The 54,625-nt window shown below is 55.9% G+C and carries 51 protein-coding genes, 4 tRNA genes and 3 pseudogenes (1 of these 58 running past the window's edge); 22 read left to right on the top strand and 36 right to left on the bottom strand.

Annotated elements, in window-relative coordinates:
- Nucleotides 1-79 precede the first annotated feature (79 nt).
- Both B9Q17_RS11920 and B9Q17_RS11915 read left to right on the top strand, forming a co-directional pair.
- Nucleotides 80-1,162: an IS630 family transposase gene (locus B9Q17_RS11920; RefSeq protein WP_094625391.1), complete on the top strand. Its 1,083-nt coding sequence runs from the start codon at nt 80-82 to the stop codon at nt 1,160-1,162.
- A 164-nt stretch (nt 1,163-1,326) separates the two neighbouring features.
- Nucleotides 1,327-1,464: pseudogene (locus tag B9Q17_RS11915) on the top strand (transposase); the annotation flags it as partial.
- Between the two features lie 51 nt (nt 1,465-1,515).
- Here the strand turns inward: B9Q17_RS11915 and B9Q17_RS18585 are convergent.
- The 4 genes and pseudogenes from B9Q17_RS18585 to B9Q17_RS11895 all read right to left on the bottom strand — a co-directional run.
- Nucleotides 1,516-1,872, bottom strand: a pseudogene (locus tag B9Q17_RS18585) (GNAT family N-acetyltransferase); the annotation flags it as partial.
- 99 nt (nt 1,873-1,971) lie between these two features.
- Entirely contained in the window at nt 1,972-2,436 is a 465-nt protein-coding gene (locus B9Q17_RS11905; protein ID WP_244177379.1) for a toll/interleukin-1 receptor domain-containing protein, read from the bottom strand.
- A gap of 451 nt (nt 2,437-2,887) precedes the next feature.
- Nucleotides 2,888-4,459, bottom strand: coding sequence for an IS1182 family transposase (locus B9Q17_RS11900; RefSeq protein ID WP_094625389.1), 1,572 nt, complete (start codon nt 4,457-4,459; stop codon nt 2,888-2,890).
- Between the two features lie 153 nt (nt 4,460-4,612).
- Complete coding sequence (locus tag B9Q17_RS11895) at nt 4,613-4,993, bottom strand: hypothetical protein (protein WP_154707637.1); 381 nt, start codon at nt 4,991-4,993, stop codon at nt 4,613-4,615.
- Between the two features lie 503 nt (nt 4,994-5,496).
- Here B9Q17_RS11895 and B9Q17_RS11890 point away from each other — a divergent pair.
- Together B9Q17_RS11890 and B9Q17_RS11885 are read left to right on the top strand one after the other, a co-directional pair.
- Nucleotides 5,497-5,943, top strand: coding sequence for a MarR family transcriptional regulator (locus B9Q17_RS11890; protein ID WP_094625387.1), 447 nt, complete (start codon nt 5,497-5,499; stop codon nt 5,941-5,943).
- Nucleotides 5,944-6,105: 162 nt separating this feature from the next.
- The gene (locus tag B9Q17_RS11885; RefSeq protein WP_320407656.1) at nt 6,106-6,648 is read left to right on the top strand and encodes a MipA/OmpV family protein; all 543 of its coding nucleotides are present in this window, start codon (nt 6,106-6,108) and stop codon (nt 6,646-6,648) included.
- 115 nt (nt 6,649-6,763) lie between these two features.
- Here the strand turns inward: B9Q17_RS11885 and B9Q17_RS11880 are convergent, their stop codons facing one another.
- From B9Q17_RS11880 to B9Q17_RS11860, 5 genes are read right to left on the bottom strand one after another with little or no spacing between them, the layout of a single operon-like run.
- Nucleotides 6,764-9,799: an efflux RND transporter permease subunit gene (locus B9Q17_RS11880; RefSeq protein ID WP_091817884.1), complete on the bottom strand. Its 3,036-nt coding sequence runs from the start codon at nt 9,797-9,799 to the stop codon at nt 6,764-6,766.
- The gene (locus B9Q17_RS11875) at nt 9,796-10,848 is read right to left on the bottom strand and encodes an efflux RND transporter periplasmic adaptor subunit (RefSeq protein ID WP_091817893.1); all 1,053 of its coding nucleotides are present in this window, start codon (nt 10,846-10,848) and stop codon (nt 9,796-9,798) included. Before B9Q17_RS11875 ends, B9Q17_RS11880 begins: the two co-directional genes overlap by 4 nt.
- A 37-nt stretch (nt 10,849-10,885) precedes the next feature.
- Nucleotides 10,886-11,788 (bottom strand): alpha/beta fold hydrolase, encoded by a 903-nt coding sequence (locus B9Q17_RS11870; protein WP_094625386.1) that lies wholly within the window; start codon nt 11,786-11,788, stop codon nt 10,886-10,888.
- On the bottom strand, nt 11,778-12,269 hold the full coding sequence (locus B9Q17_RS11865) for a PaaI family thioesterase (protein ID WP_022988828.1): 492 nt from the start codon (nt 12,267-12,269) through the stop codon (nt 11,778-11,780). The genes B9Q17_RS11870 and B9Q17_RS11865 overlap by 11 nt, the downstream gene beginning before the upstream one ends.
- Nucleotides 12,266-12,751 (bottom strand): PaaI family thioesterase, encoded by a 486-nt coding sequence (locus tag B9Q17_RS11860; protein WP_022988827.1) that lies wholly within the window; start codon nt 12,749-12,751, stop codon nt 12,266-12,268. Before B9Q17_RS11860 ends, B9Q17_RS11865 begins: the two co-directional genes overlap by 4 nt.
- Before the next feature lie 258 nt (nt 12,752-13,009).
- On the opposite strand from B9Q17_RS11860, the gene B9Q17_RS11855 reads away from it, so the two are divergent.
- Nucleotides 13,010-13,624, top strand: coding sequence for a TetR/AcrR family transcriptional regulator (locus B9Q17_RS11855; RefSeq protein WP_011784139.1), 615 nt, complete (start codon nt 13,010-13,012; stop codon nt 13,622-13,624).
- A 41-nt stretch (nt 13,625-13,665) separates the two neighbouring features.
- On the opposite strand, the gene cypR is transcribed toward B9Q17_RS11855, so the two are convergent.
- Entirely contained in the window at nt 13,666-14,736 is a 1,071-nt protein-coding gene (gene cypR, locus B9Q17_RS11850) for a transcriptional regulator CypR (RefSeq protein WP_228285755.1), read from the bottom strand.
- Between the two features lie 51 nt (nt 14,737-14,787).
- Here cypR and B9Q17_RS11845 point away from each other — a divergent pair, with 51 nt between their 5' ends.
- The 3 genes from B9Q17_RS11845 to B9Q17_RS11835 all read left to right on the top strand — a co-directional run bounded on the left by B9Q17_RS11845 (nt 14,788) and on the right by B9Q17_RS11835 (nt 17,937).
- Complete coding sequence (locus B9Q17_RS11845; RefSeq protein WP_319802629.1) at nt 14,788-15,186, top strand: 2Fe-2S iron-sulfur cluster-binding protein; 399 nt, start codon at nt 14,788-14,790, stop codon at nt 15,184-15,186.
- Nucleotides 15,187-15,200: 14 nt separating this feature from the next.
- Entirely contained in the window at nt 15,201-16,613 is a 1,413-nt protein-coding gene (locus tag B9Q17_RS11840) for a cytochrome P450 (protein WP_022988824.1), read from the top strand.
- Nucleotides 16,614-16,686: 73 nt separating this feature from the next.
- The gene (locus B9Q17_RS11835; RefSeq protein WP_091817890.1) at nt 16,687-17,937 is read left to right on the top strand and encodes an NAD(P)/FAD-dependent oxidoreductase; all 1,251 of its coding nucleotides are present in this window, start codon (nt 16,687-16,689) and stop codon (nt 17,935-17,937) included.
- A gap of 478 nt (nt 17,938-18,415) precedes the next feature.
- Here the strand turns inward: B9Q17_RS11835 and B9Q17_RS11830 are convergent.
- The 3 genes and pseudogenes from B9Q17_RS11830 to B9Q17_RS11820 form a co-directional block, all read right to left on the bottom strand.
- Nucleotides 18,416-18,872 (bottom strand): annotated as a pseudogene (locus B9Q17_RS11830) (IS3 family transposase); the annotation flags it as partial.
- Between the two features lie 85 nt (nt 18,873-18,957).
- Entirely contained in the window at nt 18,958-19,164 is a 207-nt protein-coding gene (locus B9Q17_RS11825) for a thioredoxin domain-containing protein (RefSeq protein ID WP_279627995.1), read from the bottom strand.
- An 86-nt stretch (nt 19,165-19,250) separates the two neighbouring features.
- Entirely contained in the window at nt 19,251-19,811 is a 561-nt protein-coding gene (locus B9Q17_RS11820) for a recombinase family protein (protein ID WP_094625385.1), read from the bottom strand.
- Nucleotides 19,812-20,426: 615 nt separating this feature from the next.
- Here B9Q17_RS11820 and B9Q17_RS18580 point away from each other — a divergent pair.
- Nucleotides 20,427-20,678, top strand: coding sequence for a PcfJ domain-containing protein (locus tag B9Q17_RS18580; protein WP_094625384.1), 252 nt, complete (start codon nt 20,427-20,429; stop codon nt 20,676-20,678).
- A 73-nt stretch (nt 20,679-20,751) separates the two neighbouring features.
- A complete protein-coding gene (locus tag B9Q17_RS11810) occupies nt 20,752-21,399 on the top strand; it encodes an HNH endonuclease (RefSeq protein WP_167373027.1) in 648 nt (215 codons plus the stop codon).
- A gap of 4 nt (nt 21,400-21,403) precedes the next feature.
- On the opposite strand, the gene umuC is transcribed toward B9Q17_RS11810, so the two are convergent.
- From umuC to B9Q17_RS11765, 9 genes are all read right to left on the bottom strand, one after another.
- Entirely contained in the window at nt 21,404-22,690 is a 1,287-nt protein-coding gene (gene umuC / locus B9Q17_RS11805; protein WP_094625382.1) for a translesion error-prone DNA polymerase V subunit UmuC, read from the bottom strand.
- Nucleotides 22,687-23,436, bottom strand: coding sequence for a CLCA_X family protein (locus tag B9Q17_RS11800; protein ID WP_094625381.1), 750 nt, complete (start codon nt 23,434-23,436; stop codon nt 22,687-22,689). The genes umuC and B9Q17_RS11800 overlap by 4 nt, the downstream gene beginning before the upstream one ends.
- Nucleotides 23,433-23,876 carry a translesion error-prone DNA polymerase V autoproteolytic subunit gene (gene umuD, locus B9Q17_RS11795; protein ID WP_094625380.1) on the bottom strand — a complete coding sequence of 148 codons (444 nt, stop codon included), beginning with the start codon at nt 23,874-23,876 and terminating at the stop codon, nt 23,433-23,435. Before umuD ends, B9Q17_RS11800 begins: the two co-directional genes overlap by 4 nt.
- Before the next feature lie 134 nt (nt 23,877-24,010).
- On the bottom strand, nt 24,011-24,595 hold the full coding sequence (locus B9Q17_RS11790) for a hypothetical protein (RefSeq protein WP_094625379.1): 585 nt from the start codon (nt 24,593-24,595) through the stop codon (nt 24,011-24,013).
- 77 nt (nt 24,596-24,672) lie between these two features.
- A complete protein-coding gene (locus B9Q17_RS11785) occupies nt 24,673-25,323 on the bottom strand; it encodes a HEPN domain-containing protein (protein ID WP_094625378.1) in 651 nt (216 codons plus the stop codon).
- A gap of 39 nt (nt 25,324-25,362) precedes the next feature.
- Nucleotides 25,363-25,905 carry a YqiA/YcfP family alpha/beta fold hydrolase gene (locus B9Q17_RS11780; RefSeq protein WP_094625377.1) on the bottom strand — a complete coding sequence of 181 codons (543 nt, stop codon included), beginning with the start codon at nt 25,903-25,905 and terminating at the stop codon, nt 25,363-25,365.
- Nucleotides 25,906-26,060: 155 nt separating this feature from the next.
- A complete protein-coding gene (locus tag B9Q17_RS11775; protein WP_094625376.1) occupies nt 26,061-27,014 on the bottom strand; it encodes a TraI domain-containing protein in 954 nt (317 codons plus the stop codon).
- Nucleotides 27,001-28,224 carry a tyrosine-type recombinase/integrase gene (locus tag B9Q17_RS11770; RefSeq protein ID WP_094625375.1) on the bottom strand — a complete coding sequence of 408 codons (1,224 nt, stop codon included), beginning with the start codon at nt 28,222-28,224 and terminating at the stop codon, nt 27,001-27,003. Before B9Q17_RS11770 ends, B9Q17_RS11775 begins: the two co-directional genes overlap by 14 nt.
- The gene (locus B9Q17_RS11765) at nt 28,217-28,450 is read right to left on the bottom strand and encodes a hypothetical protein (RefSeq protein ID WP_008170356.1); all 234 of its coding nucleotides are present in this window, start codon (nt 28,448-28,450) and stop codon (nt 28,217-28,219) included. The genes B9Q17_RS11770 and B9Q17_RS11765 overlap by 8 nt, the downstream gene beginning before the upstream one ends.
- A 128-nt stretch (nt 28,451-28,578) precedes the next feature.
- Between B9Q17_RS11765 and B9Q17_RS11760 the strand changes: the two genes are divergently transcribed.
- A complete protein-coding gene (locus B9Q17_RS11760) occupies nt 28,579-28,836 on the top strand; it encodes a helix-turn-helix domain-containing protein (RefSeq protein WP_094625374.1) in 258 nt (85 codons plus the stop codon).
- A 194-nt stretch (nt 28,837-29,030) separates the two neighbouring features.
- Here B9Q17_RS11760 and B9Q17_RS11755 read toward each other — a convergent pair.
- Nucleotides 29,031-29,107, bottom strand: a tRNA-Met gene (locus B9Q17_RS11755).
- 102 nt (nt 29,108-29,209) lie between these two features.
- Nucleotides 29,210-30,547: an acetyl-CoA C-acetyltransferase gene (locus tag B9Q17_RS11750; RefSeq protein ID WP_094625373.1), complete on the bottom strand. Its 1,338-nt coding sequence runs from the start codon at nt 30,545-30,547 to the stop codon at nt 29,210-29,212.
- A 187-nt stretch (nt 30,548-30,734) separates the two neighbouring features.
- Between B9Q17_RS11750 and B9Q17_RS11745 the strand changes: the two genes are divergently transcribed.
- On the top strand, nt 30,735-32,141 hold the full coding sequence (locus B9Q17_RS11745; RefSeq protein WP_094625372.1) for a 3-oxoacyl-ACP reductase: 1,407 nt from the start codon (nt 30,735-30,737) through the stop codon (nt 32,139-32,141).
- A 48-nt stretch (nt 32,142-32,189) separates the two neighbouring features.
- Here B9Q17_RS11745 and B9Q17_RS11740 read toward each other — a convergent pair.
- The 5 genes from B9Q17_RS11740 to B9Q17_RS11720 all read right to left on the bottom strand — a co-directional run bounded on the left by B9Q17_RS11740 (nt 32,190) and on the right by B9Q17_RS11720 (nt 34,648).
- A tRNA-Val gene (locus tag B9Q17_RS11740) sits at nt 32,190-32,265 on the bottom strand.
- A gap of 11 nt (nt 32,266-32,276) precedes the next feature.
- Nucleotides 32,277-32,353: transfer RNA gene (locus tag B9Q17_RS11735), tRNA-Asp, on the bottom strand.
- A 51-nt stretch (nt 32,354-32,404) separates the two neighbouring features.
- A tRNA-Val gene (locus B9Q17_RS11730) sits at nt 32,405-32,480 on the bottom strand.
- 206 nt (nt 32,481-32,686) lie between these two features.
- Nucleotides 32,687-33,568 carry a DUF2846 domain-containing protein gene (locus tag B9Q17_RS11725; RefSeq protein WP_094625371.1) on the bottom strand — a complete coding sequence of 294 codons (882 nt, stop codon included), beginning with the start codon at nt 33,566-33,568 and terminating at the stop codon, nt 32,687-32,689.
- A 126-nt stretch (nt 33,569-33,694) separates the two neighbouring features.
- A complete protein-coding gene (locus B9Q17_RS11720; RefSeq protein ID WP_094625370.1) occupies nt 33,695-34,648 on the bottom strand; it encodes a hypothetical protein in 954 nt (317 codons plus the stop codon).
- 69 nt (nt 34,649-34,717) lie between these two features.
- Here B9Q17_RS11720 and B9Q17_RS18285 point away from each other — a divergent pair, with 69 nt between their 5' ends.
- The 7 genes from B9Q17_RS18285 (at nt 34,718) to B9Q17_RS11685 (ending at nt 42,312) form a co-directional block, all read left to right on the top strand.
- The gene (locus B9Q17_RS18285; RefSeq protein WP_154707636.1) at nt 34,718-34,906 is read left to right on the top strand and encodes a hypothetical protein; all 189 of its coding nucleotides are present in this window, start codon (nt 34,718-34,720) and stop codon (nt 34,904-34,906) included.
- A 52-nt stretch (nt 34,907-34,958) separates the two neighbouring features.
- On the top strand, nt 34,959-35,450 hold the full coding sequence (gene purE / locus B9Q17_RS11710; protein WP_022989333.1) for a 5-(carboxyamino)imidazole ribonucleotide mutase: 492 nt from the start codon (nt 34,959-34,961) through the stop codon (nt 35,448-35,450).
- Nucleotides 35,451-35,617: 167 nt separating this feature from the next.
- Nucleotides 35,618-36,736, top strand: coding sequence for a 5-(carboxyamino)imidazole ribonucleotide synthase (locus B9Q17_RS11705; RefSeq protein ID WP_094625368.1), 1,119 nt, complete (start codon nt 35,618-35,620; stop codon nt 36,734-36,736).
- Nucleotides 36,737-36,807: 71 nt separating this feature from the next.
- Entirely contained in the window at nt 36,808-37,386 is a 579-nt protein-coding gene (gene sodB, locus B9Q17_RS11700; protein WP_094625367.1) for a superoxide dismutase [Fe], read from the top strand.
- Between the two features lie 252 nt (nt 37,387-37,638).
- Nucleotides 37,639-39,699, top strand: a complete 2,061-nt coding sequence (locus B9Q17_RS11695) for a putative bifunctional diguanylate cyclase/phosphodiesterase (RefSeq protein ID WP_094625366.1) — start codon at nt 37,639-37,641, stop codon at nt 39,697-39,699.
- 29 nt (nt 39,700-39,728) lie between these two features.
- Nucleotides 39,729-40,316: a LemA family protein gene (locus tag B9Q17_RS11690; protein WP_094625365.1), complete on the top strand. Its 588-nt coding sequence runs from the start codon at nt 39,729-39,731 to the stop codon at nt 40,314-40,316.
- 10 nt (nt 40,317-40,326) lie between these two features.
- On the top strand, nt 40,327-42,312 hold the full coding sequence (locus tag B9Q17_RS11685) for a M48 family metallopeptidase (protein WP_094625364.1): 1,986 nt from the start codon (nt 40,327-40,329) through the stop codon (nt 42,310-42,312).
- Between the two features lie 69 nt (nt 42,313-42,381).
- Here B9Q17_RS11685 and gspD read toward each other — a convergent pair whose 3' ends face one another.
- The 6 genes from gspD to B9Q17_RS11655 all read right to left on the bottom strand — a co-directional run bounded on the left by gspD (nt 42,382) and on the right by B9Q17_RS11655 (nt 48,869).
- Nucleotides 42,382-44,337 (bottom strand): type II secretion system secretin GspD, encoded by a 1,956-nt coding sequence (gene gspD, locus B9Q17_RS11680; protein WP_094625363.1) that lies wholly within the window; start codon nt 44,335-44,337, stop codon nt 42,382-42,384.
- A 32-nt stretch (nt 44,338-44,369) separates the two neighbouring features.
- On the bottom strand, nt 44,370-45,224 hold the full coding sequence (locus tag B9Q17_RS11675) for a type II secretion system protein N (RefSeq protein ID WP_094625362.1): 855 nt from the start codon (nt 45,222-45,224) through the stop codon (nt 44,370-44,372).
- 1 nt (nt 45,225) lies between these two features.
- Entirely contained in the window at nt 45,226-46,017 is a 792-nt protein-coding gene (gene gspN / locus B9Q17_RS11670) for a type II secretion system protein N (protein WP_094625361.1), read from the bottom strand.
- A gap of 167 nt (nt 46,018-46,184) precedes the next feature.
- A complete protein-coding gene (gene groL / locus B9Q17_RS11665) occupies nt 46,185-47,837 on the bottom strand; it encodes a chaperonin GroEL (RefSeq protein ID WP_058341198.1) in 1,653 nt (550 codons plus the stop codon).
- A gap of 76 nt (nt 47,838-47,913) precedes the next feature.
- On the bottom strand, nt 47,914-48,201 hold the full coding sequence (groES, locus tag B9Q17_RS11660; protein WP_094625360.1) for a co-chaperone GroES: 288 nt from the start codon (nt 48,199-48,201) through the stop codon (nt 47,914-47,916).
- A 197-nt stretch (nt 48,202-48,398) separates the two neighbouring features.
- Nucleotides 48,399-48,869, bottom strand: a complete 471-nt coding sequence (locus B9Q17_RS11655; RefSeq protein WP_094625359.1) for an FxsA family protein — start codon at nt 48,867-48,869, stop codon at nt 48,399-48,401.
- Between the two features lie 70 nt (nt 48,870-48,939).
- Between B9Q17_RS11655 and B9Q17_RS11650 the strand changes: the two genes are divergently transcribed.
- Both B9Q17_RS11650 and B9Q17_RS11645 read left to right on the top strand, forming a co-directional pair.
- Nucleotides 48,940-49,701, top strand: a complete 762-nt coding sequence (locus tag B9Q17_RS11650) for an SDR family oxidoreductase (protein ID WP_094625358.1) — start codon at nt 48,940-48,942, stop codon at nt 49,699-49,701.
- Between the two features lie 23 nt (nt 49,702-49,724).
- Entirely contained in the window at nt 49,725-50,048 is a 324-nt protein-coding gene (locus B9Q17_RS11645; protein ID WP_094625357.1) for an MGMT family protein, read from the top strand.
- 42 nt (nt 50,049-50,090) lie between these two features.
- Here B9Q17_RS11645 and B9Q17_RS11640 read toward each other — a convergent pair whose 3' ends face one another.
- On the bottom strand, nt 50,091-51,605 hold the full coding sequence (locus B9Q17_RS11640; protein ID WP_094625356.1) for a fumarate hydratase: 1,515 nt from the start codon (nt 51,603-51,605) through the stop codon (nt 50,091-50,093).
- 486 nt (nt 51,606-52,091) lie between these two features.
- Between B9Q17_RS11640 and B9Q17_RS11635 the strand changes: the two genes are divergently transcribed.
- Nucleotides 52,092-54,625, top strand: partial view of a hypothetical protein gene (locus tag B9Q17_RS11635; RefSeq protein ID WP_094625355.1) — the 5' portion only. The gene runs 385 nt beyond the window's last position; 2,534 of the gene's 2,919 nt are visible here — the first part of the coding sequence; the start codon lies at nt 52,092-52,094; its stop codon lies off the right edge, out of view.

The raw sequence follows: 54,625 nt of genomic DNA, 5'->3' as shown, positions 1-54,625 counted from the left end.
CTAGTGTTCCGTCTGGTTAATTCCTAAGCGGAAGTGCGCTATAATTCGAGCTATTATTTACGAGCTCGGAGACTCTGTTTTGGCCCGGAAACCAGCACCCTTTAATCTTACGGTAAACGATCAACTGGAGCTGGAAAGCTGGCTGCGAACAAGCACGCTGAGTCAGAATCTTGTTCTGCGAGCACGAATCGTTTTGGCCCTGAATGCCGGTGAATCACCCAAAGTCGTTGCGGAGCAACTGGGAACCACGACGGCCACGGTATTTAAGTGGCGTAATCGTTACACCGAACAGGGCCTGAGCGGTCTTCGGGATGCACCAAGACCTGGACAACCCAGAAAGCTGGATCAGAAAAAGGTTAAAGCAATTCTTGATGACACGGTCAAAAAGGTGCCCAAGGAATCTACCCACTGGAGCATCCGGTTGATGGCCGAATATGCCGGTGTCAGTCGCTGGCAAGTGCATCAGATCTGGAAAGCCGCTGACCTGAAACCGCACCGGCTGAAAACCTTCAAAATAAGCAATGATCCGGACTTTGCTGAGAAGGTTTTCGATGTCGTTGGCCTGTACCTGAATCCGCCGGATAACGCGCTGGTGCTGTCGGTTGACGAAAAAACGCAGATCCAGGCACTGGATCGCACTCAACCAAAGCTGCAACTGAAACCCGGCCAGATCGAGCGCCGTACCCACGATTACAAGAGGCACGGGACGACCAGCTTATACGCGGCTCTGAATATCCTGAACGGCGAAGTGATTGGGCGCATTACACAACGCCACCGCGCCAAAGAGTTTCTCGACTTTCTGCGACAAATTGATCGAGAAACACCGAAAGAGCAGGACCTTCACCTGATTCTGGACAACAGCTCGACTCACAAAACACCAGAAGTGAAAGCCTGGCTGGAAAAACATCCCCGATTCAAGCTTCACTTTACGCCAACCAGCGCCTCTTGGCTGAATGCCGTGGAGGGCTGGTTTGGTCAACTGGAACGCCGTGCTTTGTACCGTGGCATTTTTACCAGTGTCGGCGAACTGAAGAAGGCGATTCGTCGCTTTATCCAAACTCACAATGAGAAACTGGCAAAGCCGTTCCGCTGGCACAAGAGTGCAGAATCGATTATGACTTCAGTGGCGCGAGCAAAGCTGAGTGTTATTGACAATAAATAAACGGATTACCCGGACGGGACACTAGCTCTAATTGTTTTTTCAACACGGTTCACGGATTAGTGCCAATTAGTAATTCGTTCTGCTAATTAGTAACTAGCTCTACTAATTGATACTAAGCCCTATGTGTCAGCGTAGTTGTCGCCTGAACATTTCAGAGGACAACCATGCCCCATTATTCACCGGAACGTAAAGAAGCCATTCTCCAGAAGATGGCCCCACCTCACAGTCTGACTGTTGCCGAGTTGGCCAGCCAGGAAGGCATCAGTACCGCAACCTTGTACAATTGGCGTAAAGCCGCCAGAGGGGGTCACCCCCGGATCTAGAACCCAACAACGCTCATTGTGTGTGTAACCAATCTGACCATAGTATGAGTTCGCTGCCGGCGCTGCGATGAGTATCAATTTACAAAGCGGGCCCAGGTGTTCTTGGGTCAGTGACTGCAATCGCTTACCTATGCCTGACCTCTGATAGTTTCTATGAACGGCCAGATCTGACAGGTAGCAAGCATAGTGAAAGTCAGTGACACTGCGGGCAAGACCGACAAGTAGAGAGTCATCCCAAGCGCTTACGATGAGATTGGAGTTGGAAACCATTCCCTCCATACAATCTCGATCGTGAATTGGCCGACGCTCCCCAAGGGTAGAGCTATCCAGCAAACCGATGAACTGATCCGTGGTAATGGGATGGTTTACCTTGAAGCTGATCTCCATACCTCTCCCTGGCAATTAACGCCTGGCTTTGCGGCGTGCCGAAGCGCCAGCGTAGGCGCGTCCGGCAACAGCCTCTTGTTAGAACATATGGCCACCGAATTATACCTCTACCAACTCGGCGATTTTTTTCGCGACAACTTCCATTGAGTCATCAGCAGTATCCAATCCAGTTCGAGAGGCAAGCATGGGGCTAACATTTCGAAGAGCTTCATAGGATGTGTTGTGCACGATGGGAATGAGTTGGTTACGTGCCAGCAGTGCTGAAAGCTCTTTGTCTGCGACGCTCTCTTTTGGTAAGCGTTCGAGCATCGCTGGGGTGACCAGTACAAGTCCTATTCGCGAATTCGCCAAACCCCTGTCGATGGCCCGCATCATTGGTACGCCAAGCCCAAGATCGTTCTCGCTGAACCAAACTTTTACGCCAGAAGCCACAAGCAAATCATGCAGGTCTTTAGCCGCTTCTTTACGATCGCCCCAGGCATGACACAAGAAAACATCACGAAGATCAGGTTGTTGTGCTGCTCGAATCTCTACGGTTTCTCGGATGGGTTCGAGAGACTGCACTTGAGCATATGTGTACGGTACAGAAGAACCTGATTTCGACCAGCGTGGCTTTGCACTGCGGCTTGATCCGCCGCTGCTGCTACTGCTCCGAGACGAGGGATAAGATGGAATCGAGTATGGACTGTAGCCTCCGCTTCCGTAACGACTATAGCGCCCGCCACATGCAGGGCAGTTGGCCGCCGCGCTCGCTGAACGATGTCCTCTTGCTGGTGCTGTGCATCTACCCATGTTTCCTCAACCCTCCATGTGAATCATCAGTTCTAACGAGGCCGTAGAAAAACCCGATTCCGAGTCATTCCCAGCGCCTGATTCCTGTAATTTTTATCGCGGCCTTCAACTGGCCGATTCTCGTGATTTCTATATTCAGCCATCCGCTTTGGCCTTTTGGGGCTTTTGGCGCCGGCATTGCTGGTTTCCAGCAGGTGCTCTTCCGGCACTTCCGCTCTCAGCATTACGCCGCCATTCGCCCGTAATTCGCTAGCTTCTCAATATTGTGCACCAGGCAGTATAGCTGCCACTGGCCCTGCACTTTTTTCTTGCCCCGCAAACTGAAGCGATTAAGGCCCTTGTTCGTGCCGATGTTGCCGAACACCGGTTCCACCACCGACATACGGTGGCTGTAGATCTCTTTGCCCTGCGGGCTATCCACCCGGTGTTTCATCCAGTCGGTGTAGTTCGGCAGGCGCTTGTGCTCGATGGTGAACGACACTTGTCGGCCTTTGCCTTTCCGATGATTGGCGGCGTCCGGGTTCTGCATGCACTGATGCTTCCTCGGGCAATGACGGCATTGCAGTAAACGCCCCTGGAAATAGGCTCGGCTCTGGCCGTTCTGGTCTGCCCGGGTACCGTGGTACTTGAGGATTTCTCCCGCCGGGCAGATGCAGGTCAGGTTCACAGGATCGAACCGGAATTCACTGGCCGGGATGATCTCTTTCCAACCCGTGCTTGGCTGGTTCTGATGGCGCTTGCCGTATTTGTCTTTCTGGTTCTGGAACTTCGGGTCGCGGCTGCGGAACTTGTTGTCTGGCACGTAGCCGTTGATCTGCCGTTCGTGCAAGTACTTCATGTTGGCTTCGTTGGCGAAGCCGGTGTCGGCGGTGATCACAGTGCCCTGCTGATAAATGCTGTCAGCGATACCGAGCTTTTTGAAGCGGGCCTCCACGCTCTCCAGCACTGGTTGCAGGGTGTGATGTTCCTGGCCTTCGCCAAAGGCCTGGGCATCAATAATGACTTGGTGCTTCTTGTCCACCGTGGCCACGCCGTTATAGCCCTGGATCGTGCCCTTGCTGGTGGTCATCTTGGCGCTTTCGTTATCGGTGATGTTGCTCTTCACTTCCTTGTTTCGCTTCCCCCGGCCCATCCTTGGGCGGTTCGTCTTTAGGAAGCGGTCGACTTTCTTGGCAGCCTCATCCAATGACAGGATGGTTTTGGCTCGTCGGATATCCCGGTCCAGTTCGGCTTCGGTCTCTGCCTCGTCCCGCTCGTAATGGGCCTTGAGATGATGGCGAACCAGCCGGCGCAGTTTGGTGCGTTTCTCTTCCAGTTCCTTAAAGGTGCCGGACCATTCTTTGGCAGCATTCGACGACATCTTGCACCCGTCGATGGCGAAGAGTTCGTTGCCCAGCAGGCCCTGTTCGTGGCAGACCAACAATACCTGCTCGAATAGTTCTTCGATCTCATCCGAGTGGCTGCTGACGAATTTAGCCAGGGTGGTGAAGTGTGGAACCGTGTCGCAGGACAGAGCTTTGAAGATGATGTTAGTCTCGCAGCACCACTGCATCTCGCGGCTGGAGGTGATGCCTTTGGAGTAGGCGAACAGGATGATCTTCAGGAGGATCGCCGGATCGTAGGCCAGCCGGCCGGTGTCTTCATTGCGATACCTTGGATGGAATACCGACAGGTCCAGTTTGTGCTCGATCAGATAATGCACCGCGTGTTCAAAGGTGCCGGGCTGCAGCTGTTCTTGGTAGTTGATGACGACCATGGCGTCTTGGTCGTAGTTGTAGTGCTTGAAGCGGGGCATCTGACCACTCCTTGTCCGTTTGCCTGATGCTACCAAAACCGAGGGGGATTTCGGGTTTTTTCTACAGCCTCAACGCCGCATTCAGCGGCTTGTCCGCTGCAATGCTTTGTTATGTATTGCCATGAATTAAATAATTTATCCTTCCGTTTTCTATCACATATACCCCACGGTATTAAATGAAATAACCCCCCTTCTGACAACCGTAAAACTAAGGCTATTCTTTTGAAAAAATGGCAAATTGAAACGGGCTATATTGAACTGTTCAGGCTTGAAAAGCTGGCGTGCAAAGAGATCAAAACCCGCTTCCTTGAGCACCTCTTCTGGAACCACATAGGACTGATCGACCAGCCCCCAGAAAGTCCAGCCAGACTCAATACAGATTCCTAATACCTTGTTATTTGCATAGCTGACACCAACCGCACCGAGGGTCGAGCCAACCAGGTTTCCGAGCAAAGCCCCCAGCACTGGCACAGGAATAATCATCTGGCCGAGCACCGCTCCTCCGCCGCCCATCGACGAGCTGTTGCCCCACAACTGGACGCCGGCTAAACCTGACAAGGTGTGATGGGCGGACGCTTACATTGAACTACCAGTTTTTGGTCACCCAACCCCAGAGTTCATGCCATTCTGCCCGATAAGCGGAACTTGGCCTTGTTGTCGTCCTTGCAGGCTCTACTCGACCGGGGACTGACCATAGCGGATGCGGATTGCCTGGAAGACGCCGTGCCGAAGCCCCGGCGGGTGTCGAGTGAAGATGCTACGGCGTTGCGGATCGCTCGGCGCCAGTTTTTTTAGCCGGTTGTCGGTCCCGGCAGCAAGGGTGTCTATCAGGGCGACAGTACGTTGAAGGCCTCCTGTCTCTGAAGAAGCGGCGAGTTACCTGTCTCAGTGGAAGGAAAAGTTCCTTAGCTGGCCTCGGAATCTGCGTGATGCTGCCTATTGATCTGGCGCAAACCTGGTTAGTGCGTAACGCAGACTTGCCTCCATGATTAGCTTGCGATTTACTGATACTGAGCCAGCAATAGCAGGACAGTGATATGGACCCGCAAACCCCTAGAGATCAGTTTCCTTTCGCCAATGCCCGGGTAGCAAGGCGCTGGCGCAAGTTATTGGATGAGCGCCTGAAAGACCTGGGGGTTACCCAGGCTCGTTGGTTCACCATGGTTTGCCTACAGCGTGGTGGTGGAGGATTGACCCAGCGGGAGTTAGCCCATTTGATGACCATCGAAAATCCGACATTGGTCCGCCTGCTTGATAGCCTCGAGGAGCAGGGTCTGATTGAACGCCGGCCCTGTAAGCGTGATCGGCGCGCCAGGCTGCTGTATCTTACCCATGCCGATGAGCGCTTTATGAGCGATCTGAATGAGCGGGCGAATGTGTTGCGAGAGGAGATGCTGAAAGGCATTGAAAATACCGACCTGGAAGTCGCCCTGCGTGTTTTTGAGCGGGTTATGGAAAATTCCGCCAACCTCAAAAATTCCTGAACCCGAGACATTTTTCAAACGCAAGCGACAAGATTAGAACGGGAGCGTTCCGCAAATTCCACCGGCGCAGGACAATTCCATCATGGATGGCTGTCAATCATTAATTGTGTTACGTTTAGTTTATACTGAACAGATTGAACAAATTGTGCGGGCAGCCGTCTCATCATTTCTGGCCGGCCACCAAAAAGTCGCCGTAGCGGAAGGTATGTCAGCATTCTGGGGCGCGACAATGATGAGGATCTTGAACGCCTGGACAAGATTGATGGCGGCGCGATCGCCGGCTTGCGCGTTGCTTACAATCACGACGCATGGTTGTACAGCGCAGCCGTCCAATCTCCCTTCACCGGCGATGTCGATGGCTATCAGGTGGTGCTTAAGGCACGATGGCGGAACCAGTTCAGCGATCAATGGTTTGCCTCCCTGGGGCCGAACCTGACCTACAGCAGTGATGACTGGACAGACGATAGGTTTGGTATTTCCGATACGGAAAGTGCCCGCTCCGGCTTGGCCTCCTATAGCCCTGATGGCTATGCCCGGTATGGCCTGACAGGCAGTTTGACCTATTCGTTGTCTGCGCAATGGTCGGTCACCGCGACCGCCGGGGTGTCACAATTAACCGGCGATGCAGAGGATAGCCCGATTGTCAGTGATATCGGGGAGGCTACCCAAGCCTACACTGGTGTTTTTATGAGTTACCGATTCTGAATGTCTCCGGGGACCGGGGCAATTCATTTCACGGGAAGGGGCAAGTAACCCCTGAATTTCCCGGTTCTGGCTTCGTCGGCTATGTAAGGATTACTTCGGAGCTCAAACACCTGGCTCACTTTTGCTCTAACCGAAACCAGAGTGCGTAAAGCGCTGGAACAAACAGTAGGGTGATCAGAGTGCCGACTGCTACGCCCCCTATAAGCACATAAGCGAGCGGCCCCCAGAAAAGGTCAAAGGTCAGAGGTACAAACGCCAGAACGGCCGCCAGGGCAGTGAGTACCACGGGGCGGGCGCGTTGGACGGCTGCCTCGACCACGGCTTCCCGGGCAGCCATCCCAGTTGTGAAGTTGTCCTGCACCTGCTGCGTCAGAATCATGGTGTTTCGCATCAGGATACCGCCCAGGCCAATGAGCCCCAACAACGCGGTAAAGCCAAAAGGTTGATTAAACAACAGCAAAGCCAGCACAGCGCCAATGAGTCCCAATGGCGCGGTGGCCAGAACGGTCAAGGTGCCGATAAATGAACGCATCTGAAGCATGATGAAAATCAGCATCAACGCCAACATCACCGGTTGTAAAGTCTGAATGGAGGCGTTGGCCTTGGCGGATTGCTCCACCGTACCGCCAATTTCAATACGATAACCGTCCGGTAACCGTTCACGCAGGCCTGCCATCGTACTCCAGATCTCTTTGGTGACATCCGGTGGCTGGGCGCCTTCCACATCCGCCTGAACGGCCAGGAAGGGGGCGCGGTTGTAACGCTTTATAACCGGTTCCTCATAACGAACCTGCCACTGCCCCAGTTGTTTTACGGAGAGTTTGCGGCCGTCGCGGGTTTTGATTTCAAGATCTTCGGGCATCATGATTTCACCGCGGGCATTACGCGCCACCAGTTGAACGCTCCTTATGCCCTGGCGTAACTCGGTAACGGCCACGCCGCGAAGCTGGAACTGGAGTTGCCGTGCAACCTCTGCCGGGGTCAGGCCCATCCAGCCCAGGTTTTCCGGGTCCAACTCAAGATAGAGCGTGGGCACACGCTCATCCCATTCGAGGTGCGGCATGACGATGTTCGGATGCCCGGTCATGAGAGTCCGAATCTGGTGCGCGATCTCTCTGAGTTGATCGGGTTCCGGACCCAACACTCGAAAACTGACCGGCCAGGCCACCGGCGGGCCGTACAGCAAACGCGTTACACGCACTCTCGCCTCAGGAAACTCACCCGCCGCGATTTTGGCCTCCAGCGTCGAGATGATGTGATCGCGCCCTTCAACGTCCTGCCCGATGGCAATCAACTTGGCAAACGCCGGGTCCGGCTGCTCGGGGTTTGCCGATACGAAGAATCGGGGTGCACCGGCACCGATGTAAGCGGACAGGCTTTTAACCTCCGGCATGTCCATCAATATCGCTTCGAGGCGTCTGACGCTTTGATCCGTGGTGGCAATAGCGCTCCCCTGCGGAGCATAGACACTGATCAGAACCTCGGGGCGATCAGAACTGGGAAAAAACTGCTTCTGTACCTGGGTTGCCATACCGAAAGCACTGAGAGCCAGTAAACCCACTGTGAGAAAAACGACGGTTTTTCGGTACCTTACACACGCTGCAATCACCCCACGCAACCGCTGATAAAAAGCGCTTTGGTAAAGGTCCTGGCCAGTATGCCCGATGTAATCGGGCAATAGCTTGACGCCCAGATAAGGCGTAAAGGTGACCGCCACCCCCCAGGAAATCAGCAACGCAAAAGCCAGCACCCAGAAGATGTTACCGGTGTATTCCCCGACACCCGACTGAGCAAAGCCGATGGGGACAAAACCGGCCACTGTTACTAGCGTTCCAGACAGCATGGGCGCGGCTGTGACGCTCCAGGCATGACTGGCTGCCCGTACCCGGTCCCAGCCACTCTCCATCTTCACAATCATCATTTCAATGGCGATGATCGCATCGTCCACTAACAGGCCCAGCGCGATAATCAACGCGCCCAGGGTGATGCGGTCCAGGTTAATGCCCGCTATTTTCATCAATAAAAAGGTCAGCCCGAGAGTAACGGGAATCGCAATGCCCACCACTAAACCCGCACGCAGGCCGATCGCCAGAATACTGACGCCCATTACGACGACCAATGCCACCAGAAACTTGACCTGAAAAAGATCAACGGCCTGAGTGATGGCCTCAGCCTGGTTGGTCAGGGTCTGTATTGACATCCCCAGGGGCAGCCTGGCCTGTTCAGTGCTGACAAACTTACTGAGCCGTTCACCAAACTCCAGGCCATTTTCGCCCGCCTCCATGACGACGCCCAGGAGGATCGCATCCTCACCGCTGGAACGGACGATGTAGTTCAACGGATCTTCATAGCCCAAACGCACCTCGGCCAGATCAGACGCGGTGATAACTTGGTCTCCGATACGCAGAGGTACTGAGGCGAGGCGCTCAAGGTCAGACAGGTCAATGTTGCTGCGGACATAAACCCGCGGGCCGGCAAGATCAACAAAGCCCAGAGGCTCAAGGCGATTGTTGGCCTCTATCGCCTGCAACACTTCTTCTGCCGACAAGCCGAGATTGTTGAGCCGGTCCTGATCAAACTCGAGATACACCCGCTCAGGACGCTCAGCCAGGATCTGTGCCTTTTGCAAGCCGGGAAGCAGTTGCAGGCGATCTCGTATCTCTTCTGCCTCGCGGGTCAGTTCACGCATTGGCATTCCCGGTGCTGTGACGGCCATCAGGGAGAAATACACGTCTGAGAAATCATCGTTAACGATGGGGCCGATGACACCACGGGGGAGATTGAGGCTTTCATCGGACATGCGCTTGCGAACCTGATAGTAGAGATCGGGCATTTTTTCACTGGGCGTATAATCCTGGAATCGGATAAGCATGGTGGCCTGTCCGGGCCGAATGGTGGTTTCAACAGTGTCGAAATACGCCACTTCCTGGATTTGCTTTTCCAGACGATCCGCCACCTGATTCCGTAGCACCTCGGGGGTTGCTCCCGGCCAAACCACAGAGACCACCATCGACCGCACGGTGAACGCAGGGTCTTCCGCCCGACCAAGGGATGAGAACGCGTAGAAGCCCGCAACAACGGACATCAAAAGAAAAAAGAGAGTGACCGAACGCTCGCGCACTGCCAGTGCGGAAAGATTAGGCAAGCTCATTGAGCCAGCTCCCGCACCGCCATGCCAGGCGTGAGCAGGTGTGTCCCTAATGCGACGATCGGCGTAGTCGCGTTGATGTTGGCCCGGATCTGCGCATACTCCTCACCCAAATCGATAACCTCGACCGCAAGGGGGGTCACCATGCCGTCGGAGACCAACCAGACCTGCGGCGTTTCTCCTCTCTCATCAAGGGCACCCAGCGGTACACGATGGCTGGCCGTGGTTTGTTTCTGCATCAGCCGGACACTCACCACTGAACCAAGCGTTAAAGACGAAGGGTAGGGCCCCTCCAGGCTGTATCGGGCACGCCAGCTCCGGCTTCTGGCGTCGGCAGCCCCGGCAATCTCTCTCAGATTCACCGCAAGCTGTTCGCCATTGGGTAAAGGAACATAACCTTGCCGGGGCGGGTTGCTGCCCTGAGGTAAAAAGACCTCGACTTCCAGGGATTGATCTTCAGCCAGAACGGCAAGGGTTTGACCGACACCCACAACCTGGCCGGGCTCAACGATGACCTCGGTGATCACGCCTGCATTGGCGGCTTTTAGTTCCGCATATCCCAGAGCATTCTGAGCCTGCTGATTTCGTGCAGAAGCCGTTTCCACCTGGCTGCGTGCTTCACGCTCCGCCAGTTCAAGGCGTTGCAGGGTTTGTTCGCTGACAAACTGACGTCCTACCAGTTCCCGCTGTCGCTGGAGCTCATTAGTGGCAATGGCCAGGGCCGCTTCTGCACGCCTCAGATCTGCGGCGGCCCCCTCCGCGGTTGCGATAAGGTCTCGTGAATCGAGTTTGAACAGTAAGTCGCCTTTTTCCACGCGCTGACCGGGATCGATGAAACGTTGTTGAATCCGGCCGGCGATCTGAAAGGCCTGGGGAACTTCGTGGCGGCCTCGCAGGGTTCCTGAAAACCTCTGAGATGTTGGACCTGCCTCCTTCAATTCCACTGTTTTTACCCAGGGAACAGGGGGGCGGGCCTCTGGAGGCGTTTCCGCGGACTGCTGACAACCTGACAGAATGAGCAGCGAGATAAACAGGGTCAGCAGAAAGCGCATGGCAGATGTCTCGATCGGCAAGATTAAGGTGTGGATATCAGTTCTCGCGGCATCCAGTTAAAGCTAGTTGCAGGATGGCATCGCGAACGGTGTCCTTCTGTTCCATAGGCAGAAAATAGGTCGTGCCTTCAAGAATCCTTATGTCAGCCGAAGGCAGCAGGGCCTTCAGGCGTTTTTGTGCCTTTGGTGAGAAGGTTGACCCGCGTTCCGCCGCCAGTGCTATAACCGGGCACCGCAACTGACGAATACCGGGCCAGGGGTTGTGTTCGGTATGGGCAAAGGTGGTGCTCTCCCACTCGGGCGCACACGCCAATTGAACTTGGTCACCCTGCGGCACGAAGGCGTGTTGGACGTAGGCGTTCAGCCATGCTTCGGGCCAGGTCTTGAAGCCACCGCGGCCACGATAGTTTTCTAGCGCAGCAGCGTGCGACTGGAATACTCTGCGCCGACGTGCGGCTCCTGCGGCCAGTGACAACCGTTGTGACTGACGTAACAGCTTCGTCAACCACAACTTCAGACCCTGCATCGGGTCCATGATCACCGGTTCCGCCAGAATCAGACCCAGCACTTTATCAGGCCGCCGGGCAGCGGCCATGATGCTGGTGGTGGCACCAATGGAATGGCCGGCAAGCCAGACCGGCTCGTCCAGGCATTCCAGCAGAGCGATCAGGTCGCGATAATAGATTTCCCAGCCCCGGAATGTCGACAGGTTGGCTGCACCAACGCTGGCCCCGTGTCCTCGCATGTCCCAGGCAAGGACATTGAAGTCCGTGGCGAGCTCGTCAAGCAGTGGATGGTACAGGCGGCCATGGAAACCCGTGGCATGTGCCCAGTGCAGCGTGGGGCGCGCTTTGGATTGCGGCCAGCGCCACAGTGCGATATCGGCGCCATCCGTCGCCCGGAATTCGTCGCGTTCAGGTGTGTTGTGCTTAATGTCCATGACGGTCTTCTTGTTGGGCGGCCATTGTCGGGAGCAATAACTGAACCTGACCAGTGGCGATCGGTTTTTTATCATCGCCTTGCCAGCAGGTCACCTGGACCAGGCTGGTGCGCCTGCCTTGCCGAATAATGTCGGCCCTGGCGAACGTCGATCGGGCCTTCGCGGAGCGGAGGTAATTGATGTGGCTGTCGAGAATGCGCGGGCAACGTGTCTCTGCATCCTGGCTTTGCGCAGCCACCCGCGCGGTGAGTTCGATCAGGGCTCCAAGCACGCCGCCATGGAGGGCTGGTAGCATGAAGTTGCCAATCAGCGCTTCACGACACGGCAAATGAACCAATACGCCTGCATCACCGCGCTGAACCTCAAGCCCGAGGTGCTGTGCATAGGGAATGCGCTCCAGAAGAGCCTGCCAGTCAGCACATTCTTTCGCACTTTCCGCAGTGCCTGAGATTTGTGGGGCCGAATCGCCAGTCGTGCTCATGCGCTCTCCTTTCCTCGTCCACCTGCATGCAATTGCTGTCCCTGGGTGTTACGCATGAAGGTGGCGTTTGCCGTCGCTAGTAACTCGCGATTTCCCTCGCTAAGGATGTCACAATGAATAAACGCGACATCGTCCGATAAATGACGACAGGTGGCCACCGCTGACAGGGCCCGGTCGCCGATGGCAGGCCGCAAATAATCCATGCGCAGATCCAGAGTGGCAATGGGCATCAACTCCAGGGCACCCGCGAATACCGCCAAGCCTCCGGCGGAGTCTGCCAGCGAGTAAAGTACGCTGGTGCAGATTTCTTTTGTATCCTTATGGGCGAACATCCATGACTGCGGGGTTAGCCGCATACAGACCTGGCCCTGGTCTACCGAGACAACTTGCATGCCCAGATCCCTGCCGTGAGGAACCTGTTCGGTGAACTGCCACGCCGTCGTCACAGCGTCACTGTGCTGAAGTTTGTTCAGATCGTTCATCAGATCCGCTCAGTCTGACATGCATTTCGCGCAGGGGCGGAAGTGTAGAGGACCAGTGGATTGTCATAGGTCATTGCCATGGCGTTCTCTTGTGAGTAGCATTGTTTCCAAAGTTTGGTTGGTCAACCAACCAAAAGTCAACACTTTGTTAATCCAAATGGCACGGCACCGGTGTAATGGCGTACGATCAGTGAAACGAATCGAATGATGGCTGCTCTGATGATTAATAAACGGGATTGCTCAGGAGGTGTTTAAGCCATGGTTGACAGACAGATTACCCCTGCAAGCAAACTAGGCGATCAGGGTAATGTTTTGTCTAACGCCGCCCGGCTGTTTCGTGAGAAAGGTTTTGAAAGGACATCTCTTAAGGAGATTGCAGAAGCCTGCAATATGCTGCCCGGAAGTCTGTATTATCGTTACAGCAGCAAGGAAGCGCTGCTCGTTGAGCTGATGCGTCGGGGAGTAGACCTGGTTACAACAGAGGTTGAAACCGCGTACGCCAGCTCGGACGATCCCGTGGAACGATTGCGTCTTTGTATCAACGCACATTTGCACGCCCTGCTGGTTGATTCGGATACGGTTTACGTACTTTTGTTTGAGTGGCGTTCACTGAGCGCGGAGGCCCGCGGGGACATCATCGCTTTGCGTGACCAGTATGAATCCCTTTGGGCCGAGATCATCGAAACGATGATTGAGCAAGGCGTGATTCGGAAGGATGTCAATGCTCGCCTGCTTCGCCTAATCGGCCTCGGGGCGCTCAACTGGGTCGCAACCTGGTTTGATCCGAAAGGTGTCTATACACTCGACGGCATTGGTGATTTTGTCTGGAACGTCATCATGGATGGTGTAATCAGGAAAAGTGTACGAACATAGGCACTGGCTCCCCAAGCGTAATTAGCGCCGGTTTATGTTTGTTAATCACGTGTATAGATGGTGTGTGATCTGACGTTTAGCCTGAATTGCTCAGGTGGCTGGCCAAACCAGCGTTTGAAGGCGCGTCTGAAATTGGCACTGTCGTGATAATTCATCAACGCAGCAATGGCCTCGATTGACAGTTCGCTGTCACGCAGGTACAGCGCTGCCTGCTGAGACAGAATCTCGTCACGGATTTTTCGAAAATTGCTGCCTTCATAGCTGAGTTTACGCGACAGGGTGCGTTTGCTGATGAACAGAGAGGCAGCCGCTTCCTCTTCATTGAGCGTTCCCGGCGGCCGGGACAACATCATCTTCTTCAGCCGGGTCTGGTAGCTTGGCTTATCGGACTGAAGTTGCGCAAGCATGGCTTCACACTGTCGCATGGCCAGATGATAGTTTTCATGATTGGCAGAGGCGTTTGGTTCCCGACACAAGGCCATCGGCAAGCTGAGTTTTAATTGGCTGCAATCAAAGTGAATCTGCCCGGACAAAAAGTCCGAATACGTTGCGTGATACTCGGGTTTCGGATGGGCAAAGCATACTTCAGCCTCGCGCAAAGGGCGGCCAACCATGAACTCGCCGAATTCGAAAAGTGCCTTGAGCATCGCATCCGACAGGCAACGCTGTATGTCATCGTCTAATGGCCCCAGGTACTGCAGAATACATTCCAAACGCTCACCGACTTGCTGCAAGTGCAACTGGATGAAGCTCGCGCGCGTGGGCAGGAATGTCCGAATCGCGTGTAGAGCAGTGAGGAGGTCGGGGCTGCTGTAAGCCACGAACCCCATTGCTCCGTGGGTTGCCGGAGTCATTCGTTTACCCAGCCTTAACCCAAATTCTGGCTGGCCGGACAGATCCATTGCATTACGCAGGATCTGTATCTGCTGAGCCACAGTAAGCAGTCCGTCCTCGCTCAAAAATTGCGTCACCCCAAGTCCAGTGCCCCGCAGCAGACGCGGAAGTTGTCTGGCTGTCAGATTCAGCTCACGTGCAACTAGCCGTGAGTAATTCGATGGAATATCCGGACCGGGACTTTGCAACTCCTCCATTTTCTTCCGCGCCACCATCATTGATACCCCCCTTCCTAAAGTTTCGCCATTTTGTCTTCAAATGACCCCTGCTTGTCAAGAAATGACCTGAAAAATATGCTGGCAGACAGGCAATATCTGTCAATCATCAATGCTGGTAGGAGAACAACATTGGGCAAAGTTACGTTTATCGAACATGATCAAACTGAACATGTCGCAGAATTCAAAGCTGGTTCCTCGGTAATGCAAATCGCTGTTGATAGCGCCATTCCCGGTATCGACGGGGATTGTGGGGGGGAGTGCGCCTGCGGTACCTGCCACGTTATCGTCACGAACGAATGGTTCAGCAAGACAGGCACGCCTGGCAATGAGGAAGAACAAATGCTGTCAATGACACCGGAGCGGGCGAGCACTTCGCGCCTGGGCTGCCAGGTGGTACTGACTGATGAAATGGACGGCATGACCGTGCATTTACCCGAGTTCCAGATGTGAACACAGGAGGACGCATGCCAACACTGCCCAGAACATTTGACGACATTCAGTCCCGACTGATTAACGCCACCTCCAGGGTGGTGCCGATGCAGAGGCAAATTCAGGGACTGAAATTCTTAATGAGCGCCAAGAGGAAGACCTTCGGCCCACGCCGACCGATGCCCGAATTCGTTGAAACACCCATCCCGGACGTTAACACGCTGGCCCTTGAGGACATCGATGTCAGCAATCCGTTTTTATACCGGCAGGGTCAGTGGCGCGCCTATTTCAAACGGTTGCGTGATGAGGCGCCGGTCCATTACCAGAAGAACAGCCCTTTCGGCCCCTTCTGGTCGGTAACTCGGTTTGAAGACATCCTGTTCGTGGATAAGAGTCACGACCTGTTTTCCGCCGAGCCGCAAATCATTCTCGGTGACCCTCCGGAGGGGCTGTCGGTGGAAATGTTCATAGCGATGGATCCGCCGAAACACGATGTGCAGCGCAGCTCGGTGCAGGGAGTAGTGGCACCGAAAAACCTGAAGGAGATGGAGGGGCTGATCCGATCACGCACCGGTGATGTGCTTGACAGCCTGCCTCTGGACAAGCCCTTTAACTGGGTACCTGCTGTTTCCAAGGAACTCACAGGCCGCATGCTGGCGACGCTTCTGGATTTCCCTTACGAGGAACGCCACAAGCTGGTTGAGTGGTCGGACAGAATGGCAGGTGCAGCATCGGCCACCGGCGGGGAGTTTGCCGATGAAAATGCCATGTTTGACGACGCGGCAGACATGGCCCGGTCTTTCTCCAGGCTTTGGCGGGACAAGGAGGCGCGCCGCGCAGCAGGCGAGGAGCCCGGTTTCGATTTGATCAGCCTGTTGCAGAGCAACAAAGAAACGAAAGACCTGATCAATCGGCCGATGGAGTTTATCGGTAATTTGACGCTGCTCATAGTCGGCGGAAACGATACGACGCGCAACTCGATGAGTGGTGGCCTGGTGGCCATGAACGAATTCCCCAGGGAATTTGAAAAATTGAAGGCAAAACCGGAGTTGATTCCGAACATGGTGTCGGAAATCATCCGCTGGCAAACGCCGCTGGCCTATATGCGCCGAATCGCCAAGCAGGATGTCGAACTGGGCGGCCAGACCATCAAGAAGGGTGATCGAGTTGTCATGTGGTACGCGTCGGGTAACCGGGACGAGCGCAAATTTGACAACCCCGATCAGTTCATCATTGATCGCAAGGACGCACGAAACCACATGTCGTTCGGCTATGGGGTTCACCGTTGCATGGGCAACCGTCTGGCTGAACTGCAACTGCGCATCCTCTGGGAAGAAATACTCAAGCGTTTTGACAACATCGAAGTCGTCGAAGAGCCCGAGCGGGTGCAGTCCAACTTCGTGCGGGGCTATTCCAGGTTGATGGTCAAACTGACACCGAACAGTTAATTAACCGATTGACCAGGATGGCATCCGAACGTGTGGAGAATCCAATCCCAGGGCACAGCGAAAGAGATAGCCTATGGTAAGCAAACGTAAAGAGAGGACGGTCATTGTTGGCGGTGGGCACGCAGCAGGTGCCCTCCTGACAGCCTTACTCCAAAAAAAATATCAACATGAGGTCGTTCTGGTGGGGAATGAACCTCATCCGCCCTACCAACGACCGCCGCTGTCCAAGAATTACCTGACAGGAGATGTTGATCAGGAGTCGCTGTACCTGAAACCGCGCTCGGTATACGAGAACGCAGGCCATCAGTTGCGGCTCGGTGTGCGCGTCGAACAAATTGATCGGGACAGTAGCACCATCAGCTTGTCGGATCAGAGCAGGCTGCAATACGATCGACTGGTCCTGGCCACCGGGTCACACCTTCGACACCTGAACGCGCCCGGGGCTGACTTAAATGGCATTCATTACCTGCACGACATAGCTGATTCAGAGGTACTGCGTGAACAGTTAGTTGCTGGAAAGCGCCTGGTCGTCGTGGGTGGTGGTTACATCGGCCTTGAGGTGGCGGCCAGTGCCAACAAAAAAGGTGTTAATGTCACGGTGCTGGAAGCCGCCGAGCGCCTTATGCAGCGCGTTACGGGCCCGGAAATATCAGCGTTCTTTTACGACAAACACCGCGGCGCCGGCGTGGACGTACGTCTGAACACAGCGGTAACCGGCTTCGAGGAGGGCGATCAGGGGCATGTGGCTGGCGTGACGTTGGCGGACGGAGGCACCGTACCGGCCGACATCGTCCTTGTGTCGATTGGCGTTATCCCGGAAACCGCTCTGGCTAAGGGCGCCGGCCTGCCCTGTGATAACGGTATTATTGTTGACGAATTTACCCGTACCGAGGACCCCGCCATCTTGGCGATCGGTGACTGCACCCGGCACCGGAATCTTTTCTTCGAGAAGATGCAACGGCTCGAGTCTGTCGCCAATGCTGTCGATCAGGCTCGTACAGCCGCAGCAACCCTGATGGGTGAGGAGAAACCCTATGATAGCGTTCCATGGTTCTGGTCAAACCAGTACGATGTTCGTCTGCAGATGGTAGGATTGTCGCAAAATCATGATCAGCGAGTGGTTCGCGGCAGCCCCGAGGATAAAGGATTTGCCGTGTTCTATCTCCGCGAAGGCTGTGTTATTGCTGTTGACGCGGTCAACCTGCCCCTTGCTTTTTTGGTAGGCAAGACACTCGTTCAACAACGCAGAACGATCAACCCGGAACTACTAGAGGATCCGGATACTGAACTGAAATCTTTGGTGAACGGAAGGCTCCAGAGTTGAAGGCAATATGTTGCGTGGCAACCGAAGCAGCCAGTCACCGGAGTGAGCCAATAAATATGAACTTGATCCTCTTAACAATAAAAGGTTGTGACTTTCCGCGACCGCTATGGGTTGAGGTGTATATCACTGAATCTTGGTTAAATCACACCAAGCACTTAATGTTTTCGGCCTCTTCTCTTGGAAGTGTCACTGTTGAAGCCGTTGGAAAGTGGCATCCAAGAACGGGCTACTCAGAGTTCAAACTGCAGGCAGTCTGTAAATCAAACAGAGTGAGATTCAGGCTTGTTGGAGATGTAAATGGGAGGCGGGTTCTGACATCCGGTATTGATATCAGGACACTTGACCAATTGAATCAAAGGTACGGCGCTAGTGAAACAGTTTTTTATAGCAAGGACGTACCAGTGCTGATGGCAATCTATTACTCAACTAAACGGTTAGAGGTTTTTAAATAACGTTTGCTTGGCAAGCCCCCGATATCCTAGACACCTGACAGCTTTGTGAAGTACTGCTTTTCGAAGTCCACCGGCGACAGGCCGCCATTATTGCCGTGCCGGCGAACCGGGTTATAGAACATCTCAATATAATCGAAAATATCCTGCCGAGCTTGTTCCCGATCCTTATAGATTTTTCGTTTGACTCGCTCGCTCTTGAGCAGCGAGAAGAAGCTCTCCGCAACCGCGTTGTCGTGACAGTTCCCGCGACGGTTCATACTTGGTTTCAATCGGTGATCCTTCAGGAAGTCTCGCCATCCCCCGGCTGGTATATTGCCAGTTCTGGGCTGAGTGAATCAGAACCTCCTATTTCGGCCTCCGCCTCCAAGAGGCCATCAGCAACGCGTCCATAACCCGATCGGTAGACATTCGTGGCTTCATGGACCAGCCAAAAATCTGCCGGGAGAGTAGATCCAGAACGGTGGCCAGGTACAGAAAGTCCTCACTATATGTTGTATTTTGCAACTATAACGCAAAGAAAAAAGGGGTGCATGTCAGAAACAAGCACCCCTGAGACCTCCAAACCAGCTTAAAGCTTGGTTGTGCGGAGATAAGGACGAATTTCATTCCAGCCATTCGGGAACAAGCCTTTGGCATCTTCATTGGAGATAGATGGCGGAATGATCACGTCGTCTCCTTTGCGCCAGTCAGCAGGCAGTGCACAGCGGTGGGCATCACCGGTCTGCAGTGCATCAATCACCCGGAGGATTTCGTCAAAATTCCTGCCCACAGCCATGGGATGGCCTAGCGGGGGCATTTGAACAGAAACTTACGGTTCCGCCCACCCGGATCCACCTCAAACCGTAAATTCCTGCACGAAATTCACCGGCCTTTGGCCGCCTTGATGTACTTGTAGAGTGTGGGCTTTGAAATTCCCATCATTTCGCAGATCTGATCCACGGTGTGTTCCTTCTCGTCGTAAAGCTTCACGGCTAAGGCCTGTTTATCTTTGCTGAGTGACTTAGGCCTACCCCCTTTTCGTCCACGCGCTCGCGCAGCTTGGAGGCCTGCTTGGGTGCGCTCACGGATCAGGTTCCGCTCAAACTCAGCCAACGCACCGAATATATGGAAAATCAACTTGCCGGAGCTGGATGAGGTGTCGATGGCTTCCTGGAGGCTCTTCAAGCCGATCCCCTTGGATTCCAGCAGTGTCACCATCTCGATCAAGTCTTTGAGTGACCTGCTCAAGCGATCCAGTCGCCAGACCACTATGGTGTCACCCGTTCTCGCGTACTGCAAAGCCTGGTGCAGACCTGGGCGTTCCGCTTTGGCACCGCTAAGCTGATCCTTGAAGATTTGCTCACACCCAGCCTGGTCGAGGGCGTCTCGTTGCAAGTTGAGGTTTAGATCGTCAGTCGAGACTCGTGCATAACCAACCAGCATATGCTTCTCACTCTCCAGGCAAACTTTACAGATTTGGGGGTTCTTCCACCGGGCCTAAAAAGTTGGCGGTTATCGCAGCTACCCGGTCGTCGCTCACAAAAGTTAAATTACTCGTAACTCTAGGAAATATATTAACATTGAAATATTAACCGAGTATATTAACTTAAGTTGTGCTGCAAACCCGTTGCCTTTCAGGGCCTGCGCGAAGCAGTTAATAAAATTAGCGTTTTTTTTCAGCAAACAAGCCACGTGAGGCCCTGTTTGGCGTTCCGATCCAGCCGGTCCAGGTTGGTAATAATGTAGTTGCACAGATAAGTGCACAAATAAGTAGCCGTCCGATATTCCCATCTTGACCAGCGTAAGCGTAGCCAAGCTCCACGCAAAGATTCGTAATTACTCCAAATGTGCGGAACCTTCGCATTCCCCAGGTTTTCTCTCTCCTGAGATTTCTGCCTATCATTCCAGAGAAACCCTTCAGGACCAACATGACCGCTTGGTTGAACGTTTTAATCGGGCAAACAGCCGAAACTCCGAAGAGAAACGCCAAGACCGCTTTCTGAGGAGCACGGCGACTATCCCAAACCGCCTCTCGCCCCAATCGACGGTATAGAGCCGTTGGGTTCCTGGCTTGAGCTTCTGGAAGAAGGGGCAACCATGCGCCATTGCGTCGGCAGCTATGACGTGCCGGTCGCCCTCGGGGAAGTGTTCATTTACCGGATGGTCCACCCGGAGCGTTTAACCATATCACTGGAGTATCAGAATAAGACGTGGGTGGTTGGCGAGGTTCGCGGGGTGTGTAATTCAAGCCCGTCAGAGGGTGCTTTGGATTGGATTCGGCGGTGGGTTAATGTTGATCGAACGAAATAAACTTGACTCCATAGTCATGCGTTATCATGGCATAGCGAATTACGGTGAACGTCTAATTGAAAGGATTCGTCCCATGAGCTTGAAAGACCTAAATGATCCCAAGGCCGTCCTGGAGGCGATAGCCGAGTACGACCAGCTGGGACAAGAGGGGTTTCTAAAGCGTTACGGTTTTGGCAAAGCCCGCACCTTTGCACTTATTCATGGCGGGAGAAGCTACGACTCCAAAGCCATTGTTGGTGCCGCACACGGCTATCAATTTGGCACGCCATTGTCGTCTAAGCAGTTTTCCGGTGGTCTTGCCACCGTTGTCCCAAAACTCGAAGAGCTCGGGTTCACTGTGGTCGCCCTAGCGCTGGATGAACAAACGGCTTCGATACCGGAAGAAGTTCCCGATTCAGTCTGGGAGGGCGCTCGGAGGTCCGTTACTGTAAACCGTTATGAACGAAGCCCTGCAGCCAGGGCCGCTTGTATCGAACACCACGGCTCGGCTTGTCTGATCTGCGGCTTCGATTTTGCGCAAACCTATGGAGCGGACTTTCAAGGCTTCATACACGTCCATCATATTGTCCCGATCTCGAAAATCGGCGAGCAGTATGAAGTAGATCCCATTAATGACCTGATCCCGGTATGCCCGAACTGCCACGCAGCACTGCACTATGGCGGCAAAGAACAGAGCCCTGACGATATAAAAGCATTACTGCAGCTACCTCGCTCCACTTAACGGGTCAGTTTACCCAGGGTAAAGCTGCCCAATCTGTCGTATACGCCGGCGACAAATGCCCCCGCCGCATCGCATAAGCCGCAGGCCCGGCCTCTCTGGCCATGTAGACCGTCGCCCTCGACTTCCGGTTGATGGTATCCATCACCGCCATCAGGCGTTCCGATCTGCCATTGTCTGGCGCCTGCTCCTGCGCGGCTTGGAAGAGATCCTCCTGAACACCCGACTCACCCACCAGTTCCCCCAACATAACGCCGGCCTTAGCGTAATCAAATCCTTCCCGATACATCGGTCGGAGAAGGTTCAGAGCCTGCTGCACAATAACCCGGGAGTCCTGGCTGGGCTGGATGAGCTTCACGCTGGCACTGCGTGAATACTGCGGCGCCGTCGCCTTGAACGGATTGGTTCGGATGAACACCATCAGTTCCCCAGCATACTGCTGGCCTCCCCGTAGCTTCTCGGTCGCGCGAGTCGCAAAGTGCGCCACGGCTTCTTCCAGGTCGCTCAATATCTGAAGGGGCTGACCAAACGATCGGGAGCACATAATTTGCTTCTTCGGGGCCGGCACATCCTCCCACGGCACACAGGGCAAACCATTGAGCTCCCGGGCGGTGCGTTCCAACACGACAGAGAACTGGTTTCTGAGGGTCGCCAGATGGGTATCCGCTAACTGTAACGCCGTGACAATACCCATGGTCTGAAGTCTGGCACTGAGTTTTCGCCCGACACCCCAAACCTCCTCAACCGGTACCCGCGCCATCAGCCGCCGTTGCCGGTCGGGGTCCGTCAGATCGACCACGCCTCCAGTGGCTGGATATTTCTTGGCGGCATAGTTGGCCAGCTTGGCCAGGGTTCGCGTCGGAGCAATGCCCACACAGACCGGTAAGCCGACGTTCTGATACACCGTGTTCCTGACCTCTCGCCCAAAGTTCTCGAAGGACACCACCCGGTCAATGCCGGTCAGGTCCAGAAAGGCTTCATCGATGGAATAGATATCCACTTTGGGGGCCAGGGCCTCCAGAGTCGTCATCACCCGCCGGCTCATGTCGCCATAGAGGGTGTAGTTCGAGGAGAACACCTGGATGCCGTATCGGCGAATTTCCGGTTTAATGTGATGAACCGGCACGCCCATCTTGATCCCAAATTCCTTAGCTTCTTTGGAACGGGCGACGACGCAGCCGTCGTTGTTGGACAGCACCACAACCGGTGTATGGCGCAGATCCGGACGAAACAGCTTCTCGCAGGAGGCATAGAAGTTATTACAGTCCACCAGGGCGAACACAGGCTTCCTCATCCGGCTTTGGCCTGTTCCCGGTACAACGCAGCCCCGAGAGCGGCAAAGTAATACTGAAAGGCGTCATTGATACGCTGGCGATGGTCGCCCTGCGGATACAGACCAACCTTGGCTTCATCAGAGTGAACGGTTCCGTTTACCAGAAATCGGTTACGCGGCTGGCTGTCTTCAATGAAGGCTTCAAAGGCGCGAGCGCACAGCTCCTCCGGTTTGGCGTAATAAACCGTTTTCAAGTGCTGATCGGCCACCTGGGAGGCCCGGAACAAAGTGCTGGGTGCTGTGCCGTCCTCCGTCAGCATGATGGCCTGGAAGCATGCGCCTAGCCGTTCATTCAGTGGATGCGGTTTACTGCTTACGCTGTTCAGCCAGGCACTGGAAGCGAAGCCGCACGGTCCGGCATTCCGGTAAGCTTTGCCACCCATGTAGTGATCAAAGGCGTGAAACCATTCATGCGCCAGGCTACCCGCACCAGCGTTCTTGGCCAGCGCCAGTTGCCGGGTGGCGGGAATGTAGTGCGCGGCCACGCCCAGCCGGCCGCCGATGCCATACTGCAGGCCTAGCGTGCTCCTCAGGGAGATCAATGGCTCCGGTCCTCGCAGGATTGTCATCAAATCACACAGCGCCTGATAGAACCGGCCGGCTGCCCGGTCCCGCTCCTGAGGCGTTACCCAGCGTCCGACCTCGATGCTGCGAAAATCGAACCGTCGTCTTACGGTGGCAAAGGATACTGCCGATTCAGGTGTCATCCCTGCCCTCCCCGCTTGAATGACCGGATGACGTTGGTGACCACCCCAAACACCTCCATCACCATATCGCCCTCGACGGTAATAGGCCGGTACGCTGAATTCCGTGGAAGGAGCCGAACGGGCGGTGGCGTCAAATGCAATTGCTTCACCGTCATCTCGCTTTCCAGGCTGGCGATGATGATGTCTCCGTGCTTGGCTCTCAGCGACCGGTCCACCACCAGGACATCGCCGGGATAGATGCCCGCTTCAACCATAGACTCTCCCTGAACTCGCACAAAGAACGTGGCAGCCGGGTGCTGGATGCACAGCTCGTTCAGGTCAATGGTTTTCTCAACGTAGTCCTCCGCCGGCGATGGGAAGCCAGCCGAGACCCGCTCAAGAAACATCGGGATGTTCAGGCGTGAAACGGATTCGTAGTCACCAAGCAGAATGCAGGACATGCTTTACACCGGATACTGTTTGAATATACAGTATTTTGGCGAGACAATACGGTTGGGTCAACCCATCATTGGGCCCAGTGTTCTATACTCGGACTAGTGCAGCTGCCAGGAAGGCGGGAGGAGTCTGAGCCGAATCAACCTCTTTGTCGGTGAGGCTTCAATATAAACCGGATTTCCTGGTCTTTTTGGCGTAACAGGTGACCACGGGGGCAGCTCCAGATGTCTGTCCACCAGTAATACGCCCTGCCAGCTCTCATTTCATTTGCCTTCGTGATCGCAACGTCTTGGACTTCATGGCCGCATTCCGGGCAATACACCGTAGCGGTTCCATCGGTTACCCAGTCATTAATCCGCTCTTCAACGAGGCCGAAATGGCCGTCCGGCAACCGACTCACCTTGCGTGTGTCGAAGGTAGAATTGGCGAGCCAGATTGGCAGCACCTCCCTCGCCGCTTGGGCACTGACGCTTTGAATCACCGTTCTCTCGGCGTCTTCCCTTGCCCAGGCCAACAACACTCTTGCCGGGACCGTAACGTCGCAGAAAAAGCCCTCATCCCGGTTCTCGGTAGTGGCAACCAGTATTTGTCCTTCACATCTGGGAAGTGTCGCCAGATGCTCTTGAATCTGGGCCTGCAGCTCGCTCTGACGTTCTTCAGCGGCAAGCTGACGGCGATACGCCCGGGAGAACAGTTTTTTCAGGTAGTGCGGCATAGAGCTCATAGTGTGGGTTGTTTACCGTTCCTTGGACATTGATCAGGCCGAAGCGGACTAGAAGGCATGCATTTACTCGTCGAACACTAGTCCTTCACTACCGGATAACAGGCATCGCCCCACAGTGTCTCCGGGTGATCCATCATGATTGTCAGAATGACGGGAACCAGTTGGCTCATCAAGGCTACACAGTCACGAATCTGCTCCCGGTTTACCTTACTGCCCCATGTAGCACCGCCATGTATCAACTGATTTCGCAGGGTGTAGATCCGGCTAAGCGCAATGCCCAGTACCGTCGCGGTATCCTCTGAGCCCAAGGCGGACTGAGCGGCGACTTTTGCACGGTTAAACTGGTCTTGCCACTCTTCCTCACTGAGCTTTCCGTTCTGATGGTCCCAGAAGGGCTGAAACACAAAACGATTGCTGAGTAGTACCCGAATACTCCGGGGGAATTCTGTCCAGGTCAGCTCATCCAGCTGTTTGCCGGCATCAAGATCGACTAACTTCTCCAAGAAACCACGGAAGGCCGTTTTCTCTGTCGTCCGGTATTCTTCATTGATCTCTGTGGCATAGGCGGCGTTGAACGCAATCCACAGAAAGATGAACCGGCTGTCTGGGTCGTCGAGTTGCTCTGCTCGCTGCAACCAGCTCAGCGACCGATGAACCCGCAGGCTGAGATTGGCAGGGTAGCCGTCTCGCTCATCACGGTGGCGCTGTTTGAGAGTGTCGTAATTCATGGTTCGGTCCGTCCGTTCATCCAGTCCGGGTTTTCGGTTTCAATCCTTCACATGTTCCCGAATCAGCTTCAACGCTTCTTCCGTGTGCTCAAACCGATGGCTGCCGCCCTCAAAACTATGAACCGGAAAATAATCCCCAAGCGTCCTGACGGTGTCGCTCCACGGAAGCAGTTCATCCCCCTGATCCAGCAACACAAGCCCGCTGCCATAGGGAGTGAAGGGATAGTAGCTTGAAACCACTTCGTCCGTCAGTTGATAGGCGTGCCCCTGATGATCAACACCCTGCCCTATCCAGGGCTTGAGAGTGTGACCGGGATCCGTCACCGGGTTGATGGCGACAAACGGAATGCCGGATTCGGCACCCAGAATACCCGCCAACCATCCCCCCATCGAGGTCCCAACCAGAAGGTCCGGGTTCACTTGCATCAGTTTGTCCAGGCTATCTTCAATGACGTCTTCCGAGGCTTGAGTGTAATCGATGTCGTGACCATAGACAGGGCCAAGCTTCGCGAGCGCTTTAAGTTTGTCGCTGGTGGTATCGAAGCGGCTGGCGAAGCCATGGAGGTAGTATATTTTCAGCATTTCCTTCGCTCTGGACGCGATATTTTTTCTGACCTTAGCACCGTTGCCGGGTAAATGCCTGCTTCACTGCCTAGCTGCTTTCCTCACACACCATCTAATGAAAAAGGGGTGTGGCCGCCATGTGCTCACACCCCTCACTGTAGTTTCCATCAGCCTCATCCATGAGCTTCTATCGATGGCCGCCAATATGTGTTGTTTCCGAGCCGCCCAAAACCGATTGACTGGCGCTTTCGATAGGCCTTCCGCTGATTGTCAGCCATGGCACTCTGGGCATCGGCGTCCCGAACGTAGCGGGCAAGCGTCATCGCAGGGCTGACACCGTAACGTGCGCCGGGCGAGGCACAGGTCCAAATGTGCCTGAGTGCGAGAGCCGCATCAGGGTCTACCTTGTCAAGATAAGCCAGACCGTAGGCGCAGGCTTCCAAAGTCATGTCGGCGTGGTCGCACAACCTCGCGGTTGCCGTCGGCTTACCCCACGTATCGTAAGTGTAGGTCTTGCCAATATCGTGCAACAAACCAGCAACGAAACCGAGCTCCTGAAGTTCTTGAGGCATGTCTGGCTCATTGGTCTTCGTCATGACCACTACGTTCTTCGCCACGTCCAAGGAATGAGCCAGCAGCCCGCCAGGTTCATTATGATGGTAATTCCTGCTCGCCGGAGCTTTCAGAAAGACTTCAAGCCTGTCACGGCGCTCCAATACTCGCTTAATGAACATCTGTAACGTGGCTGACTGCAAAGACCGAACCGCAGCCACCAGCTGATCCAGTGCCTCCGGTCTCGGACAGAACGTCCGTGGCAAAGTCTGCAGTGCAGGCAAGCTGGCAACGTCTGCCTGCAACGGGCGGCGGATATCGGTCAGCAGGATCTCACTTTCCTCCGCACCCACGCACACCTGCCCTTTGACCACGACCAGATCCATGTGGCCCAAGTGCTCTGGAATCAATATAGAACCAATTACCGCCAGCACCACGATGTCACTGGCACAGCTGCTCAACCGAAGTTTCAGATACGGAATGCCTTCATCGTCAAAACAGGCAACACGCCCCGTCAGTCGGTAGGTGCCTTTAAAAGTTTCCTGCATCAACGGGCGTAGATCATTCAGTTTCATCACCTACCTCCTTATCGTTTTCGATGACCCGACTCTGAATCAGTCGCTCAAAGGCGCTGCCATCCATGCGAGTCAGGTTCGGGATATAGCGGGAATACACTTTAAACAGCATTTCCGTTGAGGAATGGCCCAGAGTGCGGGCGACCCATTCCGGGTTTTCTCCCGACGCGAGGAGTAGCGTCGCAGCTGTATGCCGGGTCTGGTAGGGTCTGCGTTTCTTCAGCTTGAGGTGTTCCAACAAAGGGTACCAAACACGCTTGGTCACGTTATTGTGGTCCAGCGGCTCTCCCAGCCGGTTACAAAATACGAACTTGCTGAGTTTGCCGGTTGCCTCGTACTGGGATTTGAGTGCCTGGTACACGGGGCCAAACATTGGAATTTCCCTTTGTGAGCCGTCCGTTTTTGTGTACTCGGTTTGGCCGTGGATAAGTGTTTCACGTACCAGGATTTCCCGCTTTTCAAAATCCACGTACTCCCACTTGAGGCCATCAACCTCCCCCGTTCGCATGCCGGTGTAAAAACGCACCAGGTAATAGTTGTGGTAATCCTCTCTGACCGTTTCGAGAATCTTTTCTACCTCATTCAGGGAGAAAGGCTCGATGTGTACCCTCTGCTGCTTGAGCGGCTTTATGTTCAGATAGGGATTCGTGAAGTCAAACCGCTCAGCCGCCTCCGTTAGAATCATCCGCAAAATGGTCATGTGGCTGTTGATGGTTTTGGGCGCCATCAAGCCACTGGCCCCTCTTCCTTTCCGCCGAGCCATCTTGTTACGAGCGGCCAGAATATCCGGCTTGGAAATCTCGCCTACCCGTTTATCCTTGAAGGCTGGCTTGAGAGAACTGGCCAGGATGGATTCCACGTTGCGAGTGTGGGAGTTCCGCCACTGGATTTTGGATTCGAGGAACCACTGGTCAGCGAAGTCTGCGAACAAAGGAGTGATAGTTTCCGACTGACCAAGGATACCCCCCCCATTTCTGGGAAGAGCGCCAGCCTCCTCAAGTTTTTTGAGGTTTTTGCTTCCCGGGAAGAACTCGGCGTAATCAAAGCCCCCAACCAGCATTTTGGCTTCCATTCTCTGGATCAATGTCTCCAGCTGTTTTCGGTTGCGGGCGGTGTCACTCAATAAAGTCTGCTCCCTGCAGCGTATTCCTTGGTACCGAAAATCGATAAAGAGTTTCTTTGTATCGGCTCGTACTCGCACCTTAGCCATGACAAACACCTCCGCTTGCCATCGGAATGGCCAGGTTGTTCTGAGCCATGCTGAGCATGTCTTCCTCGATAATCTCCCAGATGTAGAGAATCTTTCGGCCGCCAAATGGGCGGATATAATGTTTGCCCTCTAACAGGACGCTGTCCTTCAGACACTGACGGATGGTGCGGGGGTCATACTTGATACGCTCTGAGAGCTCTTCAGTTGTCAGGTATGTGTTGTTCATGAGAACATCTCCTTTTGCCAATCAATGATCACTTGATAACTTTTGTCATCATTTGATTGTCAATATACACCCCTTGATGATAATTGCAAGTGGTGTTTGATACTTTTTTTTATCAAAAGAGCAGAGAGATGATCCGTTTCCATTTAAAGGAGTTGATAGCAGATAAGGAATTTGCCGAGAAACGACGAATTACTATCGGTGAAATCGCTAGGGACACTGGCATCAACAGGATGACACTGTCGAAAATCATCAATCATCCCGGCCACAGCACAGTGACGGACAACATTGATAAGCTATGCACTTATTTCGACTGTTCGGTTGAGCAGTTAATCACGCACATCAAGGAAGTCTCGGACGAGTCTGAAGGATCGGAAGGCGAAAAGTGATTCTCTTTTTTTAGCGTGAGGGCGGAAGCTAATATCCCGTGCCCCAGAAGACTGACGGTCAACAACGAAGAGGAACCAGAATATCCAAATCGGAAATTGGCACGCATAGGGCACGGTGAGGGCACGGAGAAAATTTCAGGATCAGAAAACAAAAAAGGCAGATCAGTAACTAACTGATCTGCCTTTCTTTTTTATGGTAGCGGGGGCAGGATTCGAACCTACGACCTTCGGGTTATGAGCCCGACGAGCTACCAGACTGCTCCACCCCGCATCAAACTGGTTGTTGGCTTCGGGGGCCAGCCCCGATCAACGTGGCGCGAATAATACGGGCTGGAATGCTGCCTGTCAAAGGTTATTACGGTTTTCCCGTAACTTAGCGCTCCAATATCGCTGTTACGCCCTGACCACCGGCAGCACAGATGGAGATCAGGCCCCGGCCACTGCCCTTTTCCTCCAGCAATTTAGCCAGCGTCGCGACAATACGGCCGCCGGTTGCCGCGAACGGGTGGCCGGTGGCCAGGCTGGAGCCTTTCACGTTCAGTTTCGCCTTGTCGATGCTGCCCAGTGGTTTATCCAGGCCCAGCCGCTCCTTGCAGAAGGCAGGATCTTCCCAGGCTTTCAGGGTAGACAGCACCTGTGCGGCAAAGGCTTCGTGGATTTCGTAGAAATCGAAGTCCTGCAGGGTCAGACCGGCTTTCTCGAGCATGCGGGGCACGGCGTAGGCCGGCGCCATCAGGAGGCCTTCTTTCTTGTCGACAAAGTCTACGGCAGCCACTTCCGAGAAAGTCAGCCAGGCTTTTACTTCCATATTGTTGGCCTTGGCCCACTCCTCGCTGGCCAGCAGCACACAGGATGAGCCATCCGTCAGCGCGGTGCTGTTTGCGGCGGTCATGGTGCCGGTCTCACGATCAAAGCAGGGCTTCAGGGTGGCCAGCTTTTCCATCGTAGTGTCCGGGCGCAGGATGTTGTCTTTCTCCAGCCCGGCCATAGGCGTTACAAGGTCGTCGAAAAAGCCTTCTTCATAGGCTTTGGCCAGCTTCTGATGGCTTTCCCAGGCCAGCCGGTCCTGGTCTTCCCGGGCGACGTTCCATTCCTTTGCGGTTACCTGGCAGTGATCACCCATCGACATACCCGTGCGGGGTTCGCCGTTCTCCGGAATTTCCGGCACCAGGTGGCCCGGGCGGAACCGGCCCAGAATTTTCAGGCGTTCCTTGGTCGTTTTCGCGCGGTTAAGATCCAGCAGAATCTCCCGCAGACCTTCACCTACGCCGATAGGCGCATCGGAAGTGGTATCTGTGCCGCCGGCAATGCCGCATTCAATCTGCCCCAGGGCAATCTTGTTTGCCACCAGAATGGCAGCCTCCAGGCCCGTGCCACAGGCCTGCTGGATATCGTAGGCCGGGGTTTCCGGGGCCAGTCCGGAGCTGAGCACGGATTCCCGGGTCAGGTTGAAGTCCCGGGAATGCTTGATCACTGCACCGGCAACCACTTCGCCCATTCGCATACCCTGCAGGTTGTAGCGGTCGACCAGACCGCGCAGTGCTGAGGTAAGCAACTCCTGGTTGCTGATTTTGCTGTAGGCGGTATTGGAACGGGCAAACGGAATCCGGTTGCCGCCGATCACCGCAACGCGGCGAACGGTCTGGGTATTTCCCTTGGTGCTGCCCGCGGTGCCAGTAGCGCCTTGGGTGGTTTTCTTTGCCTGGGCCATTGCAGTCTTCCCTTTCAATAAGTACGGATTCAGATAATCTGAGGTTACAGCAAAGTCTAGCGATTGACGCCCCGGGCTCATTGGCAAGTCTGACAACGCGGTCCCTGCGTTGAGTCAATCCATTAGCCGGCAGAATCTTTACCCTTTAGCCTAAATTGCACTCAACCGCATCAACAAGGAAGAAACCATGTCTGACCTCTACCTGAAAATCGTAAACACCCCTGTCGGCAAAACGGCCGCCCAATCCCTGGGCCTGCCCTCGCCGGCTCCGCTGAAACGCCTGAAGCGTGTGGATCAGCCTTTTATTGAAGGTGACGTGCTGATTGGTGCCGGTAACGGCGCCAAAGCCATCGCAACCCTCGGCTCTGTTCTTGGCGCCAGCCCGGCCAACCTGTTCCACGCCACCGGCCCGGACACCCTGGCGGAATCTTCCCAGGCCGGCAACAAGGCCAAGCCTTTTGAGGTGGGCGCCAACAGTGAAGGTAAGTTTTCCGCCCTGGTGTTTGATGCCACCGGCCTGAAAACCCCGCAGGATCTGCGGGCCCTGTACGACTTTTTCCACCCGACCATCCGCAAGCTGGCCGCCAATGGCCGGGTGCTGGTGATCGGCCAGGACCCCCACACCTGCCGCAAGGCCCCGAACGCCGCCGCTCAACAAGCACTGGAAGGTTTTGTGCGGGCCGTTGGCAAGGAAATCGGCAAGAAAGGCTCTACGGCTAACCTGGCATGGATTGCGCCAAACGCCGAAAACCAGCTGGACTCTACCGTGCGCTTCTTCCTGTCGGCCCGGTCTGCCTATGTATCCGGCCAGGTCGTTCGCATCGGCAAGGCTGAGGAAGCCAGGGCCACCAATCCGGTTGCTCCGCTTACCGGCAAGGTTGCCCTGGTTACGGGAGCTTCCCGCGGCATTGGTGCAGCCATCGCCGAAACCCTGGCCCGGGACGGCGCCACCGTAATCGGCCTGGACATTCCCCCGGCCATGGAAGAACTGCAGAAGGTTACCGGCGCCATCAAAGGCAAGGCACTGGCTTGCGATATTACCGATGAAAAAGCCCCCAAGCTGATTGCCGATTTCATCGAAAAGGAAACCGGTGGCGTGGACTTTGTCGTCCATAACGCAGGTATCACCCGCGACAAAACACTCGGTAATATGCCGGAGCACTTCTGGGATATGACCATCGCGGTAAACCTGACTGCCGAGGAGCTGATCGACGAGGAACTGGCTGAGCGTAACCTGATGCGCGACAACGGCCGGATTGTGTGCATTTCCTCCATCAGCGGCATTGCCGGCAACTTCGGCCAGACCAACTACTCTTGCGCCAAGAGCGGCGTGATCGGCTATGTAGAGTCTATGGCGAAGCACCTGAAAAACGGCATTACCATTAACGCCATCGCCCCGGGCTTTATCGAAACCCAGATGACTGCTGCCATGCCGTTTACGATTCGTGAAGCGGGCCGGCGCATGAACAGCCTGTCTCAGGGCGGCCATCCGCTGGATGTTGCTGAAGCTATCGCCTGGTACTGCAACCCGGCCTCTGCAGGTGTAAACGGCAACGTCGTGCGGGTATGCGGGCAGTCACTGATTGGCAAATAAAAAGCAAAAAAAAAAGCAGATCCGCTTGGATCTGCTTTTTTTCAAAACTGGTGGGTGGTGCAGGGATCGAACCTGCGACCCTCGCCTTGTAAGGGCGATGCTCTCCCAGCTGAGCTAACCACCCGGGAAAAAGGTTGGCGGAGCGGACGGGACTCGAACCCGCGACCCCCGGCGTGACAGGCCGGTATTCTAACCAACTGAACTACCGCTCCGCAACGATCCAACTTTATCGAAAAAGTTAAACCGGCAATCCGCTTTAAAAGTGGTGGGTGGTGCAGGGATCGAACCTGCGACCCTCGCCTTGTAAGGGCGATGCTCTCCCAGCTGAGCTAACCACCCACTTCGTAGCCTTACTGTTCTTCAGGCTTAAAGCGGTCACTTGCTGCGCTAGGCGCTTGCTGATTCAGCGTTGCTGTCTCAACCAAGTGAGACGCGCATTTTAAGCATTTCGCTCACAGTGTCAAATGTTTTCCCGAAAATTTCTTAAATTTTTTCCGACACCCGCCATATTGACCATTTGTTGATCAAAATCATAAGCTTGAGCGCTAAAAGATCCACCATCCCCCGCCGGATTCCTCTTCACGCCTGCGTTCGCGCTCACGCTCGAGCATGGCATATTCCCGCTCAAGCTCCTCCATCTTGCGATCCGCCTCAAGCGGCACGGTTGGGCCGCCACCGAAGGGCCAGTACCAGGAGGCAGACTCGTACCTGCCTTCCTCCTTCAGGCGTTCGATTTCGATCTCTCTCTCTTCTTCCAGTGCGGCTTTGCGCTTTTCGTAATCTTCATCCTCATTCACTTCAACAATGGAAGTAGCCGCATGGTTTGGCGCCAACAGATCGCTGTTCAGAAACAGCGTAGACACAATCTGGTCTGCCTGCATGGCGTAGTCACGGGTCACCAGCTGCAAATCGCCGGACGCCAGCGGATGCTCCGGGTCCAGGCCCGGGTTCGGCTGTTCCGGCTCGGTCAGTTCGTTATAGCGAAGGTAGTAAATCTGCCCCGGCTTAACTTCCAGCGTAGCATCGGCAATCAGGCTCAGGCTGAAGGAGTTCAGACCCTCCAACCCCAAAAGCGGCCGGCGCATGGCAATATGCCGCTCACCCGGTTTTACCTCAAGCCAGGTGTAGCTGTTGTTGCGGATATTGAAGTAATGATGGTCATCAATATAGACACTGGGCGACTCGATCTCATCGGCCGCCCATTGGGAGTGGGTCCGGTAGAAATACAACAGGGCGTTGTTCTGGTCCCACTGGTCGTTGTCGATATGCACAAAGTCGTGGCCGGAAACCGGGTGCAGAAATGCCCCCACGCTTTTACCAATCGACTGGTAAACCGTACAGCCGGACAACATCGCCACACAAAGCAGTGCAGCCACTGGCTTCGCAGGCACCGCAACCGGCCTCAGGAAAGGTACTCGGATTTTCATTGTTATGTGCTCTTCATCCCTTATCGAGTTGGCTGATCATAACAACTGCCAACTCCAAGAAATGAGAGCTACCGCAAGGGATGGCTACAAACCGTTACACGACGCCGGAAAAGCTCCTGCCTGAGCTTACTGGGCGCGCAGCTGATTAACCTCCTCAGACAAACGAACCAGGCGGGAAGTCAGCTGCGAACGGGAAGCGTCAATCGCCTCTACGGTTTTCTTCAGCTGGGCCAGCTCATTACGCAACGCCCTCACCTCCGCATCGCCGGCACTGCTGTCTGCGGCCTTCTCCAAAGACGCAATCCGGCTTTCGATGCCATCCAGTGTCAGCTTCTGTTCCTGCTGGAACCGGCGAATACGGCCATCAACCAGCTCATCAACCCCGGCCACCTGCTCAGTTACCTCCGCAAGTTCCCCTTGCAGCGCTTCACCCGCCTTGGCCAGCTCGGCCACCCGGGTTTCCACCGCGTCCACATCTGAAGCCAACCCAGCCCGGACCTGCTCAACCTGTTCGCCCACCCCGGCAATTGCCTTCTCGGCCTCAACGAGCTTGCCATCTATCGACGCCAGCCGCTCCTGGTGCTCGTCCAGTCGCTTCTTGTTGCGTTCATTGGCAATCGCCCAGAGTTTGCGGATCTCGCTGTCGGCCGCATCAATCTGCTTTTTAGTGGCCGCCAACTGCTCCTCAAGGGAAGCGCCCCGCTCCTGCAAAGATTCTCCGGTCTCCGACAGCTCACCCTCAAACCGCGCCAGCGCCAGCTTACTCTGCCGCGCCCAGTAATCAGCCTCCTCCAGCTGCCCCTCCAGGGCCTGAATCCGCTGCTCCTGAAAATACCAGCCCGCCCCGGCACCCGCGGCAACCACCAGCAACAACAACCAGACCAACCCGGAACCACCCCCCGAACCCCCGGCCTTATCCTGCTTCGGCGGCCTGGGTGGTTTTGGCGGCTTCTCAGCCTTCTGCTTCGGCTTATCCGCCTTCACCGGCTTCTGCTTTCCGGGCGCAGTTTCCCTGGGCTCTGCGGCACCAAATGGCTCGTCAGCAATCAGCTCGTCATCATCCGGGCGGATAGGTTCCATTACAGCTCCTGAAAAATGGGTATTAACAATAATGGCCTCGATAATACCCGCTGTTACGTGACTCTTAAAATGACAGCTTATAAAGGTTTATCCCTGCAGGATAACTGCACCGAGTTCCGGGATTCGTCCGGGCCGCCTTTTCCGGAAATTTCGAAGGCCATGGATGGCCTGAGAGAAGCGCCCATGGACGGGCTTGTAGCGGTTTCCGGAAAAGGCGGCCCGGACGGATCCTACAACAAAGCAGAAGTTGCATGGTAAGTAGCCAAAACATACAATGGCCGGCTTTCCAATTATCACAGGACAGTTGCACATGCAGCCGCTTGTAGGACTCATCATGGGCTCGAAATCCGACTGGCCCACCATGGAACACGCCGCCGAAATGCTCGAAAAACTCGGCGTAGCCTACGAAACCCGGGTAGTCTCCGCCCACCGCACCCCAGACCTGCTCTTCGACTACGCCAAAACCGCCTCAGACCGCGGTTTAAAGGTAATCATCGCAGGCGCCGGCGGAGCCGCACACCTGCCCGGCATGGTTGCCTCGCAAACCTCTTTGCCGGTACTGGGTGTACCCGTACAATCAAAGGCCCTGAACGGCCTGGACTCATTACTGTCCATCGTACAAATGCCCGGCGGCATCGCTGTGGGTACCCTGGCCATCGGCAAAGCCGGTGCCACCAACGCCGGCCTGCTGGCAGCCCAGATTATCGGCACGCACGATGACAGCGTGCGAAAGGCGGTAGACGAATTCAGGGCAACCCAAACACAAACGATCCTGGATAATCCTGATCCCAAGGATCAGTGAAACCAACTCCAGAACCTGCTGATCAGGTCAGGCAGCGCTTTCCAAAACTGTGCGGAGCCATGGATGGCGGAGCCCAAGCGTCACAGGGAAGTGCCGCAGGAGCGTGTTTTGGAAAGCGCTGCCTGACCTGATCACACTCCCAAAGCTTGAAAGGCAGGAGAGCTCGAATGAGAATCGGTGTACTAGGCGCTGGCCAACTCGGGCGCATGCTCGCCCTGGCCGGATACCCGCTGGCCAAAGACTTCGTTTTCTATGACATGTCCGGCAGCCCAAGCGCAGGCCTGGGCGAGACCATCGTAGACCGCGACGGCAAGTACCTGGACGACTTCCTGTCCAGGGTCGACCGCGTAACCTACGAATTCGAGCACCTTCCCGTAGAAGTTGCCGAAGAACTCGCCAAACACAAACCGGTACACCCCTGCCCCCGGGCCCTACAGGTCTGCCAGAACCGCGTCGCCGAGAAAACCCTGTTCGGCCAGCTCGGCATTCCGACCCCGGAATGGAAAGTGGCCGACAGCGCAGATTCCCTCAAAGCTGCTGCTGAAGAGCTCGGCTGCCCGGTAGTCGCGAAATCCATCACCGAAGGCTACGACGGCAAAGGCCAGGCTGTACTGAAAAGCCCGGACCAGGCCGACGACGCCTGGGATATGATCGGCCACCCACAGGTTATCGTAGAGAAATTCGTCAATTTCAGCCGCGAAGTCTCCATCATTGCGGTACGGGCCGAAGACGGTGACGTTGCCTTCTATCCCATTGCCGAAAACACCCACCACGAAGGCATCCTGCGCTACTCCATCGCCCCGGCACCAGGCCTTCAAGCCCACGTCCAGAAAGACGCCGAGCGCTACATCAAGGCCCTGCTGAACGAACTGAACTATGTGGGCGTATTAACCCTCGAACTGTTCGAAACACCGGAAGGACTGGTAGCCAACGAAATGGCACCCAGAGTGCACAATTCCGGCCACTGGAGCATCGAAGGCGCCATGACCAGCCAGTTCGAGAACCACATCCGTGCCGTCAGCGGCCACCCGCTCGGCAGCGTGGAACCCCGTGGCCTGAGCTGCATGATCAACATCATCGGCGAGCATGGCGACATTGAACGGATACTGGAACTGCCCTACGCTCATGTGCACCTTTACAACAAAGGCGAACGGGCGGGGCGCAAGCTGGGCCATGTGAACATCCTGGCAGACAGCTACAAAGAACTGGTATGGCGCGTGCGCACCTGCGCCCAGTTCCTGCCGGGCTGCCCGGAGTTTAAAAGTTCATTAACGGCAAAGGGTTGATTTAACTCAAACCGCCCTTATATTGCTTGAACGTACATCCATAAACACAGAGAGACAGGGAGAACGACCTCATGGCATTTGAACTTCCCGCACTGCCTTACGAAAAGAATGCACTCGAGCCGCACATGTCCCAGGAAACCCTGGAATACCATTACGGCAAGCACCACCAGACTTACGTAACCAAGCTGAACGGTCTGGTTGACGGCACCGATAATGCCAGCAAGTCCCTGGAAGACATCATCAAGAGCGCCAGCGGCCCGCTGTTCAACAACGCCGCCCAGGTATGGAACCACACGTTCTTCTGGAACTGCCTGAGCCCGAACGGCGGTGGCGAGCCCACTGGCACAGCCAAGGAAGCCATCGAGAAGGCTTTCGGCTCTTTCGAAGATTTCAAAAAGGAATTCAACGACAAGGCCGCCAACAACTTCGGCTCCGGCTGGACCTGGCTGGTGAAGAAGGCTGACGGCAGCGTTGCCATCGTAAACACCAGCAACGCGGAAACTCCGCTGACTGGCGCCGACAAGCCGGTACTGACCGTCGACGTATGGGAACACGCCTACTATATCGACTACCGGAACAGCCGCCCGAACTACCTGGAGGGCTTCTGGAACCTGGTGAACTGGGATTTCGTGAACGAAAACCTGGCCTGATCAGGCACCAAGCGTATCAGCGGGTAAACTGCTGACGCCCCAAACGCCCGCCCGGGGTTACCCGCGCGGGCGTTTGTGTTTCTGAACACCATCAATCCGCTACAATCAGATACAAGGCAAATCACAAAACTCCGAAAAAATCGTCCATACTCCATGCAGTTACGGTAAATCTGGACCATACTGTTGTCCTGATCGGACAAACCGTGACAAACCCTCAAAAACACCCGTGCCGTTAACACAAGAAACTGCAGGATGCCCAGAGCCTTGGATGTAGAGCAACACCTCGGATACCGGATTCTACGCTGGATGCTGGCTACAGCCGTCATCTGCGGCGTACTGGTGAGTTCCGTACAGGTGGTTCTTGATGCCCGCAGAGTCTCCAAGGAACTGGAGGCCCAGGCAGCGCAAACCATCAGCATGGTCCGCGATGCCGCCACCCAATCGGTGTTCAGCATTGACGACATCCTGGCCCGGCAGGTAATCGACGGCCTCTTTGCGCTCAAACCTATCCATCTCGCCAGGATCACCCACCCTACGGGCGAAGAACTGGGCGGCCGCGTTCGCCCCCTGAGGGATAACGCTTTCCGACCGATCACCGACCCGATTTTCGGTGCTGTGCAGGAGTACCGCGAAAGCCTCAGCCGCAGCGCCAGCCCGGACACCGTCTACGGTTACCTGGAAATCCACTTTGATACCGCTCCGCTGGCAGCCACCTGGCTAACCCGGGCCGCCGTTACCTTTGCCTCCGGCATTGCCCTGGCGCTGATACTGGGCCTGATCATGTTCGTGGTATTCCATCTGCTGCTGACCCGCCCTCTGCTGCGCATTGTGCATTCGGTAAAGAAAGTCGACCCGGAAAAGCCCGACGACCGGCTGATTGCCTTGCCCAGGGGCCACAGAAACGATGAGCTGGGGCTCTGGGTCAATGCCACCAACAACCTGCTGGTGGGCATCGGAGACAGCCAGAAACGCCACCGAGAGGCGGAAGACCGGGTCAATAAGCTGTCCCGCTACGACCAACTCACTGGCTTGCCAAGCCGGGATACCTTCCTGGAATCCCTTCGGGACGAAATAATCACGGCCCAGAAGAACAACCGGACACTGGCACTGATGGTCTGCGGCATTGATGACTTCAAATCTGTAAACGACCAATGCGGCTTCCGCACCGGCGACATCATCCTGCAAACCATGGCCAGCCGCCTGACCGCCAACCTGCCCGCCGAGCGCTTCATGGTGGCGCGCCTTGGCAGTGACCAGTTCGTCATCGTGGAGAAAAACCTGAAAGACGGCTTCCAGGCTGCCGAAACCGCAGAAAAGATCCTCGCCAGCTTCGCAACACCGGTGAATGCCGGCAACCACCGAATTTCACTGACGGCCACCATCGGCATCGCCCTTTATCCATCAGATGCCAAGAAAGCAGACCCGTTACTGCAAAGCGCCGAGCAGACCATGGCACTGGCCAAGCGCAGCAGCCACAACCACTTCCAGTTCTACGTGGCTAGCATCGACAAACAGATCCGCGAGCGCAAACAGCTGGAAAAAGACCTGGCCTCCGCCCTGGTAAACCACGAATTCCATCTGGTGTACCAGCCCCAGATCAACCTGAGCAACAAGCAGGTGATCGGTGCCGAAGCCCTGCTGCGCTGGGAGCACCCGGAGAAAGGCCTGGTTCCGCCGGACTATTTCATCCCGGTAGCGGAAGCCAACGGGTCCATCGTGGAAATCGGCCAGTGGGTTCTGGACCAGGCCTGCTGGCAGGCCGCCCGCTGGGCCAGCGAGGGCAAGTCACTGCGGGTGGCCGTTAACCTTTCGGCGGTTCAGCTACGGCAGGAGTCTATTGTGGAGGATATCCTCGGTGCACTGGATCGCCATCACCTGCCCGCCGCCCTGCTGGAACTGGAAGTGACAGAAACCAGCTTCATGACCAACATGGCCGACGCCATCCGAAAGCTGAACCAGCTACAGCAGGCAGGCATTGTTATCTCGGTGGATGATTTTGGTACCGGCTACTCCTCCCTGACCTATCTGAAGAAGATGCCGGTACACAGCCTCAAAATCGACAAACAGTTTATCCGGGACCTCCTGGTTAACGAGGAAGACACCCGCATTGCCAACATCATCATCGACCTGGGCCGCAGCCTGAAACTCAAGGTCATTGCCGAGGGCGTGGAAACTGCGGAACAGGAGGCTTACCTTACCCGCAGAGGCTGCGATATCGGTCAGGGCTACTTCTTCAGCAAACCGGTACCACCCAGGGATTTTGAGAGCTTCTTAAAGACATTCCACCGGAATATCGTGGAAAATAACACCTGAACAACCTGTTAACCCTCCAAGGAGTCGTCATGGGAACCACTGTCATCGGCCTTGTTGTTATTGCCGTTGTCGTTTTCTACCTGGTTTTTATCTACAACCAGCTGGTATCACTGCGCAACCAGTTCAAGAACGGGTTCGCCCAGATTGATGTGCAACTGCAGCGCCGGCACGACCTGATTCCCAACCTGGTGGAATCCGCCAAGGCGTATATGGATCATGAAAAATCCACCCTCACCCAGGTGATGGAAGCCCGAAACAACGCCGTCAGCGCCCAGAAAGATGCCGCCAGCGACCCAAGCGATAACACCAAAATGCAACGCCTGGGTGGCGCCGAAAACCTGCTGACCAAGGCCCTGGCCAACTTCTACGCGGTTGCCGAGAACTATCCGGACCTCAAGGCCAACGAAACCGTACAGCAGCTGATGGAAGAACTGTCCAGCACCGAAAATCGGGTTGCCTTCGCGCGCCAGGCCTATAACGACGGTGTCATGAGCTACAACATCTTCCGGGAGAAATTCCCCAACAACATTGTTGCCGGCATGTTCGCCTTCAAGGAAACTGCCCAGCTGCAACTGGAGACCCCGGAAGCCCGCCAGGCACCGAAAGTCAGCTTCTGAGGCCTGATCCATGGCAAACCCCGGTTTCTTTCAGCGCCAGGCCCACGCCCGGCGCAACACCGGCCTGCTCGTGGTCCTGTTCCTGACCGCTGTTATCCTGATTACCCTCGCGGTATGCCTGGTGGGCTACGCCATCACCCGCAGCGACACCTCCTACCTGCCCTTCCACACCTGGCTGATGTCGAGCCATGGCCTGGTCACTGCCGTGGCCGTGGTATTGCTGGTCGGGATCGGCTCGCTGATCCGCTGGGTGGACCTAGCCGGCGGTGGCAGCCGGGTGGCGAAGATGGTCGGTGCGCGGCTCATTGAGCCCGACACCCGGGACCCGGAAGAACGGAAGCTGCGCAACATTGTCGAAGAAATGGCCATCGCCAGCGGCGTGTCGGTACCGGAACTCTATGTAATGGACCAGGAAACCGGCATTAATGCCTTTGTGGCGGGCTATACGCCTGGTGAGGCGGTGATGGTGGTAACCCATGGCGCCCTCACCCACCTGAGCCGCGACGAGCTTCAGGGCGTGGTGGGCCACGAATTCAGCCACATCTTCAACGGCGACATGCGCCTGAACGTGCGCCTTATTTCCCTGCTTGCGGGTATCCTGATGATTGGCCAGATCGGCCACTTCCTGCTGCGGGCCGGTTTTTACAGTGGCGCCCGCAGCCGTGGCAACCGGGATGGCCGTGCCCAGGCATTGATCGGCCTGATGGGCCTGGCCCTGATGATCATCGGTTATGTGGGGGTATTCTTCGGCCGGCTGATTCAGGCGGCAGTCTCCCGCCAGCGGGAAATGCTGGCCGATGCGTCATCGGTGCAGTTCACCCGTAATCCGGAAGGCATTGGTGGTGCACTGTTTAAAATCGGGATGAAAGGCGGCTACCTGGACACCACCAGCCACGCCAGCGATATGAACCATATGTGTTTTGGCGAATCCGCCCGGATGAAATTCACCAGCCTGCTGGCTTCGCATCCCCCCGTCGACGAACGCATCAACGCCATCCAGCCCGGGCTACTGGCGCGCCTGCGCAGCCGGCTGAGGGATACCGAACCGGACAGCGCCCTGCGCCAGAGCTCAACAGAGAGCGCCAGCACACGCGTTGGCGACCTGGTCAATCAGGTCGTCGAACCCGCCCGCGGTAGCCATGGTGGCAACCGCTTCTCCCCGGTGCGCTCCTCGCTGGCTGCCGGCACCGGAGAAAGCGCCGCCACCCTGTCGAAAAGAGTGGGCACCGTTACCCCCCAAAGCGAGGCTTTCGCGGCCCATCTTCTGCAGCAACTGCCATCCACCTTCCGCAGCCTGCTCTATACCCGGGCCGGCGCCATTCAGCTCTGCTATGGTCTGTTGATCCGTGAACTGCCGGGCCAGCAACAGCAGGAATGGCTTGCTCTGATTCCCGAGCATTCGCTGCTGGGCGCCAAGGCGACCCTGCTCGACAAATTACTGCCCACCCTGGCAAGGCTGGGCGATTCCGCCCGTTTCCCGGTACTGGAGCTGGCCATGCCCGCCCTGAGAAAGCTGGACCCGGACGAACGACAACAGCTGATCAGCAATGTTCAGAAGCTGGTGGCAGCAGACAGGCGGGTGAACCTGTTCGAGCTGGCACTCACCACCTTCCTGAACCGCCACCTGGGTGCCGGTGCCGAAGAGATCATTCCGGTGAAATACCGCAACTACCGGCAGGTATTGCCGGCGATCAGCCGCGTGCTGAGCCTGTTTGCCCGGGCGGGCAGCGACTCAAGCGAGCAAGCCGGTCAACTGTACCGGCAGGCCATGGCCGGTTTTGGCAGCGGCTCAGAGCAGGATGCAGAACAGAAAGTGTCTATGCGCCAGCTGAGCGAAGCCCTGCATATGCTGAGCCGCCTGTCGCCTCTCCTGAAACCGGGCATCATCGACGCCTGTGGCTACTGCATCAGCCACGACGGCAAGGTAGATGTAAAAGAATACGAACTGATGAGACTGGTGGCAGACCAGCTGGATTGCCCGATGCCTCCACTTTGATTTCGCCCGGCAGAAATAAAAAGGCCAGGCTCCTGAATGGGAGCCTGGCCTTTTTCGATTCGGCGTCTGTTACTGGCGACGACCTTCAAACAGCATGTCGACAGACGGCTGCTGGTCCGGGGCTGGCAAGCCAAGCTTCTCACGCACGCTCAGGTCCACATCCCGCAGGCGATTGAACTTCTCGGTGGTTGCCGCCACGCTCTCGTCTTTGCCCAGCATGATGGTCGGGCGCAGGAACACCAGCAGGTTACGCTTCACGCGGGTTTCGGATTCTGAGGAGAACAACCGGCCCAGCAGCGGGATATCACCCAGCAGCGGCACCTTGCTTTTGCTCACCTGGTAGTCGTCTTTGATCAGACCGCCCAGCACCACGGTTTCGCCGTCATCGGCCAGCACCGTGGTTTTGATTTCCCGCTTGTTGGTGATCAGGTCAGAGGCACCGGCCACGTTGGTGGTAGAGATATCCTCGGTGGTCTGCTCAACCACCAGCCGTACCAGGCCATCGGCACTGATGGTTGGCGTCACCTTCAGGGACAGGCCCACATCCCGTCGCTCGATGGTAGTGAACGGGTTGGTGGTACCGTCCCCGGTTACCGTGGACTCACCGGTCCGGAACGGAACGTTCTGGCCCACGATGATTTCGGATTCCTGGTTATCCAGGGTAATGATGCTCGGCGTCGACAACAGGTTGGCGGCCGAGGAAGACGACAGCGCCTGAATCAACACACCCCAGGTAATACCGTTTTCGTCCCGCTCGCCGGCACCGATGGTAATACCGCCGCCAAGCTGGGGAATCATATCGCCCACCAGCGCACCGATAACCGAGTTCAGGCCCACCATGCCTTCACCGCTGGTCAGGTTGGTGCCGATTGCCGGTACCGAGCCAACAGATTCATCACCGGCCGCAAGCTGAACGCCCAACTGGTCGCCCAGCTCGTCGCTGATTTCAACGATGGCGGCCTCAATCATCACCTGGGCACGACGCACATCCAGGGCCGCCACAATCTGCTCCGCTTCCTGCATGAGAGAAGGCTCACCGCGAACCACCAGGGCGTTCAGGCCTTCATCAGCAAACACGGAGAACGAGGAAGACTGGCGACTACCAGACCCACCACCGGCAGCACCGCTGGCACCGGGCGCTTCACGGGCGACTTCACCCATCACACCCTTGAGAATCTCGGTCAGCACCTTGGCATCGGCATGGCGAAGGCGGATTACATTGGTGGTACCGCCGGTAGCAGAGGGCTGGTCCAGTTGGCGGATCAGGCCGCGCATCTTGTCGCGGAAGGTCTGGTCGCCACGCAGAATCAGGCGGTTACTGCGCTCATCAGCCGTCACGTTATACTTGCGCGCCACGTTATCGCCACCGGAGCTACCCAGCTCATCCGGGGCCAGTTCCTGCAGCAGCTTAACCATGTCACCGACCCAGGCTTCTTTAAGCTGGATAACTTCGACTTCGTATTTCGACGGGCTGTCCAGTTCACGCACAATCTGCTCAATGCGCTGAATGTTGGAGGAATGGTCGCTGACAATCAGGGCATTGGCTGCCGCCACACCGGCCAGGTGGCCATACTTTGCCACCAGAGGGCGCAGGATGGGCACCAGCTCCAGGGCGTTGGCGTTGTCGATCTGGATTACCCGGGTGATCAGCTGTTCCGAAGGGGTAACAGGGAAGCGATCCAGAATCTCGGCAGACTGCTTGGCATCTACCTGCTGAACAATCTTCACCACTTCCTCACCGGGTATGGCGGTGAAACCGTGAACGTTCAGCACAGCCAGGAACAGGTCGTAGATCTCGTCTTTGTTCATCGGGGCGCTGGACAACACCGTTACCTTGCCCTTAACCCGGGGGTCCACCACAAAACTGTAGCCGGTTATATCGGCAACCTGGGTGACAAAGGCCCGTATATCAGCATCCTTGAGGTTAAGCCGCCAGGTTTCCTCCTGGGCCTGAACCACCGACATCACCGGCAGCAGGATTACAAACAGAAGGGTCCGGAGAAGATTGGTTTTGTGGTTATACATCTGGCGATATCATCCTGTTGTAAATTACCCGTTCAGCGCCACTGTTCGGGTATGGCATAACTGACGGTGAGTATGGATCCGTCACGCTCTATTTCTATATCCAGCTGGCTCTGGTTCCGCCAGTCATCCAGCAACGCCTTGTCCTGTTCTACATCACCCAGGCGCTGGCCGTTAATGGCTGTAATGACATCCCCCGGGCGCAGATTGACCGCATTCAGCATCGGGTTGGAACCATCATACACATAACCCGACTGCCCGGACTCGTCTGCCGGGCTCAAACCGTAGGCTGCCAGCGCTGCTGCGCCTTCGGAATCCAGCCGGGCCCGGGCGTCGGCAAGATAGGAGTCTGACGATTGTGCCGCCTGTTGCGGCTGTTCCGCAACCATTGCCTCCACTCCAATGTCTTCCTCGAACGCCAGGGATTCGTATCGACCACCCCGGCGCAACAAAATCCTTTGGGGCTCTACTTCCGCTAACTCCGCGTTGCCTGGCAGCGTATCCCCGACCCGATAATACTCGGTTTCGCCGTTACTACCGGCGACAATAGCTCCGGACTCTTCCGGCACCGGACCAATCAGCACGCCTTCAAGTTTCAATCGAAGGCCGGTTTCGGGTGCCGAGCGGCGTACAACATCCGCAACGCCAGCCTGCCCTTCCGGCCGCCCGAAAAATTCGTACCCGGCCACCGAAGCCAGCTCACCACCGGCCGGCCCTGACGCAGGTCCACCGGCCTGGCCGTAAATCTCCGGAACCGGCCGGTCGTTCCAGGCGAACAACCAGGTGATCTTCGCCAGCTCAACGCCAAGAACCACGACCAACACCACCAGCAACAGATTGGCGACCAGCCGCGCCATGCGCTCCTGAACCTGTACCGACAAACCTGCCACGTCAGAACCCTCCAGGCAGCAGCGGCTGCCTGACCCGGAATACTACATCATCCGGGCTTGCGGAATCCGGCCAGGGTTGTCCGGCCAGGTCCACCATGCGTTTATACACGCGAATCCCCATCATGCCATCGCGGCCTATGCTGGCATCGGCTGCCGGGCCACTGGCACCCTGCTCGGCGATGGACAGGGCGACTCCGTCTGCCACGGTATCCAGGTTGGCCTGCATGGGCGGGAACCGTGCCTGGCCGGTGTCGTTACCCATGGGCCAGGTGACCAGCCCTCCGGGCCAGCGCCCTGAACCTTCCGCCTGCTGCAAACGGTTATCGGCCCAGGCCAGCTGAAAACGATCAACCGATACCTGTCCTTCTATCATCGCACCGCCGCTCTGGCGAATCAGGTCCCTGAATTCGGCCACGGTAACGGCACCCTTGCCGCTTACTTCAAAATTAGCGGGCCAGCCCAGGCTGGCAAGGCCTTCAATGCGGGATTGTGACGAAGACACTGAAAATTCGACAGGCATTGCCAGTTCCGTGACCGAAGGCCAACTCAACTGCCAGTGCACCCTTGCCGGGAAACCTCCGAGGTTCAACCCGGCGGCGCCATTCCAGAGTTGCCCGGAAACCTGCTGCACCTGAACCTGGGGTGGTAACTGGATATGCTCGGAAGCCTTGTGCCAAAGCCATCCGGCAGGCACCCAGAACACCAGCGTTACCCCATAAACCACAAGGCCGAGCAGCAGCAGAAGAATAAACTTGCCGGGGCCAAGGAAGGATTTTTTCGGGGATTCGCTCATTGCATCCTGCACATTTAAAAACCGGTAGCCGAGTCTATCAAAGCCACCCTGCAAGTTCATGACAAAAAAACGAAAAACCCCGCGCCAGTGTGAACCAGCGCGGGGTTTCTCAGGGGTAGATCGGGCCAAGCCTCAAAAACTGAGACCTGGTCGGGACCTGGCCGGCATCACATCATGCCGCCCATGCCTCCCATTCCGCCCATACCACCCATGTCCGGCATGCCGCCGCCGGCTTTCTCGTCTTCCGGCTCGTCTGCAACCATCGCCTCGGTGGTGATGATCAGAGACGCGACAGAAGCCGCAGCCTGCAGTGCAGAGCGGGTTACCTTGGCAGGATCCAGGATACCCATCTCCAGCATGTCGCCGTATTCTTCAGTGGCAGCGTTATAACCGTATGCGCCTTGGCCTTCTTTTACCTTGGCCACAACAACTGAGGACTCACCACCAGCGTTGAATACGATCTGACGCAACGGAGCTTCCATGGCACGACGCAGGATGTTAACACCGGCCTTCTGCTCTTCGTTGATAGCATCAACCTTGTCCAGCGCAGCGATAGCGCGGATCAGGGTTACGCCACCACCGGCCACGATGCCTTCTTCAACGGCAGCGCGGGTAGAGTGCAGCGCGTCTTCAACGCGAGCCTTCTTCTCTTTCATTTCCACTTCAGAACCGGCACCGATCTTGATGACGGCAACACCGCCAGCCAGCTTGGCTACGCGCTCTTGCAGTTTCTCTTTGTCGTAGTCAGAAGTGCTGTCTTCGATCTGCTTGCGGATCTGCTCAACGCGGGCTTCGATGTCGCCCTGGGCACCGGCACCGCCGATAATGGTGGTGTTTTCCTTGGTTACGTTGACACGCTTGGCAGTACCCAGGTCATCCAGAGTGGTGTTCTCCAGAGTCAGGCCTACTTCTTCGGAAATCACAGTACCACCGGTCAGGATGGCGATGTCCTGCAGCATTTCCTTACGACGGTCACCAAAGCCAGGCGCCTTGACGGCGTTGACTTTAACGATGCCACGCATGTTGTTCACAACCAGGGTTGCCAGCGCTTCGCCTTCGATGTCTTCAGCGATGATCTGCAGCGGCTTGCCCGCCTTGGCGACAGCTTCCAGCACCGGCAGCAGTTCGCGGATGTTGGAGATCTTCTTGTCTACCAGCAGGATGTACGGGTCATCCAGTTCTGCAGACATGTTGTCCTGGTTGTTGATGAAGTACGGGCTCAGGTAACCACGGTCGAACTGCATACCTTCGACTACGTCCAGCTCGTCTTCCAGGCCACGGCCTTCTTCAACAGTAATAACGCCTTCTTTACCTACACGCTCCATGGCGTCGGCAATGATGCGGCCGATTGTCTCGTCGCCGTTGGCAGAGATAGTACCAACCTGGGCGATGTTGCGGCTGTCGTCGCAAGGAGTTGCCATTTCACGGATGGCCTTTACGGCTTCAGCGGTGGCTTTGTCGATGCCGCGCTTCAGGTCCATCGGGTTCATGCCGGCGGTTACCGCCTTGATACCCTCACTCACAATAGCCTGGGCCAGAACGGTTGCGGTGGTCGTGCCGTCACCGGCGGTTTCGTTGGCCTGGGAAGCAACTTCCTTGACCATCTGGGCGCCCATGTTTTCGAACTTGTCTTTCAGTTCGATTTCCTTGGCTACGGAAACACCGTCTTTGGTTACAGTCGGAGAACCGAACGACTTCTCCAGAACCACGTTACGGCCTTTCGGGCCCAGCGTTACCTTTACGGCGTCTGCCAGTACATTTACACCTGCAACCATGCGTTTGCGGGCGCTATCACCGAATTTAACGTCTTTTGCTGCCATGTCTTCTATTCCTGTTCGTTAAACCGAAGTTGAATCAGATCGGGTTAATGAGCGTTCGTGCCTATCGCGGTTGCGATCACTCAAGCACGCCGTAGATTTCGCTTTCGCTCATGATGAGCAGCTCTTCACCGTCAACCTTAACGGTGTTACCGGCATACTGGCCGAAGACCACGGCGTCACCCACCTTGACCGCCAGTGCACGGGTTTCGCCGTTATCCAGAACACGGCCGTTGCCTACTGCAACAACCTCGCCCTGGGAAGGCTTCTCTTTGGCGTTACCCGGCAGCACGATGCCACCCGCAGTTTTCTCTTCTTCTTCCTTACGGCGTACGACAACACGATCGTGGAGCGGACGAATTTTCATTGCTCTGTTTCTCCAATAGTCAGTTTAATGTGGCAATGACAATTGCATGTTAAAAATGTCTGGCCGGAACCCCGGACCCGACAAATTGCCTCGGCTTCCAAGCCACTGATAGACAGTGGTTTTCAGCCTGAGACGAATCTGTGGTGAGTTAATGGGGTTGCCGGAAACGTTTTCAACACCCCTGAACGAAAAATTTTTCACTTTTTTTCGAGGCGATCGCGGTCTGTCCGGGTCTGATCCTGGTACTCGCCCTCGATAATGTCGCCATTGGCATCACGGGATTGATAGAAAAAACTCCGGCTGTGAACCTGCCCGGCCACGGTCATCCGCTTCAGTGCCTGTGCTGCCAGCCAGTGGCGTGTGCCAGGCAACAAACACAGGAACCCGAAGGTATCCGTGATGAAGCCCGGGGTAAGCAACATGGCACCACCTACCGCCAGAATCAGCCCCTCGGCCACCTCCCTGGCTGGCAGCTCGCCGCTGTTGAGGCGCTCATTGGCCCTCAGCAACGTTGCCAGGCCCTGCTGACGCAACAGCCAGGCACCGATCACCGCAGTCAGAAACACCAGCCCGACGGTGTTCAGTACACCAATCACACTGCCTACCTGAATCAGTACGGCCAGCTCAGCCACCGGCAGAATAATGAAAAGCAAAAGGAAAACGGGCAAAATGCCTCCTATAAAAACGACGCAGACACACAGAACGTAAAACCACCTGTGAACTTAGTTAGGGCAAACGATGAAAATTCAAGATTCCGTGATTGCAATTACCGGCGGCGGCCAGGGTCTGGGCCGAGCCATGGCCGAATACCTGGCAGCAAAAGGCGCCAAAGTCGCCCTGATCGATCTGATGGAAGACAAACTGGCTGAAGCCGCCGAGGCCTGCAAAAAAGCCGGTGGCGATGCCAAAACCTACGTCTGCAACGTAGCCAAAGAAGATGATGTAGAAGCCACCTTCCAGGCCATCATCAACGACTTCGGCCACCTGAACGGCCTGGTGAACAACGCCGGCATCCTGCGCGACGGCCTGCTGGTGAAGTTCAAAGACGGCAAGCTGGAAAAGCGCATGGAGCTGGCCCAGTGGCAGTCCGTCATCGACGTCAATCTCACCGGCGTGTTCCTGTGTGGCCGTGAAGCCGCCACCCGCATGATCGAAAACGGCGACCAGGGCGCGATCATCAACATCGCCTCCATTTCCCGCGCCGGCAACATGGGCCAGAGCAACTATTCTGCCGCCAAGGCCGGCGTGTCTGCCCTGGTTCCGGTTTGGGCCAAGGAACTCGCCCGCTACGGCATCCGCTGCATGGGCATCGCTCCGGGCTTTATCGAAACGGAAATGACCGCCGCCATGAAGCCGGAAGCCCTGGAAAAAATGACCGCCGGCATTCCCCTGAAGCGCATGGGCAAACCAGAGGAAATCGCCTCGGCGGTAGCGTTCATTTTCGAGAACGACTACGTGTCCGGCCGTATGATCGAAGTAGACGGCGCCCTGCGCCTGTAACCCGGCCAAACCCGGAGCTCTGAATGAACGAGTCCGAAAAGGAACCGACAAAGGAGCAGAAAATCTGGCAGGTAGTGGCCGCTATTCCCGAAGGGAAAGTGGCCAGCTACGGCCAGGTAGCCGCCATGGCCGGTCTCGGCCGCCAGGCGCGCTTTGTTGGCCGGGCCCTGGGCAAGCTGCCCGCCGGCCACAGCATCCCCTGGCACCGGGTTATCCGCAGCAACGGCCAGATCGCTTTTCCTGAAGGCACAGAAACCTGCCAGCTTCAAACCGAGAAACTGAGACTGGAAGGAGTGGAAGTGTATAAAGGAAGGGTAAAGATGAAAGACTTTCAGTGGCAGCCCTGAACAGAACGCCCAGGGCTGCACTGGTACTACCGCAGACTCAGATCAAACCGCCTTGGCAGCAATGATCTTGTCGTGCCACTCAACCGGGCCGGTCTGGTGCACGGAGCTGCCGCGGGAATCTACCGCTACGGTGACCGGCATGTCTTCCACTTCAAACTCGTAAATGGCTTCCATACCCAGCTCTTCAAAGGCCACGACCTTGGCACCCTTGATGGCCTTGGACACCAGGTAAGCGGCTCCGCCTACGGCCATCAGGTACACCGCGCCGTGCTTTCTGATCGCGTCGATGGCAACCTGGCCGCGCTCGGCTTTACCGATCATGCCGGTCAGGCCGGTTTTCTCCAACATGGTGTCGGTGAACTTGTCCATACGGGTAGCCGTGGTGGGGCCAGCGGGGCCAACCACTTCTTCGCGAACCGGATCAACCGGGCCCACGTAATAAATGAAGCGACCTTTCAGATCCACCGGCAGCTCTTCGCCGCGCTCGATCATATCCACCATCTTCTTGTGGGCCGCATCACGGCCGGTCAGCATCTTGCCAGACAGCAGAACGGTTTCACCCGGCTGCCAGTCTTTCACGTCTTCCGGTGTCACGGTGTCCAGGTTCACGCGGCGAACATTCTCACCCACTTCCCAGGTGATTTCCGGCCAGTCGTCCAGGCTCGGCGGCGTCTGCAGGGAGGGGCCAGTGCCATCCAGCACAAAGTGCGCGTGGCGGGTAGCGGCACAGTTCGGGATGATCGCCACCGGCTTGTTGGCGGCGTGGGTGGGATAGTCTTTTACCTTCACATCCAGAACGGTAGTCAGGCCACCCAGACCCTGGGCGCCGATGCCCAGATCGTTTACCTTCTCGAACAGCTCAAGTCGTAGCTCTTCAGCACGGCTGGAGGCGCCACGGGCCTGAAGGTCGTGAATATCGATCGGATCCAGCAGGGCTTCCTTGGCCAGTTCCATCGCCTTCTCGGCGGTACCACCAATACCAATACCCAGCATGCCAGGCGGACACCAGCCGGCACCCATCTGCGGAATCATTTTCAGAACCCACTCCACAACAGAGTCAGACGGGTTCAGCATGGCAAACTTGGACTTGGCTTCAGAACCGCCGCCCTTGGCTGCTACGTGGATTTCCACGGTGTTACCCGGCACCATCTTGTAGTGGATGATGGCCGGGGTGTTGTCCTTGGTGTTCTGGCGCTTGCCGTCCGGGTCTGCCAGCACAGAGGCCCGCAGTACGTTGTCCGGATGGGTGTAAGCGCGGCGAACGCCTTCGTTGATCACATCGTCCAGCGCCATGTCGCACTCGAACTTCACATCCATACCGATGTTCACGAACACGGTGACAATACCGGTGTCCTGGCAGATCGGACGATGACCCTGGGCGCACATGCGGGAGTTGATCAGAATCTGGGCCATGGCATCCTTGGCCGCCTGGGACTCTTCCCGCTGGTAGGCCTCGTACACGGCCTGAATGAAATCCTTCGGATGGTAATAGGAAATAAACTGCAGCGCATCGGCTACGCTTTCGATCAGGTCGTCCTGGCGGATTACGGTGGTCATAGTCGCCTCATCAGCTTTCTGATTATGGGAATGGTGCGGAACTGCCAAGGCAGCCCCTGCCTTTAAATAAGGAAGCGAGAGTTTACCAGAAATTCCCGCTGGCGCGTGATGCGACGGAAGGCGAACGGCGCTATTACCTGAAACGGCAAAATCTATGGCCCGTTCCGTTCATATTCGCAACAAATTGTTAAAAGCGGCGTTTCTGTGCACCCGGCCACTCGACAAACCCCTCACAGCCCACTATTTTTCAGGAAGGCCACTCCAACCGTGCGAGGAGGGATTCCAGAAGCAGAATCACACTTTTGGCTGATCAACACTTGCCACTCTGTCGCTATAGTCAAAGCTACAGAAATTGGCTAAACGTGCTGGCTACAATTTCAGACAACCAAACAGACAAGCAGAACAGGCAAAAGAGCGGAATTCAGGGGCCGACCGGTTCCGTCTAAGCCGGATATAACGAAACAACAACAGGAAAAGGTTCCAACCATGTTCAAGAAAACTCTAATAAGTCTTGCCGTGGCTTCTTCCCTTGGGTTGACTGGCTGTTTTGACAGCGCTTCCAGTGGGAAAAATGCGAATCCGGATTATCAGATCAGTAATCCCGAACTGGATGGCAAAACCTGGCCTCTTTTTAACCCTGTGACCGGAGCCCTGCCGCTCCCAAATGACCTTATATTCAAATCTGACGATAGTACGACTGCAATTAACGAAGCAGACGGCTCCTTCAGTGTTGCGGATTCCTCTCCACCAGTTACCTCTGCGCTGAACCAGCTAAGTGGGGCTTCAACGATTGCTCCGCCAGTTGTTCAGTTTAACGGGAAAATTGATCCGAACTCGGTAGACTCCCGAGCATTCGTTTTGGCTGATCCGTCTGATCCAACAACGGTTATTCCTAATCCGAACCAGAACGTATTTTTGATTGAACTTGAATACGCAGGTGGAGACCCCGTTAGAGGGCTCGGAGCAGGTGAATCCCCAACTATTCCACTTGCGATTACTGCCCAGGTAGCCGCAGGTGTGGCCCCGCAGGATCTTAATGGTCGCAATCAGGCCCAGGCCGCGGGCTACCTTTACAGCCTCACTCAAGCTCCTGAGTATATTGCAGAAACAAAACATCTTTTAGATGGCGACTCGATTATCCGGATCAATCCAACGAAACCACTAAATCCTTTCAAGCGATATCTCGTGGTCGTCACCAATGAGGTTCTGGACATAAATGGAGACCCCATCGTTCAAGCTCCAATTTACCGCGATGTAGCCGACCCCGATCGAGTTCTGGGCAACCCAGCTGCCTTAGCACCGGTTCGCCGCATCGTCGATGGTTTCTGGGAGAAAGTCGCAGCCAGTTTCTTTGGTGTACCCAACCAGGCCAGACCTGCTGAGGCGGCGCTGACCGAGGAAAGCATTGCTCTGTCCTACAGCTTTACGACATCAAATGATCAAAGGGTGCTTCAGTACATTGCTGATCCAAAGGCATTCTTCAAGGAAACTATTCTTGGCTCAGTCCGGTTTAACGCTGTAACAACTGCCCGAACTGATGCAGAAAATCCCATATCCGACTTCTTTGCGCTTTACACCATTGGCAACAACGCTGTTGCCGCTGCAGAGCCAACAGCCGATGGCCAGGCAACTGCCCTAGTCGGTGCGTTTACAGCCGCAAACCTGCTGCCAACCCCAAGTGACCGGAGTTCAACAGCAAACTTTGGCGCCCCGCAAGACGTAACCCAAGTCTCCGCTATAGCAGATCAGTTCGTGGACTTCGGAGATGTCAATATTGTTCAGGGCACCATCGACTTACCTTACTACCTCGGCATCCCAACAGGGTCATCAGATGCTGAGGGCTCTGTAATCAATACCAAGAGCTGGGAAGCGAACGCTGCATTGGCAGCCGCCGCGGGCGATCAATTGGGCGTTGAACTTGCACAATCAGACACATCGGTTAGTGATGTCGTAAACTACCGATTCCCATTCCCGGCCAAGACGCAAGATGTCACCGTTCCCATCATGGTTCTCTACCCAGCAGGTTACGATGGCAGCGAGAAGCTTGAGACAGTCATGTACATGCATGGCATTACCACCGACCGGAGTACTGCACTAACATTTGGGAGTGCTCTAGCCCATAACTCCCAAGTGGCAGTCGTTGTTATTGATCAGCCAGTTCATGGCGTAACTCCATTCACTGAGGAAGCTCAGGCCGGCTTAGCAACTCAATTGCTTGCATCCGGTCAAGCTAACGGTTTACCAGAGATCTTGGCTCCTAACGACACCAACGTTCAGGCCGTTATCAACGGACAGATTGCCGTTGGGTTCCTGACCCAAACTCTGATCACTTTCGACCAAACCGCGGAGGCTGCTGCAGCTGCTGCCCCGGGTGCCGTTGACGCCATAGCCGGAGGCCTAAGTTCTGCTGTCGTGCTTGGCGTAACCGATCTAGTCCAAGCCGCACGACTGGATGCGGCTGTTCGCGCTCTCCGTTCTTTCGAAAACACTGTTGCGAACGCAGGCTCTACCGTTCCTGGCATTGCCATAACCGAGCACGAAAGGCACTTTGGTTTCACTGCCAATGCTGCGAACCAGCCGACCGAAATGACGGCAACCTCCGGAGACTCCGGCAGTCTGTTCATTAATTTGACGAACTTTACCAATACCCGAGACAAGATCCGCCAAGGTGTTGTAGACCTCTTAAACGTGCGCGCCTCGCTGGCAGGGCTAGATATTAACGATGATGAAACGCCCGACCTAGACGCTAACAGCGTTTACTTCGCAGGCCACTCTCTGGGAACCATTGTTGGTGCGCCTTTCGTTGCAGTAGCCAACGAAACAGCGGCACCTGAGGATGACATTGCGGCAGCTCAACTGTTAACTCCAGGAGCTGGCGTTGTTCGAATGCTTGAGAACTCCCCGACCTTTGCACCGCGAATTCTTGGGGGCCTCCAGCAAGCCGCAGGCCTTGAGCAAGGCGACTCCAAATTGGAGACCTTCTTGAACGTATTCCAGGCAGCCATTGATTCGGCGGATCC

This window comes from Marinobacter vinifirmus (assembly GCF_002258215.1).
GTDB classification, from domain to species: Bacteria; Pseudomonadota; Gammaproteobacteria; order Pseudomonadales; family Oleiphilaceae; genus Marinobacter; species Marinobacter vinifirmus.
This window is presented reverse-complemented; position numbering and strand designations above follow the sequence as displayed.

Excerpts from the sequence above, each read along its gene's own strand:
- B9Q17_RS11900 (WP_094625389.1), bottom strand. The coding sequence starts at position 4,459 with ATGCCCCGCTTCAAGCACTACAACTACGACCAAGACGCCATGGTCGTC.
- B9Q17_RS11890 (WP_094625387.1), top strand. The coding sequence starts at position 5,497 with ATGGACCCGCAAACCCCTAGAGATCAGTTTCCTTTCGCCAATGCCCGG.
- B9Q17_RS11880 (WP_091817884.1), bottom strand. The coding sequence starts at position 9,799 with ATGAGCTTGCCTAATCTTTCCGCACTGGCAGTGCGCGAGCGTTCGGTC.
- B9Q17_RS11875 (WP_091817893.1), bottom strand. The coding sequence starts at position 10,848 with ATGCGCTTTCTGCTGACCCTGTTTATCTCGCTGCTCATTCTGTCAGGT.
- B9Q17_RS11870 (WP_094625386.1), bottom strand. The coding sequence starts at position 11,788 with ATGGACATTAAGCACAACACACCTGAACGCGACGAATTCCGGGCGACG.
- B9Q17_RS11865 (WP_022988828.1), bottom strand. The coding sequence starts at position 12,269 with ATGAGCACGACTGGCGATTCGGCCCCACAAATCTCAGGCACTGCGGAA.
- B9Q17_RS11860 (WP_022988827.1), bottom strand. The coding sequence starts at position 12,751 with ATGAACGATCTGAACAAACTTCAGCACAGTGACGCTGTGACGACGGCG.
- B9Q17_RS11855 (WP_011784139.1), top strand. The coding sequence starts at position 13,010 with ATGGTTGACAGACAGATTACCCCTGCAAGCAAACTAGGCGATCAGGGT.
- cypR (WP_228285755.1), bottom strand. The coding sequence starts at position 14,736 with ATGATGGTGGCGCGGAAGAAAATGGAGGAGTTGCAAAGTCCCGGTCCG.
- B9Q17_RS11840 (WP_022988824.1), top strand. The coding sequence starts at position 15,201 with ATGCCAACACTGCCCAGAACATTTGACGACATTCAGTCCCGACTGATT.
- B9Q17_RS11835 (WP_091817890.1), top strand. The coding sequence starts at position 16,687 with ATGGTAAGCAAACGTAAAGAGAGGACGGTCATTGTTGGCGGTGGGCAC.
- B9Q17_RS11825 (WP_279627995.1), bottom strand. The coding sequence starts at position 19,164 with ATGGCTGTGGGCAGGAATTTTGACGAAATCCTCCGGGTGATTGATGCA.
- B9Q17_RS11820 (WP_094625385.1), bottom strand. The coding sequence starts at position 19,811 with ATGCTGGTTGGTTATGCACGAGTCTCGACTGACGATCTAAACCTCAAC.
- B9Q17_RS11810 (WP_167373027.1), top strand. The coding sequence starts at position 20,752 with ATGAGCTTGAAAGACCTAAATGATCCCAAGGCCGTCCTGGAGGCGATA.
- umuC (WP_094625382.1), bottom strand. The coding sequence starts at position 22,690 with ATGAGGAAGCCTGTGTTCGCCCTGGTGGACTGTAATAACTTCTATGCC.
- B9Q17_RS11800 (WP_094625381.1), bottom strand. The coding sequence starts at position 23,436 with ATGACACCTGAATCGGCAGTATCCTTTGCCACCGTAAGACGACGGTTC.
- umuD (WP_094625380.1), bottom strand. The coding sequence starts at position 23,876 with ATGTCCTGCATTCTGCTTGGTGACTACGAATCCGTTTCACGCCTGAAC.
- B9Q17_RS11790 (WP_094625379.1), bottom strand. The coding sequence starts at position 24,595 with ATGAGCTCTATGCCGCACTACCTGAAAAAACTGTTCTCCCGGGCGTAT.
- B9Q17_RS11785 (WP_094625378.1), bottom strand. The coding sequence starts at position 25,323 with ATGAATTACGACACTCTCAAACAGCGCCACCGTGATGAGCGAGACGGC.
- B9Q17_RS11780 (WP_094625377.1), bottom strand. The coding sequence starts at position 25,905 with ATGCTGAAAATATACTACCTCCATGGCTTCGCCAGCCGCTTCGATACC.
- B9Q17_RS11775 (WP_094625376.1), bottom strand. The coding sequence starts at position 27,014 with ATGAAACTGAATGATCTACGCCCGTTGATGCAGGAAACTTTTAAAGGC.
- B9Q17_RS11770 (WP_094625375.1), bottom strand. The coding sequence starts at position 28,224 with ATGGCTAAGGTGCGAGTACGAGCCGATACAAAGAAACTCTTTATCGAT.
- B9Q17_RS11765 (WP_008170356.1), bottom strand. The coding sequence starts at position 28,450 with ATGAACAACACATACCTGACAACTGAAGAGCTCTCAGAGCGTATCAAG.
- B9Q17_RS11760 (WP_094625374.1), top strand. The coding sequence starts at position 28,579 with ATGATCCGTTTCCATTTAAAGGAGTTGATAGCAGATAAGGAATTTGCC.
- B9Q17_RS11750 (WP_094625373.1), bottom strand. The coding sequence starts at position 30,547 with ATGGCCCAGGCAAAGAAAACCACCCAAGGCGCTACTGGCACCGCGGGC.
- B9Q17_RS11745 (WP_094625372.1), top strand. The coding sequence starts at position 30,735 with ATGTCTGACCTCTACCTGAAAATCGTAAACACCCCTGTCGGCAAAACG.
- B9Q17_RS11725 (WP_094625371.1), bottom strand. The coding sequence starts at position 33,568 with ATGAAAATCCGAGTACCTTTCCTGAGGCCGGTTGCGGTGCCTGCGAAG.
- B9Q17_RS11720 (WP_094625370.1), bottom strand. The coding sequence starts at position 34,648 with ATGGAACCTATCCGCCCGGATGATGACGAGCTGATTGCTGACGAGCCA.
- B9Q17_RS18285 (WP_154707636.1), top strand. The coding sequence starts at position 34,718 with ATGACAGCTTATAAAGGTTTATCCCTGCAGGATAACTGCACCGAGTTC.
- purE (WP_022989333.1), top strand. The coding sequence starts at position 34,959 with ATGCAGCCGCTTGTAGGACTCATCATGGGCTCGAAATCCGACTGGCCC.
- B9Q17_RS11705 (WP_094625368.1), top strand. The coding sequence starts at position 35,618 with ATGAGAATCGGTGTACTAGGCGCTGGCCAACTCGGGCGCATGCTCGCC.
- sodB (WP_094625367.1), top strand. The coding sequence starts at position 36,808 with ATGGCATTTGAACTTCCCGCACTGCCTTACGAAAAGAATGCACTCGAG.
- B9Q17_RS11695 (WP_094625366.1), top strand. The coding sequence starts at position 37,639 with ATGCCCAGAGCCTTGGATGTAGAGCAACACCTCGGATACCGGATTCTA.
- B9Q17_RS11690 (WP_094625365.1), top strand. The coding sequence starts at position 39,729 with ATGGGAACCACTGTCATCGGCCTTGTTGTTATTGCCGTTGTCGTTTTC.
- B9Q17_RS11685 (WP_094625364.1), top strand. The coding sequence starts at position 40,327 with ATGGCAAACCCCGGTTTCTTTCAGCGCCAGGCCCACGCCCGGCGCAAC.
- gspD (WP_094625363.1), bottom strand. The coding sequence starts at position 44,337 with ATGTATAACCACAAAACCAATCTTCTCCGGACCCTTCTGTTTGTAATC.
- gspN (WP_094625361.1), bottom strand. The coding sequence starts at position 46,017 with ATGAGCGAATCCCCGAAAAAATCCTTCCTTGGCCCCGGCAAGTTTATT.
- groL (WP_058341198.1), bottom strand. The coding sequence starts at position 47,837 with ATGGCAGCAAAAGACGTTAAATTCGGTGATAGCGCCCGCAAACGCATG.
- groES (WP_094625360.1), bottom strand. The coding sequence starts at position 48,201 with ATGAAAATTCGTCCGCTCCACGATCGTGTTGTCGTACGCCGTAAGGAA.
- B9Q17_RS11650 (WP_094625358.1), top strand. The coding sequence starts at position 48,940 with ATGAAAATTCAAGATTCCGTGATTGCAATTACCGGCGGCGGCCAGGGT.
- B9Q17_RS11645 (WP_094625357.1), top strand. The coding sequence starts at position 49,725 with ATGAACGAGTCCGAAAAGGAACCGACAAAGGAGCAGAAAATCTGGCAG.
- B9Q17_RS11640 (WP_094625356.1), bottom strand. The coding sequence starts at position 51,605 with ATGACCACCGTAATCCGCCAGGACGACCTGATCGAAAGCGTAGCCGAT.